This window comes from Neobacillus canaveralius (assembly GCF_047237705.1).
Classification (GTDB): domain Bacteria; phylum Bacillota; class Bacilli; order Bacillales; family Cytobacillaceae; genus Neobacillus; species Neobacillus niacini_K.
In genome coordinates this window covers 1,960,832-2,018,502 of record NZ_JBDFLL010000001.1, presented here as the reverse complement: position 1 = coordinate 2,018,502, position 57,671 = coordinate 1,960,832, and the positions used below count along the sequence as shown (strand labels likewise).

The 57,671-nt window shown below is 38.0% G+C and carries 58 protein-coding genes and 1 other RNA gene (2 of these 59 running past the window's edge); 18 read left to right on the top strand and 41 right to left on the bottom strand.

What is annotated here, in order from left to right:
- Both ABC255_RS10295 and ABC255_RS10290 read right to left on the bottom strand, forming a co-directional pair.
- Positions 1-1,613, bottom strand: the 5' portion of a protein-coding gene (locus tag ABC255_RS10295) for a DNA topoisomerase III (RefSeq protein WP_412993249.1). The gene continues 568 nt to the left of window position 1, outside the view; 1,613 of the gene's 2,181 nt are visible here — the first part of the coding sequence; the start codon lies at positions 1,611-1,613; the stop codon falls past the left edge of the window.
- Positions 1,614-1,911: 298 nt separating this feature from the next.
- Positions 1,912-2,193: a hypothetical protein gene (locus tag ABC255_RS10290; RefSeq protein WP_412993247.1), complete on the bottom strand. Its 282-nt coding sequence runs from the start codon at positions 2,191-2,193 to the stop codon at positions 1,912-1,914.
- A 275-nt stretch (positions 2,194-2,468) separates the two neighbouring features.
- Here ABC255_RS10290 and cspD point away from each other — a divergent pair, with 275 nt between their 5' ends.
- Entirely contained in the window at positions 2,469-2,669 is a 201-nt protein-coding gene (cspD, locus tag ABC255_RS10285) for a cold-shock protein CspD (RefSeq protein ID WP_026563856.1), read from the top strand.
- Positions 2,670-2,777: 108 nt separating this feature from the next.
- Here cspD and ABC255_RS10280 read toward each other — a convergent pair whose 3' ends face one another.
- Entirely contained in the window at positions 2,778-2,963 is a 186-nt protein-coding gene (locus ABC255_RS10280; RefSeq protein ID WP_412993244.1) for a zinc-finger domain-containing protein, read from the bottom strand.
- Between the two features lie 20 nt (positions 2,964-2,983).
- The gene (locus ABC255_RS10275) at positions 2,984-3,640 is read right to left on the bottom strand and encodes a reverse transcriptase-like protein (RefSeq protein WP_412993243.1); all 657 of its coding nucleotides are present in this window, start codon (positions 3,638-3,640) and stop codon (positions 2,984-2,986) included.
- Between the two features lie 193 nt (positions 3,641-3,833).
- Here ABC255_RS10275 and ABC255_RS10270 point away from each other — a divergent pair, with 193 nt between their 5' ends.
- Positions 3,834-4,241 (top strand): reverse transcriptase-like protein, encoded by a 408-nt coding sequence (locus ABC255_RS10270; protein WP_412993241.1) that lies wholly within the window; start codon positions 3,834-3,836, stop codon positions 4,239-4,241.
- Positions 4,242-4,294: 53 nt separating this feature from the next.
- Complete coding sequence (locus tag ABC255_RS10265; RefSeq protein ID WP_412998526.1) at positions 4,295-5,167, top strand: DMT family transporter; 873 nt, start codon at positions 4,295-4,297, stop codon at positions 5,165-5,167.
- Between the two features lie 34 nt (positions 5,168-5,201).
- Here the strand turns inward: ABC255_RS10265 and ABC255_RS10260 are convergent, their stop codons facing one another.
- Positions 5,202-5,483, bottom strand: a complete 282-nt coding sequence (locus tag ABC255_RS10260; protein WP_335535083.1) for a DUF6123 family protein — start codon at positions 5,481-5,483, stop codon at positions 5,202-5,204.
- Between the two features lie 15 nt (positions 5,484-5,498).
- The gene (locus tag ABC255_RS10255) at positions 5,499-6,005 is read right to left on the bottom strand and encodes a divergent PAP2 family protein (protein ID WP_335535084.1); all 507 of its coding nucleotides are present in this window, start codon (positions 6,003-6,005) and stop codon (positions 5,499-5,501) included.
- Between the two features lie 87 nt (positions 6,006-6,092).
- Here ABC255_RS10255 and sspL point away from each other — a divergent pair, with 87 nt between their 5' ends.
- Positions 6,093-6,230 (top strand): small, acid-soluble spore protein L, encoded by a 138-nt coding sequence (sspL, locus tag ABC255_RS10250; RefSeq protein WP_306073616.1) that lies wholly within the window; start codon positions 6,093-6,095, stop codon positions 6,228-6,230.
- 39 nt (positions 6,231-6,269) lie between these two features.
- Here the strand turns inward: sspL and ABC255_RS10245 are convergent, their stop codons facing one another.
- Genes ABC255_RS10245 through ABC255_RS10235 form a run of 3 tightly spaced genes read right to left on the bottom strand, consistent with a single transcriptional unit; the run spans position 6,270 to position 11,721 of the window.
- Complete coding sequence (locus ABC255_RS10245; RefSeq protein WP_412993239.1) at positions 6,270-7,163, bottom strand: 5'-3' exonuclease; 894 nt, start codon at positions 7,161-7,163, stop codon at positions 6,270-6,272.
- 44 nt (positions 7,164-7,207) lie between these two features.
- Positions 7,208-8,035, bottom strand: a complete 828-nt coding sequence (locus tag ABC255_RS10240) for a sulfurtransferase (RefSeq protein WP_412993237.1) — start codon at positions 8,033-8,035, stop codon at positions 7,208-7,210.
- A gap of 17 nt (positions 8,036-8,052) precedes the next feature.
- Complete coding sequence (locus ABC255_RS10235; RefSeq protein ID WP_412993235.1) at positions 8,053-11,721, bottom strand: dynamin family protein; 3,669 nt, start codon at positions 11,719-11,721, stop codon at positions 8,053-8,055.
- Positions 11,722-11,875: 154 nt separating this feature from the next.
- On the opposite strand from ABC255_RS10235, the gene ABC255_RS10230 reads away from it, so the two are divergent.
- Positions 11,876-12,784, top strand: coding sequence for a nuclease-related domain-containing protein (locus ABC255_RS10230; RefSeq protein WP_412993234.1), 909 nt, complete (start codon positions 11,876-11,878; stop codon positions 12,782-12,784).
- A gap of 341 nt (positions 12,785-13,125) precedes the next feature.
- Here ABC255_RS10230 and ABC255_RS10225 read toward each other — a convergent pair whose 3' ends face one another.
- From ABC255_RS10225 to ABC255_RS10215, 3 genes are all read right to left on the bottom strand, one after another.
- The gene (locus tag ABC255_RS10225; protein ID WP_412993232.1) at positions 13,126-13,278 is read right to left on the bottom strand and encodes a hypothetical protein; all 153 of its coding nucleotides are present in this window, start codon (positions 13,276-13,278) and stop codon (positions 13,126-13,128) included.
- 527 nt (positions 13,279-13,805) lie between these two features.
- On the bottom strand, positions 13,806-14,348 hold the full coding sequence (locus ABC255_RS10220) for an isoprenylcysteine carboxyl methyltransferase family protein (RefSeq protein ID WP_412993231.1): 543 nt from the start codon (positions 14,346-14,348) through the stop codon (positions 13,806-13,808).
- Positions 14,349-14,381: 33 nt separating this feature from the next.
- Positions 14,382-15,470: a type III polyketide synthase gene (locus tag ABC255_RS10215; protein WP_412993229.1), complete on the bottom strand. Its 1,089-nt coding sequence runs from the start codon at positions 15,468-15,470 to the stop codon at positions 14,382-14,384.
- A 719-nt stretch (positions 15,471-16,189) separates the two neighbouring features.
- Between ABC255_RS10215 and ABC255_RS10210 the strand changes: the two genes are divergently transcribed.
- Genes ABC255_RS10210 through ABC255_RS10200 form a run of 3 tightly spaced genes read left to right on the top strand, consistent with a single transcriptional unit; the run spans position 16,190 to position 18,501 of the window.
- The gene (locus ABC255_RS10210; RefSeq protein WP_283861247.1) at positions 16,190-16,339 is read left to right on the top strand and encodes a cytochrome c oxidase subunit 2A; all 150 of its coding nucleotides are present in this window, start codon (positions 16,190-16,192) and stop codon (positions 16,337-16,339) included.
- A 21-nt stretch (positions 16,340-16,360) separates the two neighbouring features.
- Positions 16,361-16,837: a cytochrome c oxidase subunit II gene (locus ABC255_RS10205; RefSeq protein WP_412993227.1), complete on the top strand. Its 477-nt coding sequence runs from the start codon at positions 16,361-16,363 to the stop codon at positions 16,835-16,837.
- A complete protein-coding gene (locus ABC255_RS10200; RefSeq protein WP_412993225.1) occupies positions 16,837-18,501 on the top strand; it encodes a b(o/a)3-type cytochrome-c oxidase subunit 1 in 1,665 nt (554 codons plus the stop codon). Before ABC255_RS10205 ends, ABC255_RS10200 begins: the two co-directional genes overlap by 1 nt.
- A 75-nt stretch (positions 18,502-18,576) precedes the next feature.
- Here ABC255_RS10200 and ABC255_RS10195 read toward each other — a convergent pair whose 3' ends face one another.
- The 3 genes from ABC255_RS10195 to ABC255_RS10185 all read right to left on the bottom strand — a co-directional run bounded on the left by ABC255_RS10195 (position 18,577) and on the right by ABC255_RS10185 (position 23,687).
- Positions 18,577-19,431 carry a DMT family transporter gene (locus ABC255_RS10195; RefSeq protein ID WP_412993224.1) on the bottom strand — a complete coding sequence of 285 codons (855 nt, stop codon included), beginning with the start codon at positions 19,429-19,431 and terminating at the stop codon, positions 18,577-18,579.
- Between the two features lie 60 nt (positions 19,432-19,491).
- Positions 19,492-21,003 (bottom strand): carboxypeptidase M32, encoded by a 1,512-nt coding sequence (locus ABC255_RS10190; protein ID WP_412993222.1) that lies wholly within the window; start codon positions 21,001-21,003, stop codon positions 19,492-19,494.
- A 320-nt stretch (positions 21,004-21,323) separates the two neighbouring features.
- Entirely contained in the window at positions 21,324-23,687 is a 2,364-nt protein-coding gene (locus ABC255_RS10185) for a nitric-oxide reductase large subunit (protein WP_412998525.1), read from the bottom strand.
- 217 nt (positions 23,688-23,904) lie between these two features.
- On the opposite strand from ABC255_RS10185, the gene ABC255_RS10180 reads away from it, so the two are divergent.
- The 5 genes from ABC255_RS10180 (at position 23,905) to ABC255_RS10160 (ending at position 26,779) form a co-directional block, all read left to right on the top strand.
- Positions 23,905-24,597 (top strand): Crp/Fnr family transcriptional regulator, encoded by a 693-nt coding sequence (locus ABC255_RS10180; protein WP_335530937.1) that lies wholly within the window; start codon positions 23,905-23,907, stop codon positions 24,595-24,597.
- A gap of 144 nt (positions 24,598-24,741) precedes the next feature.
- Positions 24,742-24,975: a DUF2249 domain-containing protein gene (locus tag ABC255_RS10175; protein WP_412993220.1), complete on the top strand. Its 234-nt coding sequence runs from the start codon at positions 24,742-24,744 to the stop codon at positions 24,973-24,975.
- Between the two features lie 25 nt (positions 24,976-25,000).
- Entirely contained in the window at positions 25,001-25,207 is a 207-nt protein-coding gene (locus ABC255_RS10170; RefSeq protein WP_412993218.1) for a DUF2249 domain-containing protein, read from the top strand.
- Positions 25,208-25,221: 14 nt separating this feature from the next.
- Entirely contained in the window at positions 25,222-26,466 is a 1,245-nt protein-coding gene (locus ABC255_RS10165) for a hypothetical protein (protein WP_412993217.1), read from the top strand.
- Positions 26,467-26,479: 13 nt separating this feature from the next.
- A complete protein-coding gene (locus ABC255_RS10160; RefSeq protein ID WP_335537206.1) occupies positions 26,480-26,779 on the top strand; it encodes a metal-sulfur cluster assembly factor in 300 nt (99 codons plus the stop codon).
- Positions 26,780-26,816: 37 nt separating this feature from the next.
- On the opposite strand, the gene ABC255_RS10155 is transcribed toward ABC255_RS10160, so the two are convergent.
- The 8 genes from ABC255_RS10155 to ABC255_RS10120 form a co-directional block, all read right to left on the bottom strand.
- A complete protein-coding gene (locus ABC255_RS10155) occupies positions 26,817-28,742 on the bottom strand; it encodes an ATP-dependent DNA helicase (RefSeq protein ID WP_412993214.1) in 1,926 nt (641 codons plus the stop codon).
- A 66-nt stretch (positions 28,743-28,808) separates the two neighbouring features.
- Positions 28,809-29,951: a THUMP domain-containing class I SAM-dependent RNA methyltransferase gene (locus tag ABC255_RS10150; protein ID WP_412993212.1), complete on the bottom strand. Its 1,143-nt coding sequence runs from the start codon at positions 29,949-29,951 to the stop codon at positions 28,809-28,811.
- A gap of 153 nt (positions 29,952-30,104) precedes the next feature.
- Positions 30,105-30,507: RNase P RNA component class B (rnpB, locus tag ABC255_RS10145), an RNA gene on the bottom strand.
- Positions 30,508-30,586: 79 nt separating this feature from the next.
- Positions 30,587-30,889 carry a cell division regulator GpsB gene (gene gpsB, locus ABC255_RS10140; protein WP_412993211.1) on the bottom strand — a complete coding sequence of 101 codons (303 nt, stop codon included), beginning with the start codon at positions 30,887-30,889 and terminating at the stop codon, positions 30,587-30,589.
- Between the two features lie 122 nt (positions 30,890-31,011).
- Positions 31,012-31,569 (bottom strand): SLOG family protein, encoded by a 558-nt coding sequence (locus tag ABC255_RS10135; RefSeq protein WP_412998524.1) that lies wholly within the window; start codon positions 31,567-31,569, stop codon positions 31,012-31,014.
- Between the two features lie 106 nt (positions 31,570-31,675).
- Positions 31,676-32,176: a CotD family spore coat protein gene (locus ABC255_RS10130; protein WP_412993209.1), complete on the bottom strand. Its 501-nt coding sequence runs from the start codon at positions 32,174-32,176 to the stop codon at positions 31,676-31,678.
- A gap of 436 nt (positions 32,177-32,612) precedes the next feature.
- Positions 32,613-33,866 carry a ribonuclease H-like domain-containing protein gene (locus ABC255_RS10125; protein ID WP_412993208.1) on the bottom strand — a complete coding sequence of 418 codons (1,254 nt, stop codon included), beginning with the start codon at positions 33,864-33,866 and terminating at the stop codon, positions 32,613-32,615.
- Positions 33,867-33,884: 18 nt separating this feature from the next.
- A complete protein-coding gene (locus tag ABC255_RS10120) occupies positions 33,885-36,161 on the bottom strand; it encodes a DEAD/DEAH box helicase (RefSeq protein WP_412993206.1) in 2,277 nt (758 codons plus the stop codon).
- Positions 36,162-36,281: 120 nt separating this feature from the next.
- Here ABC255_RS10120 and ABC255_RS10115 point away from each other — a divergent pair, with 120 nt between their 5' ends.
- Positions 36,282-36,980, top strand: a complete 699-nt coding sequence (locus ABC255_RS10115; protein ID WP_412993205.1) for a Crp/Fnr family transcriptional regulator — start codon at positions 36,282-36,284, stop codon at positions 36,978-36,980.
- Between the two features lie 40 nt (positions 36,981-37,020).
- Here ABC255_RS10115 and hcp read toward each other — a convergent pair whose 3' ends face one another.
- The gene (gene hcp, locus ABC255_RS10110) at positions 37,021-38,319 is read right to left on the bottom strand and encodes a hydroxylamine reductase (RefSeq protein WP_412993203.1); all 1,299 of its coding nucleotides are present in this window, start codon (positions 38,317-38,319) and stop codon (positions 37,021-37,023) included.
- 193 nt (positions 38,320-38,512) lie between these two features.
- Between hcp and ABC255_RS10105 the strand changes: the two genes are divergently transcribed.
- Positions 38,513-38,992: an Hsp20/alpha crystallin family protein gene (locus ABC255_RS10105; RefSeq protein WP_412993201.1), complete on the top strand. Its 480-nt coding sequence runs from the start codon at positions 38,513-38,515 to the stop codon at positions 38,990-38,992.
- Between the two features lie 83 nt (positions 38,993-39,075).
- On the opposite strand, the gene ABC255_RS10100 is transcribed toward ABC255_RS10105, so the two are convergent.
- On the bottom strand, positions 39,076-39,645 hold the full coding sequence (locus tag ABC255_RS10100) for a YppG family protein (RefSeq protein WP_412993200.1): 570 nt from the start codon (positions 39,643-39,645) through the stop codon (positions 39,076-39,078).
- A gap of 185 nt (positions 39,646-39,830) precedes the next feature.
- On the opposite strand from ABC255_RS10100, the gene yppF reads away from it, so the two are divergent.
- The gene (gene yppF / locus ABC255_RS10095) at positions 39,831-40,040 is read left to right on the top strand and encodes a YppF family protein (RefSeq protein WP_412993198.1); all 210 of its coding nucleotides are present in this window, start codon (positions 39,831-39,833) and stop codon (positions 40,038-40,040) included.
- Positions 40,041-40,092: 52 nt separating this feature from the next.
- Here yppF and ABC255_RS10090 read toward each other — a convergent pair whose 3' ends face one another.
- From ABC255_RS10090 to ABC255_RS10080, 3 genes are all read right to left on the bottom strand, one after another.
- Positions 40,093-40,449, bottom strand: coding sequence for a DUF1798 family protein (locus ABC255_RS10090; protein ID WP_412993196.1), 357 nt, complete (start codon positions 40,447-40,449; stop codon positions 40,093-40,095).
- A 65-nt stretch (positions 40,450-40,514) separates the two neighbouring features.
- The gene (locus ABC255_RS10085; RefSeq protein WP_412993195.1) at positions 40,515-40,811 is read right to left on the bottom strand and encodes a hypothetical protein; all 297 of its coding nucleotides are present in this window, start codon (positions 40,809-40,811) and stop codon (positions 40,515-40,517) included.
- Positions 40,812-41,148: 337 nt separating this feature from the next.
- Positions 41,149-42,123 (bottom strand): DUF2515 family protein, encoded by a 975-nt coding sequence (locus ABC255_RS10080; RefSeq protein WP_412993194.1) that lies wholly within the window; start codon positions 42,121-42,123, stop codon positions 41,149-41,151.
- A gap of 185 nt (positions 42,124-42,308) precedes the next feature.
- Here ABC255_RS10080 and recU point away from each other — a divergent pair, with 185 nt between their 5' ends.
- Entirely contained in the window at positions 42,309-42,920 is a 612-nt protein-coding gene (recU, locus tag ABC255_RS10075; RefSeq protein WP_412993192.1) for a Holliday junction resolvase RecU, read from the top strand.
- Between the two features lie 43 nt (positions 42,921-42,963).
- Positions 42,964-45,498 (top strand): PBP1A family penicillin-binding protein, encoded by a 2,535-nt coding sequence (locus tag ABC255_RS10070; RefSeq protein WP_412993191.1) that lies wholly within the window; start codon positions 42,964-42,966, stop codon positions 45,496-45,498.
- Positions 45,499-45,520: 22 nt separating this feature from the next.
- Here ABC255_RS10070 and ABC255_RS10065 read toward each other — a convergent pair whose 3' ends face one another.
- The 13 genes from ABC255_RS10065 to ABC255_RS10005 all read right to left on the bottom strand — a co-directional run.
- Complete coding sequence (locus ABC255_RS10065) at positions 45,521-45,922, bottom strand: YpoC family protein (protein WP_412993189.1); 402 nt, start codon at positions 45,920-45,922, stop codon at positions 45,521-45,523.
- Positions 45,923-46,576, bottom strand: a complete 654-nt coding sequence (nth, locus tag ABC255_RS10060; RefSeq protein WP_412993187.1) for an endonuclease III — start codon at positions 46,574-46,576, stop codon at positions 45,923-45,925.
- Between the two features lie 82 nt (positions 46,577-46,658).
- Positions 46,659-47,363, bottom strand: a complete 705-nt coding sequence (locus ABC255_RS10055) for a DnaD domain protein (RefSeq protein WP_412993185.1) — start codon at positions 47,361-47,363, stop codon at positions 46,659-46,661.
- Between the two features lie 127 nt (positions 47,364-47,490).
- On the bottom strand, positions 47,491-48,684 hold the full coding sequence (locus ABC255_RS10050) for a pyridoxal phosphate-dependent aminotransferase (RefSeq protein WP_412993183.1): 1,194 nt from the start codon (positions 48,682-48,684) through the stop codon (positions 47,491-47,493).
- A gap of 26 nt (positions 48,685-48,710) precedes the next feature.
- Complete coding sequence (locus ABC255_RS10045) at positions 48,711-49,184, bottom strand: cell wall elongation regulator TseB-like domain-containing protein (protein ID WP_335528746.1); 474 nt, start codon at positions 49,182-49,184, stop codon at positions 48,711-48,713.
- Between the two features lie 40 nt (positions 49,185-49,224).
- The gene (locus ABC255_RS10040; protein WP_179596350.1) at positions 49,225-49,395 is read right to left on the bottom strand and encodes a YpmA family protein; all 171 of its coding nucleotides are present in this window, start codon (positions 49,393-49,395) and stop codon (positions 49,225-49,227) included.
- A 34-nt stretch (positions 49,396-49,429) separates the two neighbouring features.
- A complete protein-coding gene (locus tag ABC255_RS10035; RefSeq protein WP_412993181.1) occupies positions 49,430-50,284 on the bottom strand; it encodes a ComEC/Rec2 family competence protein in 855 nt (284 codons plus the stop codon).
- A 47-nt stretch (positions 50,285-50,331) separates the two neighbouring features.
- Entirely contained in the window at positions 50,332-53,142 is a 2,811-nt protein-coding gene (dinG, locus tag ABC255_RS10030; protein ID WP_412993179.1) for an ATP-dependent DNA helicase DinG, read from the bottom strand.
- Between the two features lie 127 nt (positions 53,143-53,269).
- The gene (panD, locus tag ABC255_RS10025) at positions 53,270-53,653 is read right to left on the bottom strand and encodes an aspartate 1-decarboxylase (protein WP_307310491.1); all 384 of its coding nucleotides are present in this window, start codon (positions 53,651-53,653) and stop codon (positions 53,270-53,272) included.
- The gene (panC, locus tag ABC255_RS10020; protein WP_412993177.1) at positions 53,653-54,522 is read right to left on the bottom strand and encodes a pantoate--beta-alanine ligase; all 870 of its coding nucleotides are present in this window, start codon (positions 54,520-54,522) and stop codon (positions 53,653-53,655) included. The genes panD and panC overlap by 1 nt, the downstream gene beginning before the upstream one ends.
- The gene (panB, locus tag ABC255_RS10015) at positions 54,519-55,355 is read right to left on the bottom strand and encodes a 3-methyl-2-oxobutanoate hydroxymethyltransferase (protein ID WP_412993175.1); all 837 of its coding nucleotides are present in this window, start codon (positions 55,353-55,355) and stop codon (positions 54,519-54,521) included. The genes panC and panB overlap by 4 nt, the downstream gene beginning before the upstream one ends.
- A 252-nt stretch (positions 55,356-55,607) precedes the next feature.
- Positions 55,608-56,585 carry a biotin--[acetyl-CoA-carboxylase] ligase gene (locus tag ABC255_RS10010; RefSeq protein ID WP_412993174.1) on the bottom strand — a complete coding sequence of 326 codons (978 nt, stop codon included), beginning with the start codon at positions 56,583-56,585 and terminating at the stop codon, positions 55,608-55,610.
- Positions 56,570-57,671 carry the 3' portion of a CCA tRNA nucleotidyltransferase gene (locus tag ABC255_RS10005; RefSeq protein WP_412993172.1) on the bottom strand. 98 nt of this gene lie beyond the right edge of the window, so only the last 1,102 of its 1,200 coding nucleotides appear in the window; its start codon lies off the right edge, out of view; its stop codon occupies positions 56,570-56,572. Before ABC255_RS10005 ends, ABC255_RS10010 begins: the two co-directional genes overlap by 16 nt.

Sequence of the window (57,671 nt, the reverse complement as noted above, 5' to 3'; positions counted from 1 at the left end):
TTGGTTACATCAATATATTTTCGGTCCTTCAGCATGGTAATAATTCCAGCTCTTGTCGCCTCAGTACCAAGACCTTCTGTCTTAGATAAAATTTTCTCCATTTCCTTGTCTTCAATATGCTTGCCGGCAGTCTTCATTAACGTAATTAACTGACCTTCAGTATAACGTTTTGGCGGCTGGGTCTGGCTTTCTTTCACATCAACCTTGACCGTACGCCCTTGTTCCCCTTTTGCTAGTTGGGGAAGAGACGGTTCATCCTCTTTTTCCTTTTGGTTGATTACCTTCCGCCAGCCTTCGTCGATTTGGACCTTTCCCTTTGATTGAAATACCGCCCGTCCATCTACTAAAGTTGTCACCGTCGTATATTCAGCAATTGCTTTCGGATAATGCGCGGCAATTAAACTTGTAACAATGAGGTCATAAAGCTTCTTTTCATCTGGGTCCAATCTTTCAACATTTGGAATTTGTTCAGTAGGAATAATGGCATAGTGATCTGTAACTTTTTTTTCATTTACATATCGCTTGTTATCCGCAATTGATTCCACTGGCAGCGGGAAGAATTTATCATAACCATTGATATGACTTAACTTAGTAAGGATTTCAGGGAATGTATTTGCTTCTTCTTTCGTTACATACCGCGAGTCAGAGCGGGGATAGGATACATTTCCTTTTTGATAAAGTTTTTGGAGCACATCTAACGTCTTCTTCGGTGAAAACTTATATCGTTTATTAGCTTCAGCTTGAAGAGCAGAAAGATTATAAAGTAATGGTGGGAAAAACTCTTTTCTTTCCGATTGTACATCTGATACTTCTGCAGGCTTATCCCTGCAAAACGCGGCAACCTTCTCAGCCATTTCTTTAGTTTTTACTCGGGTTTCTCCATCATTCTGCCATTTGCCGCTATATTTCTTGCCATCGATGTTAAAATGGGCAATTACCTCCCAGAAGGGTTCAGATTTAAAATCTTCGATTTCTAATTCTCTTTTTACGATGAGAGCCAATGTGGGGGTCTGTACCCTGCCAACTGAAAACACGTCAGAAAAGCCTTGTTTTTGCAAAAGCAAGCTGTAGAGTCTTGAGGCATTCATTCCAACTACCCAATCTGCACAAGCTCGGGTGTATGCTTCATAATATAGATTTCTAGTATAATCTTCATCTAATAATTTATTAAAACCTTCACGAATCGAATTAGGTGTTAAAGATGATATCCATAGACGCTTCATTGGCTTCCTGCAACCCGTAATCCGAAGAATATTACGGATGATTAATTCTCCCTCACGCCCGGCGTCCCCCGCATGAATAATTTCTGTTACCGCTGGATTATTTACAAGCTTTTGGATAACAGAAAATTGTTTTATTTTATCCTTCGTCACTTCATATTGGAACTGAGCAGGTATCATTGGCAGATTATCCAACGACCATTTCTTCCATCCTGGCTCATAGGCTTCTGGATTCACCAACTGGCATAAATGTCCGATAGCCCAAGTGACGTATGCACCATTTGTAAAAGTATCGTTTGGAAAAATCTCAATAAAACCATTTTGTTTTTTATTTTTAAAAATAGAAGCCAATGTTGAACCTTGATCTGGCTTTTCAGCAATAATTAATTTCATTACGATTGCTCCTTTTGATAAAGCATCCAGCATTCATTTTCCCACTTTATTCGTCTTTTTGTAAAGGATAAAAAAATTACAATAAACCCATTTGGATAGTTTATATTTAGTAGAGATAAGCTTTTAAATTCAAAATATGGATTGTATGAGTGGGTAATCAGATGTTACAAAGGGGATATTCAGAGGATAACTTACAAGCATATCTTAGCAAACATTTTCATTATTTATAAAAATATGTTTGTCAAAATTTTAACAGGTGACACAAAAAAGTGATCATTTCTGACCACCTTTTCAGTAATTATTGTATTAATTTTAAATTTGAATCCTGCATATACCAATTTTCTTCTGGAATGATATTCGATACCGTCAAAATAAATGATGGAATTCTTTCAACATCAAAAACAATTGCACCTATTTTCTTCGTGAACATGAGAAAGGCATCACCATGTGAATAAGATGATAAATCATTTCCGATTTGAAGCAAAGACATCAAGACAACTTGTTTTTCTTCTGCCTCAATGAAGACTTGCGGCGAGAATCTTAAAATCCATTCATCTCCCTCAATCGAAAATCGGTACATTACTCCTACCCCTTTATCAACCATTTTTATAAGAATATGAGGCTGATAAAAATTTATGTTCAGATAGAATTATTAATTTTGTAGATTGCATGAAAATACGTTTTACTGGGTAAAAAAGCGCTTACTTTCCTTGACTGACAAAAAATATTCATGTATATTTAAAGCGTCATGTATCATTAAGTGAATAGTATTTATATTATCTTTGTGGTCATGATAATATTTATCTTTGGCACTTTTTACAAGGTGTCCTTCAAAGGCTTAGGAGGAAATAGTAGATGCAAAACGGTAAAGTAAAATGGTTTAACAATGAAAAAGGTTTCGGTTTTATCGAAGTTGAAGGCGGAGACGATGTATTTGTACACTTCAGCGCGATCACTGGCGAAGGCTTCAAGTCTTTAGAAGAAGGCCAAGAAGTTTCTTTCGAAATCGTTGAAGGAAACCGTGGACCACAAGCTGCTAACGTAGTAAAACTATAATCATCAAACAACCAAAGGCTGGCGTATACCGTCAGCCTTTTTTCTCTTTTCCTCAGACACCTGGCCGAAATATCCTCAGTGAACCATTTCTAAGCCGAGAACTGATATTCATGTTAGCCTTTTCCCATATTCTTGCAGCTTTTCTCCTACTGTACATTGTGAAATACAAAAGCGATGCGCGAACCTCCTGCCGCCTTCTTGTTTAAACTGTTGATGGACAAAGCAGCCATTACAATAGACAGCCAATAGGGTTTCAACATGATTAAACAGTTCTTTTCTGCTTGAATTTTTCATGAGTTTACGGCACCCCGTCCTTAAATGATTTGTGTCTTCGCGAAAATTTCCTTCCCCTCTAACGCCTGTGTCGCCAATTTATCTGCTTCTTTATTGTCATTCCTTGGAATAGGCGTGTACTTCGGTGTAAGAGATAGTGCTTTGATTTTTTCTTCTATCCTATCGAGCCAGGCATTGAGCACATCCTCATAACATGGCCATTCTCCCTCCAATTGCTTTAACACAACCTGAGAGTCCCCTTTGAATTCACACGGCAGATGATGAACACCTAATTCCTCTAAAATCGTTAATGCATAATATAAAGCTGCGTATTCTGCTTCATTATTTGTTTCCATTTCATTGAACATTTCGTTCGCACGAATACGATATTTCTTCTTCCCTTGTTTAAAGAAGATAACCACTCCAAGACCAGCAGTATTGGTTTCCTTTTGGAATCCACCATCAAAATATACAGTAATTTCATGAGGATCATCTTCTATTTCAGTAACTAGCTTTTTCAGTTCTTTTAAAATCCACGATGTACCAACCTCATCATAAAAATAAATATCACTTGCTTTTCCCAGCTTTTCTAGCTCTTCACCAGCTTGTATTGCCAATTCAGTTGATATCCAATCAGAGGTAAATTGTATTTTTTCATTTTTTCCAGTTTTATAATTCCATTCAAGTCTATATTTCATGATTTTCAACCTTCCTTAAAAAATTTCTGAGTTGAAAAGTAATAAATATCGATTGGCACTTTCTTACAATATGTTATAACATCTAGTCTTAGCATACCCACATCAACAAAGTAGAAATAGGAAAAATATATTTCCTGCGTTTTGTGTTAGATTATGATAAACTTTCAATTATTATGAAACTGGAGGGTCTGCTTTGATTGAAGTTTATATCGACGGTGCCAGTGCTGGTAACCCGGGACCAAGCGGTGCTGGAATATTTATTAAAGGGAATGGAACAGCAGAAAAATATTCCATCCCACTAGGGGTAATGACCAATCATGAGGCAGAATATCATGCATTTATTAAAGCGTTAGAAATCTGCTTAGAAAAAGGCTATTCACATTCAGTTGTATCCTTTCGAACTGATTCAGAATTAGTCAATAAAGGTGTTGAGAAGGAATTTGCCAAAAACAAATTGTATGCCCCGTTACTGGATAAAGCTTTACAGTTGACCACACAATTTGATTTATTTTTTATGAAGTGGATTCCAAGCATCGAAAATAAGGTAGCGGATGAATTAGCCCGCCTAGCAATCCGAAAAAATATATTGGAGGAAGAATAAAGCAGCATGAAAAAGCCTATTTTTGCTGATATCAGCTTACTTTTGTTACATTTATTTGGGGTACAACGTTTGTTCTTGTTCAAAATGCAATTAGTCTGCTCGAACCATTTTCCTTTAATGGAATTCGCTTTCTGGCTGCAGCAGTTATGCTTTTATTATGGCTATTTCTCTTTGAACGAAAGCAGATTGCATTATTGAATTTAAAAATGCTTGCTTCCGGTGTATTTATTGGATTCTGGCTATTTCTTGGCTACGCCACTCAAACGTTCGGTTTATTATATACAACCACTTCTAAAGCTGGGTTTATAACTGGGTTAAGTGTCATCTTCGTCCCACTTTTTTCAATGTTTTTGCTAAAACAATTTCCAAGCAGAAATGCAGTAGTCGGAGTTTCGATTGCCACCATTGGCTTATTTCTGCTAACAATGACCGACGTTTCGTCTTTAAATATTGGCGATGCTTTAGTGTTTATTTGTGCGATTAGCTTTGCTCTTCAAATTATATTCACAGGAAAGTTCTCGAGCAAATATCCAACTTTATTGTTAACGGTGATTCAAATTTCCACCGTAGCTGTATTATCAATCCTTTCCTCCTTTATTTTTGAAGATTGGAGAAAATCATTTAATGTGGGAATTTTGCTTTCGCAAGATGTCATTGTAGCTTTAATAATCACCAGTGTGTTAGCTACGGCGCTAGCATTTTTAATTCAAACAAGTTTTCAAAAATACACTACCGCTACAAGAGTGGCGTTAATATTCGCAATGGAGCCTGTATTTGCAGCAATTACCGGTTATTATTTGGCTGATGAACACTTATCTGCTAGTGCACTATTTGGCTGCTTGCTTATTTTTGCAGGAATGATTTTTGCAGAGCTTCCTGCAAACAAATTTCCTCTGCTTAGAAAAAACAAAAGCTTTCAAGGGTAAAACAAAAATCCTCCTTTTAGGGGAGGATTTTTGTTTATATTGCCACTAGTTCTCTTTCTTTAACGAACTTTAGAGCCGCATTTCTTGTTTGTATTTTGCTCGAAACAAGGGTTTCTAATAATGACACATAAAAGCTCCCATCAAATTTCTTTTGGGCTTTCAATGTGATCTCTATCGCAGAATTAATCAATTCATCGGAAGCATTCGTATAGTGTTTTCCGAAATAAATAAACCCAATTGCATCCTCTTGAAATTGAAATCCTTTTCCTTCTAGGTAGTGCAAGTACTCATCAGTTGTTCGCACTGGCTTCTCCATCCCTCTCCAAGCAATCTAAAACCATCTACTATCAGATTTTAACTTAAATTTCGACAATTTTCTACCCTTTTTTGAACATAAATGCCCAACTACTCCTACTATTGCCCCAAGAATGGCACCGCCAATTACTTCTTCTGGCTGATGTCCTAACATTTCCTTTAACTTTTTTGGAGCTTCCTGTTCAAATTCTACGCTTTCTTCTTTGTCCACTTTTTCCATTAAATCTTGCATGGAATTTACTTTTAAGGTGAGTTCACCTGTTTGTCGCCGTATACCTTGAGCATCATACATAACAATCAGCCCGTAAACGAGGGATAGTGCAAAATCAAATGTTGGCAGCCCGCGTTGAAGCGCAATATAGGTTGTTAGTGTAGAAACCCCTGCTGAATGAGAGCTTGGCATTCCACCAGTTTGGAAAAAGAGGTCTGGGCGCCATTCTTTCTTTTTATAATAATGAATGGGAATCTTTAAGCCCTGTGCTAAAGCAATACTTGATAGGGCTAAATAAACACCTTTGTTCATTTTTATCACCTCTTATCTTTATTGTTTAGAAAGTTGAGTTTTATTATTCTTGCGTGGAAATACTAAAAAAATGGGAGGTGAACAGCGGTGAGTAAAAACGGTTCAAGAAATCGCGGTGTCAAGGCACCTGGAGTCAATCCACAGGGCTATGGTCAGGACGCGGAAATGACAGAAGACCCTAAGAGTAAATTAGAAAACGCTGCCAAAAAAAGCAACACTAAATAATATGGAAAAGGCTGTCCCATTTTTGGGACAGCCTAAGCATTAGGAAACAATTGAGGCTTCAAGCGGCAACATGCGCTGCAATCCACGAAGTTCCAGTTCATTTAATTTATTTATAGCTTTTTCTTTCTCAATCTTCAGACCAGCTTCATTAAGGTCACACGTTACAGGAACGTCACATTTAATTTCCGCAAGCATGCGTGATAAATGAAGCATTTCTAAATCCTGTTCAATTTTTGTTTTATGAGACTTTGAAAGAAGATCAAGATTAGAAATAATCCCCTCAACATGCTCAAATTCCTTTAAAAGCTTAAGTGCGGTTTTCTCACCAATGCCCTTAACTCCTGGGTAATTATCACTAGGGTCTCCCATTAATGCTTTCAAATCAATCATTTGACGAGGTTTGATGCCTTTTTCTTCAAAGAAGGTATCAGGTGTATGAACAAGATAATTCCCATAGCCCTTTTTCAATAAAATAACGGAGATACTTTCATCTAGCAGCTGAAGGATATCTTGGTCACCCGTTAGTATCGAAACATGTGCATGCTCTCTTGCTTGAAACGCAATCGTTCCAATACAGTCATCTGCTTCGTAGCCTACTAACCCAATGTTAGGGATATCAAACGCGGCAACTACTTCTTTAACCAAATCAAATTGAGGAATTAATTCCACTGGTGCTTCACCACGATTTCCTTTATAGGCATCAAATAATTCAGAGCGAAATGTTTTACTGCCCATATCCCAACAAACTGCTACGTGGGAAGGTTTAAAGGACGAAACTGCAGTGAATAAATGCTTAATGAATCCGTGAATTCCATTTGTAGGAATACCTTTTGAATTTATCATAAATTGACCTGTTACAGCCGTAGCATAAAAAGCACGAAATAACAGCGCCATTCCATCAACTAGCATAAGTGAAGGTTTTTGATTTTCCATAAATAGACCTCCTATCATTTAGAAAACTATTATAGCATAAAAACTTACTCTATTTCGTTTTCCTGATAGGAAATCCAATCGCTAAAACTTCCCAAGTAAAGTTTTACCTTTTGAAAGCCTGCTGCTTTTAATGCCAGATAATTTGGTGCTGCTGTGACTCCTGAACCACAGTAAACAATGATTTCGTTTTCAGGTTTAATGTCTGTGAACCGGTGTTTTTGGTCTTCAGCTTGCTTATAATAACCGGAATTTAATCCTTCGAACCATGGTTTATTAATTGCCCCAGGAATCCTCCCAGCTTTTTTATCTATCGGTTCCTCTAATCCTAAATATCGTCTCTCTTCCCTAGAATCAATTAGGATTGACTTGGAATCTTGTCCACCCGACACTGTCCTTACCTCCTCCATACTTGCAAGCAGGTCATGATTAATTTTCGGCTTAAAAGTCGCTTTATTAAAAGTGGGCACATCTGATGTAACCGGGTAATTCCCTTCATTCCAGCCTTTTAAGCCTCCATCCAAAACATACACTTTTTCATGTCCAAGATATTGCAATAGCCACCAAAACCTTGCGGCAAAAGCACCTTCCCCTTGATCATAGGAGATTACTGTTGTATTTTCATCAATCCCAGCTAGTTCAAGTTTATCAATAAACTTTTCGATGTTAGGCAATGGGTGCCGGCCGCCATGTTCGGAAACCTCGCCGGATAAATCTTTTTCAAGGTCAAAATAGCTGGCACCAGGAATATGATTTTTTTCATATTCCTGTCTGCCTTTGTTAGAGTCTGCTAACGAAAAAGAGCAATCCACAATACGGACATGAGAATCATTTAAATTTTTAAGCAGCCATTCCTTGTCGATAATATAATTCATAGAAATCCCCCAGTGAATTAATATGTTGACTCTTCCAATTTTCGGTAAACTTCTTGTAATTTCTCGATGGATACTCCCCCATCTAAAGCTGTGAGAAGGCTCAAATAAAAATCGTCTGCCTGTTGCTCTATTTCGGTGATTAATTGTTCGAATTGGTCGGACACAATACCGAAGTAATATTCTGCTAGTTTTTGGCCTTCAGATTTGAGATAATCATCCGCTGGGACATTTAAAATATTAAATAGTTCATCACTCATAAGCTTCTTTTCATTTTTTTCAAAAAAGGATTTTGGATTTTTAAAATAAGACAATGCTTTTGTAAACAGCTGTTTATTTAAATCCCTGAATGCTAAAGGAAACTCGATTTCCCCTTCGTGCTTCATCTCAAAAGTTGAAAATGATAGGTCTTTATTTATTTCGCTCATGCTGCGCGTTAGGCCCGTATAATATTCGGTTAAAACCTTTCCAGCAAAAGAATCCAGTCTCACTGTTGTGGCTCGGAGTTCCTGTGCGAAATCGAAGCCTAAACTTTCTAACAGTTCATCTAAAGCTGATTGAACTGCCTTCTTTAAATTTCTTCCGTCATCTCTTAAGGTTGCAGGATTAAAAGCTTCTTTAAAAAAGTCACCAAATCGTAGAAAGACTCTTTGTTTAATATAGTAAAGAAGTTCTTCTCCCTCTTGGGTCATTCGTTTTTGTACACCCTCTGGTGTTTGTTTATCCAGTAAAGCTTTAATCATCGCTTTTTGTTTTTCAATTTCAGTGCGTTTTTTGTCCTTAACGGATTGGTCTTCTTTCGAATTATCAATTAGTTTTCCTACTAAGTCATGTACACGATTTAATTCGTTACCCGCTGATGTGAGAGCCATTTCCGTTAAATCATTTGAAATAAAATGATAGAAATCGCCTTCAAAATTCTCCATGCCCGACTTTGCATCTATGTTTGGTTCTAATTTTTCCTTCAGCGCTAACAAACTAGATAATGGATAGAGGTGTGGTTTGCGAATCCCATATTTTATTAATTGGTCTGTTACATATTCCGCAACGGTTTCCTTCTCCTCCTCATTTTCAGCTAAGTCTATCGCGTTAATAATAAAGAACATTTTATCAAGCTGGAAGGATTCCTTAACTCGACCAAGCTGTATTAAAAACTCTCTGTCCGCTTTTGAAAAGGCATGGTTATAATACGTAACAAACAAAATCGCGTCCGAGTTCTTAATATAGTCGAAAGCTACTCCTGTATGGCGGGCATTAATCGAGTCCGCCCCTGGTGTATCAACAAGGGTAATTCCTTTGCGAGTCAATTCACAATCATAGTACAGCTCAATCCATTCAACAAAGCAAGACTTTTCTTCCAACGCCACGAAATCAGCAAATTCGTTTAAGTCCGTTTCCAAAACTGATCCGAGCTGTTTTCCATGGAGGAGGAAGCCGCTTTTAAATGCTTGTAGAAATGCATAGTGTGTCTTTTCCGCTACACCTTCCTGCCCTTTTTCGAGCATGACCTTATCAATTTCTTTTGAGGCGCCTTCTAAGGCAGTAGTTTGCAAATCAAATAACTTCAATGAACGGTTTACATCCTCAAGCATGGCGTTTTCTTCCTTAAACTTCACAAGCACTGTGCCATGCTGATATTGATCGGTTACAGGCTTAATTTTATTAATGGCCGCTGTTGTCGGATTAGGTGATACCGGAAGTACCCTTTCCCCCATCAGCGCATTGGCAAAAGAAGATTTTCCAGCACTGAATGCGCCAAACAATGCGACCGTGAACCCTTTGTGAGCTAAACGGTCTGCTTTGTCTTCCAATTCCTTAGCTAGTTTTTGAAAACCAGGCAGACTGTCAATAAGCTTCGCAGATTGATCTAATCGAACTACCATGCTTTGTAAATTACTTCTTGCTTTTTCCGTTTCATTTTTCTTGGTTACAGTGTTTTCTTCGTGAGTTACAGATGGCACTGGCTTATTCTTTTGAACAGACTCTGTCTCCGGAAGAGACGTACCATATACTACTTCAGCATCCTCTTCCTCTTGCTTAAATAGCAAATAATCGTCACTTTTAGTTTCAACTGATTCATTTACCAACCTGGCAACTGCAGCTTTTTTTGTGACTGTTTCTTTTTCAAAGTTGTTTTTTTCAGATAGCGCGCCCACATATTTTTCTATACTTTTAAACTCTTCTTGATACACCTGTGTCAAAGATTTTGTTTTTGCTGCTAGTACAGGCATGAGCGCATGTTTAAAATCTAAAATGCCCTCTCGTGCAATTTTTTTTATTCCGTTCGCCAAGTCCTCTGTGTAATGAAGCACATATTCACCAGAAACTCTGGCTCCTTGTTTAACAGTTTGAACAATTAAATCGATTGGAACTTCAATAGAAAACGATTGTGCTTTATTTAGCAGCTCTTGTTCATCTAGGCTATTGCTCTTGAGAATTGCAATTAGATATTCACGGAGGTGCCATTCAAGCTGTGATTTGGTTTTATCCTGAAGGTCCTTATACAGCTGATCCAACCGCGCATTCTTTTCCTCCAGTGTTTTTTGTTTAGAGAAAAGAAAACCTACCTTAAATTCTGGCTGTGAGGCTTCAAGAAAGCTTTGAGCTAATTCTCTTGTTTGAAATGGCATTAAATAAGCATTGTTTAAAATCTTTGCTATTTCTTGGTCTATTTCTTTTTCTGTTTCCTCAACCCCTTTTTCAAGCGTCTTTAGGTTTGCACTGATGGATTGATAGGTTTGTGTTAATTGCTGTTTTTCTTCCTCTGGCAGCTCATTTAACATTTCAAAAATAGGCTGAAGTTCTTCTTCCCTTTTATTACGTTCTTGTTCAAGATGATCCTGAGCTATCTTTTTCAGTGAATAGAAAACCGATTGCTGTAGAAGTTGGTCCTTATTCTGCAATTTCTGTCCAATAAATGTTTTTAACTCATCAAATTCATTCAGTTTATGATTTTGAAACTTTAATGAAGTATAAAAGATGCGCGCAGGCTTGACTCCCCATGCAGCAAATGAATCCGTGACACTTTCTTGAAATTGGCGGAATGAGAGCTCTTCGTCTTTATGCTTATCAACTTGGTTAATAACGAGATAAACTTCTTTTCCTGCCTCCGTTAACTCCTTTGTGAATAAAAAGTTCAGCTCCGCTTGAACATGGTTATAATCCATCACGTATAAAACTAAATCTGCCAGGTGAATAGCTGATTCTGTTGCTACCTTGTGTGCATCATCAGCAGAATCGATTCCAGGTGTATCCATAATAACGGTATTAGGTGGCAACTGTGAGTCTGCATGGCTTATTTCGATTTCCTCGATTTGGTCGCCATCCTTGCAGTATTTCTTTACTAATTCATAATCATATGGTGCTAAATACACCCGCGGCTTTTCATTTTTGAAAAAAACCTTCGCATATTCCTCACCTGACTTTACCCTGACGAGGTTAGCACTGGTGGGAATCGGGCTCGATGGCAGCAAATTCTCACCGACCACTTTGTTAATCATCGTTGATTTTCCAGCTGAAAAGTGACCGCAAAATGCAATCATAAACTCCCTATTTTGCAGTTTCTTTGCTAACTGCTTTGTTTTTTCTGCGTTTTCAGTATCACCTTGTTCAATAAGATATTCATATAAAGCAAGGATCTTATTTTTGAGTGATTGAATGGTTTCTTGTGTAATCGCCGTTTGCACCATAGTCTTTTCCCCTTGTTCACAACTTTGTAATATTTTATATTTTATACGATAATTCAAACTTTTCCTATCTTGAAAACAAAATTGTTAACATAATATTCACTTCTTTTATTTTATTCCTTGGTTACAATTAAAGAAAAGAGGAAGGAAGTGGATTATGGCATTTAGGGAACGTAAAGAGTCAGATGAGTTGAAGATTTTTAGGTTGTTGAGTTATCGTTCGATTTTACCAAGTAAAGAGAAATTACTTTATGCAAATCTTGAAAAAGGATTCCAAGGTGAGGTGATGTTTGATCAATTTACGGAAGGGCTTGATCCAAATAAGTTTCTTATATTGAATGATTTACTCTTGGAGACGAACTCTACCACTTTTCAACTAGATTCCTTTCTAATTAGCCAAGGGACCCATTTTCCTTGTGAAGTGAAAAATTTTGAGGGGGATTTTTATTATAAATCTGATCAGTTCCATGCGATGAATGATACTGTGATCCAGAATCCCCTTGACCAAATAAAGAAAAGCAACACATTGCTACTCCAGTTTCTCCAAAAGAAAAAATACTCTATTTCTTTAAAATCAAATGTTTTCTTTGTCAATCCTTCATTCACCCTCTACCAAGCGCCACTGGACAAGCCGATTATATATCCCACTCAGCACGCTAAATATTTCGAAGAATTAAATAAGAGAAGTTCTATTCTAACCGATGACCATTATAAGCTAGCCGAAGATTTAGTGAAGGAACATAAAACGACTTCCCCCTATTCACGATTACCGCCATACGATTTTTATCAACTGAAGAAAGGCCCCAGCTTTATGTTGTGCCATTCCTATGCAGTTTCGTTTGATGGGAAGATTTTCATCTGTCATTCATGCGGGTGTTTGGAATACGTGGATGACGCCATCTTACGGGCCGTGGGGGAACTTCAGCTGCTCTTTCCAGATATAAAGATAACAACAAATTTGATATTTGAGTGGTTTAAGGTAATTGAATCTAGGAAACAGATTAGGCGGATATTGAAGAAACATTACCAGAAAATGGGGTTAAAACACGTTACTTATTATAAATAAAATTTGACTATAGTGGAGTGACCGAAAATGCATTTTAATTTGCTTCTCGGTTACTCCAGACCCGCTGGAGTTACCCAAATGTTATTTCTCCATGCTCTTCGGAGACTCCAGCCACCATGGAGTTACCCAAATTCTTTTTCCCCATGCTCTTCGGTCACTCCAGCCACCATGGAGTTACCCAAATTCTATTTCTCCATGCTCTTCGGTAACTCCAGCCACCATGGAGTTACCCAAATGTTATTTTTCCATGCTCTTCGGTAACTCCAGCCACCATGGAGTTACCCAAATTCTATTTCTCCATGCTCTTCGGTCACTCCAGCCACAATGGAGTGACCCAAATTCTATTTCTCCATGCTCTTCGGTCTCTCCAGCCACCATGGAGTTACCCAAATTCTTTTTCCCCATGCTCTTCGGTCACTCCAGCCACAATGGAGTGACCCAACTTCTATTTCTCCATGCTCTTCGGTCTCTCCAGCCAGCATGGAGTTACCCAAATTCTATTTCCCCATGCTCTTCGGTCACTCCAGCCACCATGGAGTTACCCAAATTCTTTTTCTCCTTGCTCTACGGTCACTCCAGCCACCATGGAGTTACCCAAATTCTATTTCTCCATGCTCTTCGGTCACTCCAGCCAACATGGAGTTACCCAAATTCTTTTTCCCCTTGCTCTTCGGTCACTCCAGACTACCTGCATTGACCAAAAAGTCTTTTCATCATGTTCTACGGTCACTCCAGACTTCATGCATTGATCCAAATGCCTTTTCCGTATGTTCTTCGGTCACTGGAGCCCTAAAAAAAATAAGCCAAGGATTTCTCCTTGGCTTTATAACAACCTATATTCTTAATGTGTCACATTTTTTAAGACGTGCTTCATGACAAATGCGTATATGATTACCGTTCCACTTACCAAAGCAAAAGCCATATTTACACCTTCCTATCCGCTCAACTGTGATGAGAATGATTTTCATTCTTCTTTAAAAATAGAATATCACAGCTGATAATCATTTTCAATACACTTAAGTTAATTGTCATATTTATTTAACAATTTTGGCAGAAACCGATTACAACTACCTAAATAGCTTTCATATTCAGTTAGTTCCCGCAGTGCTTTTTCCTCTGCTGGTATTCTGATTGACAGCATGAGTATATTTAATATCGTAAACAAACAAGCTGTCACGTATGCACCGAACATCAATGGTACGACCAAAAGTTCAATCGAGACAACCAAATAATTTGGATGTTTGATAAAACGGTATGGACCTCTTCTCACGACCTCAACATTTGGTAAAACAAGGATTTTTGTATTCCAAAATCGTCCAAGCGACGAAATCGCCCAAACTCTAATCAACTGCGCACAAACAAAAACTGCCGCACACAGCTGCCAAAATGGTAATAGCTCACGGAAAAAGCTAATTTTCTCAAAAATGAATACAACAAAAAATAACGAATGCATCAGCACAATAAATTGATAATGCTTTAAACCAAATTCTCTCGCACCCTGTTCCTTCATCCATTTCTCATTTCTTCGAGCAATCACTAACTCAAGTAAACGTTGAATAATCATAACAGAAATAAATATTAAAAAAGGAATCATCATTTACCCCCATTTCAGTAAAAGCAATTCTGAACTAAATCCCGGACCTAGAGCGGTGCAAAGTCCGTAGGACCCCGCATCACCACCCATTTCCATAAATCGTCTAAGGACGTACATGATCGTTGCCGACGACATGTTTCCAAATTGCTTTAACACCTCGAGAGAAATGTCGGTCATCGAAACAGGTATTTTTAATGATTTGATATAAGCTTCAATCACCTTTTTCCCGCCAGGATGTGCAATAAAATGGTCAATCTCAGGGAGCCGGAGTCCATTCTCATTTAAAAATTTACTAACATTAGGTTTTAGCCACTCCTCAATAATACTCGGGATATCTCTAGAAAAGACAACGAACAATCCTTGATCCCGTATATCCCAGCCCATAACATCTAGGGAATCTGGCATTAACGTAGATTGAGTATTAATAATGGCTGGTGCAGTCTTTTTAGCGCATAGATCATCAAGGTTTACCTCATTACCACAAATCAATGCACATGCAACCCCATCGGCAAATAGTGAGGTCCCAATTAAATTACTCTTTGAAAAGTCGTTCCTTTGAAAGGTTAAACTGCAGAGTTCAACCGAAAGCACTAATACCTTTGAATTTGGGTTGGCTTTGCAATATTCAAATGCCCGTGATAATCCAGCAGCACCTCCAGCGCATCCAAGCCCCCATATGGGGATTCTTTTGGTGTGCTCCCCAAATGGCAATAGGTTCATGATTCTTGCCTCAATGCTGGGAGTTGCCATACCCGTAGTTGAAATATAAAATATCGCATCAATTTCTTCACAATGTATTTCTCTCGTTAAAAATGTCCCATTATTAAGGCAGTTCTTAATCGCCTGCATTCCTAGTGTCACAGCGGACTCAATATAAGCATTGTTTTTTTCTGCAAATGAATGGTCCACTCTATACCACTCAATATTTTTTACGATATGTCTTTTTTCTATTTGTCCGTTTTGGAAGGCTTTAAGCAGCCTTTCGATATCCTTAAATCTTTCTGAAAAAAGTTCTCTGGCAAAGTCAATTGCTTGTTCTTGTTTTATTTCAAACTCCGGAAGTGCTTCTGCTACTGAAAGAATCGTTGGCATTGGTTTATTCTCCTTCAATGTAGGTAATGGTATTTTTACCAAAATAAGGAGATTTATGTACAAAAAAAAGCTTCCCTGCTTGAGGGAAGCCAACGTTTTGAAGGTTGTTGTTGTTGTGCTCTTTGATTATAACTGAAATGCTGTGGCTAAATCATTACGAAAACTTTTCCATTTTTCATAAAAGCTTTGAATAGTTATTCTCACTTCAACAAATAAAAAGCACCTGACTACGGCGCTTTATCATTTTTATTGTTTTCTGATTGGGCTTGAACCTCAATTTTGATCTTTTTTTCTGCTAAGGACCCACAGACTTTACAATATTCAATTTGGTCATAGAGGAGACGGCATGGTTCACAATAATATTTTTCCATTCGTAACACGCTCGCTTCTCAAAATTTAGATACATCTATTATTATTCTATGAAAAAGTTTCAAATTTGTGACAATTATTGATAAAACAGGCTTTTTATATCATAACAGACATAATCAATTACTTTTATCACAGGTAATAAGTGATAGTTCACAATTTAGCCACATGTTCAGCACTACTATTGTGATATAAATCACTGTTATATCAATTTATTACTATTAACATAGTACTTATCTTAGGAATGAACATTTTGTGAACTGTTAATTTTGTTATTTTTTCTTCACAATTGTTTTGTATTATGAAAGAGAACTTATTATTTAATTTAATTATTCTGAAGGGAGTCTTGGGGGATGGCGAAAGCGGAACTGAAAACAAACAAAAAAACAGAAATTGAAGACAGCTCTTCTCTTAAAGGGACATTAGCGTCCGTTTTCTTTTTGGGAATCTTTATAGTTGTCACATGGGTAAGTGTCTACTTCTTATTTTTAGACCGTTTTTAGAGAGGGAAAGGGGAAAAAACCATGCATATGCATAAGTTTGAAAAAATTTGGCTTATATTCGGTATAGGCGCACTAGTGGTTTTCTTATCAGTTGTAGGTGTAAGCGCTTTTTATTTAGGGAACAAGCCGCCTAGCTGCTTAACTACGATTGATCCAAAAAAAGTTGATACGGAGGCTCCATTCGATAAACCTGGATTAAACAAGGTTGAAGGAAAAGAATGGGACTATGAATTAGTGTATGTTGCTTCGGCTTTCTTCTACAATCCTGGCGAAGTGGAAGTTCCACTTGGAGCAAAAGTAAAAGTTATTGCGACAACCAAAGACGTTGTCCATGGGTTCCAAGTAGCTGGCACGAATATAAATATGATGCTAGAACCAGGTTATGTAAACGAATTTGTTACAACCTTCGATAAAGAAGGCGAATACTTAGTGGTTTGTAATGAGTATTGCGGTACGGGTCACCACTTAATGAGTTCAAAGATAAAGGTGGTTAAATAATGAGCAGCCAAACAGCAAAATTAAAAGTTGATCCACGTGATGGAAAGCTTGCGATGGCACACTTTTATGTTGCCTTTATCGCATTAGCTTTAGGCGGTCTAATGGGATTACTGCAAACCCTTGTCCGCTCTGGTAGTTTTGAGCTTCCATGGGGTATTGATTATTATCAAATTTTAACCGTACATGGTGTTTTAATGGGTCTTGTTTTAACAACATTCTTTATTATGGGATTTCAATATGCTGCTGTCAGCCGTACAGCAGGTACTCACTCACCAGCAGCACGTCGGATCGGCTGGATTGGCTTTTGGGTAATGACAGTTGGAACACTCATGGCTGCGACCATGGTTTTATTGAAAGAGGCTTCTGTTCTTTATACGTTCTATGCACCATTAAAAGCCCATTGGATTTTCTACGTAGGGATGACATTCGTGGTGGTTGGAAGCTGGCTTGACGGAGCAGCCCAAATTATGACTTATGCAAAATGGCGCAAGGAAAACCCAGGTAAACCAAGCCCACTGTTAAGTTTTATGGCTGTGATTAATACAGTGCTTTGGATTGTAGCTACATTAGGTGTCGCGTCAACTGTTTTATTCCAGTTACTTCCATGGTCACTCGGCTTAGTTGACACTGTCGATGTGTTAATTAGCCGTACCTTGTTCTGGTATTTCGGACACCCGCTCGTGTATTTCTGGTTACTTCCAGCCTATATGTGCTGGTATGCGATCGTTCCAAAAATTATTGGCGGAAAAATATTCTCAGATTCTTTAGCACGTCTGTCCTTTATTTTATTTTTACTTTTCTCAATTCCAGTCGGTTTCCACCATCAACTAATGGAACCCGGTATTGATCCAGCGTGGAAATTTTTACAGGTTGTTCTTACTTTTATGGTTATTATTCCATCATTGATGACGGCATTTTCTTTATTCGCAACCTTTGAGAGATTTGGCCGTTCTAAAGGTGCCACAGGACTTTTTGGCTGGTTTAAGGTTTTACCTTGGAATGACGCTCGTTTTACCGTTCCATTTATCGGAATGGCAAGTTTTATCCCTGCTGGAGCCGGAGGTATAATCAATGCTTCCAACCAAATGAACCAAGTCGTTCATAACACAATTTGGGTAACTGGCCATTTCCACTTAACTGCTGCAACCTCAGTTGTGTTAACGTTCTTTGGTATCTCTTATTGGTTGGTACCACACTTAACTGGTCGAAAATTAACGAAAGCAATGAACAAATTAGGAATTATTCAAGGTTGGGTTTGGTTCATCGGAATGGCGTTTATGTCAGGTGCTATGCACTTCCAAGGACTTCTAGGCGGTCCTAGACGTTCAGCCTTCTCTACTTACGGAGATTCAGCTCAAGCAGCTGAATGGATTCCTTACCAAATTGCACAAGCAGTTGGCGGATCAATTCTATTCCTTGGAATCATTTTAATGATTATTATCTTTGTTAACCTTGCATTCTTTGCACCTAAAGGAGAAGAAGAATTCCCTGTTGGTGAAGCAGAGAATCTAGAAGAAAAAGCACCAATGATATTTGAAAACTGGAAATTATGGCTTGGCATTACCGCAGCCCTAATCCTATTCGCTTACACTATACCATTTATCGATATGATTCAAAATGCACCTCCTGGATCACCAGGATTTAAAACTTGGAATTCCTGGTAATATCCATGAAACAAGGCTTCATTTATGCTGAAGCCTTGTTTTTATTTATTTTATAGTTTGCTTTCGGCATATTTATCAGAATAACGATAACAGAATAATGACAGTACCAACAAATTGCAGCATTCCAAAGTTTTCTTTATATAAGAAAACACTTAGCAGCGTAGCCGCAACTGGCTCTACAGTCGCGATAATCGAAGCCTTACTGCTCTCCATTTTCTCTAGTCCCTTAGTATATAAGAAGTAAGCGATAACTGTTGGAAATAACCCCAAACCTACTCCGTAAAGGATGACTTCTCCACTAACCAGCATATTTCTATTTTCAAAAAGGTCGGTAAATAGAAGTAACGGGATTGCAGCCACTAAAAAGGTATAAAAAGTAACCGTGAATGGTCGATATTTTGCTAACGCAAATTTGCCGAATATAGTATATAAAGCGTATCCGAAGCCTGCACCAAGTCCTGTTAGAATTCCAACCAGATTCATTGATGGTGTATACTTGAAACTTACTCCAACAATTAAAACACAGCCTATCAAAGTCCCAATGACTGAGAAAATTTTTCTGCTATCCATACTTTCCTTTAAAAATAGATAAGAAAGGACAACGACAAATGTTGGAGCAGTGTACAGTAAAATAACAGAAAAAGATAGACTCAATTTATTAATGGAAGTAAAATAACACCAATTAAATAGGACAATGCTGAAAATCCCAGTTCCAATAAAGTATTTAATATCAGCAAAATGTATTTTTATTTGTCCCGGATATTTTGTTATGCCGATCATTCCAAGTAATAAAACAGCTGTTATTACCCTCAAAGTAACAATCTCCATTGAAGTAAACCCTAAAAGTGCTAGCTTTCTAACAAAAATGGCTATGATTCCCCACAAAGCTGCACTTACGGCAATCATCATAATTGGACCGATTTTCCCCATCGCACACACACCTTTATGAAATAAAGAAGAAGGGAAATGTTCTTTCCCTTCCCTCAGCTTCTATTCACTTAATTGATATACTTTTCCATACTTTTCATACAAATAATCGATTAGATATTGAGCATTTAAACCTTCCCCTGTTACATCATGAAGGATTTCTAATGGCTTTTTCTGCTTACCATATTGGTGAATATTCTTCGTCAGCCAGTCCTTGATCGGCAGCAAATTTCCTTCTTCTAACAGTTGGTCAAAGTTAGGCAGGTCTTCAAGCATTTTGTTTTTAAACTGCGCAGCATACATGTACCCCAGCGCATACGACGGGAAATACCCAAAGCTCCCTCCTGCCCAGTGGACATCCTGAAGCACACCTTTAGCGTCATTCTTGGGCGTAATGCCTAGATATTCTTGATATAATTTATTCCAGACCTTCGGAAGGTCCTTCACCTCTATTTCACCGTTAAATAGGCCTTTTTCAATTTCATAGCGAATAATGATATGGAGAGGGTATGTTAATTCATCTGCTTCAATTCTAATCAGCGAAGGCTTCGATTCATTTACAGCTCGGTAAAAATCTTCAATTGTAACATCATCAAACTGACCAGTTGCATAAGTCTTTAATAGTTCATAGTTATTTTTCCAAAAAGAAAAACTGCGACCGACAATATTTTCGTAGAACAGCGATTGCGATTCATGGATACCCATTGATGTTCCCGTGCATAAAGGCGTACCAATCAAGTCTTTTGAGATATTTTGTTCGTATAATGCGTGACCGCCTTCGTGAATGGTTCCGAAAACAGCTGTACGGAAATCCTGCTCATCATAATTAGTTGTAACCCTGACATCCCCCGGATTTAAGCCGGTAGCGAAGGGATGCACCGTTTCGTCGAGTCTGCCAGCATCGAAGTTATAACCCATTTTTGCAAGGATTTCCAAACTTAATGCCTTCTGTTTCTCCTTTTTAAAGGATTTAAACAGGGACTCTGTTTTAGGTTTATTAGAAGAATCAGCTATCTGCTTGACCAACGGAACAATTTTCTCTCTTAAGTCTCCAAAAACCTGGTCAAGGACTTCTACTGTCATACCGGGTTCATATAAATCCAACAACACGTCATATGGATTTGCTTTATGACCCCAATAAGTAATAAAACGTTTTGTCGTTGCAACCAGTTTTTCTAAGTAAGGTCTGAACAAGCCAAAATCGGACTGTTCCTTTGCCTGTTCCCAGACAGTTTCTGCTTTGGATTGGAGGATAACATATTCCTTGTATTCGTCAGCAGGAATTTTTTTGTTGCGTTCGTATTCTTTTTTACATTCTTCAAGAATTTTTGCTGTCTTTTCAGATAGTTGACTTTTCGAGAGCGTTGCTATGTATGCTGCCATATCTTCAGAGGTAGACATTTTAAAAACTTCAGACGAAAGCATGCCAATTACTTCAGACCGCTGATCCATTCCCTGCTTTGGAGCCCCAGTCCTTAGGTCCCAATAAATCAACCCAAGTGCTTCATTATAGGCACTCATTTTCCTAACATATTCTAAAAACTTCTTTTCTACTTGCTCTGGAGTCATTCTCATAATAAGTCCCCCTTTTTACTAACCATTTGTATTTTATCATATTTTTCTGAAAATCTAATGATGAAAAGATACGAGAAAATTAATTCTGTTGTAAAATGTAAACAACATTAGGATGATTTTGCTAATAGTGACGGGAGGGGAAACAAAGGATGAAAGAATTGATAGGCTACTGCACCTCGTGTAAGAAAGAGATTTATTGTTTAGAAGGTTTCTTTAACGGCGTAAAATCTGACGACGGTAAGTTGTATTGCTTTGAATGCTACGAATCTAAACAAGAAAAAAATCCGCAAGCTTAGCCCTTGCGGATTTTTCCATTATGATTAGTCTTCGTCTAATGCTAAATCTTTCACAGGGAGCTGCTCTTCTTCCTTATGTGTTGGCTTACGAAGATTGAAGAGTGCCTTCAAACTGAATGCAAGTAACACAACAACACCAATTAAGAAAATTGTATCTGGAACTGCACGCCATGTTAAAATGCTTTGCACAATATCCTTTTGAAGGAATTCAGCGGAACGAGATGCGGCATAACCATGATTATACGCTTCTTTTAATTGAATAAGTCCAACTGGAAGCAGTGAAACAAAAACCATCCCTGCAAGACCTGCGTTAAGTGCAATACAGCTGATTTTAACCCATTTATCATTCCATGCTTCTGGTTTAACGATATTTCGCAATGAGTATAATAGGACCGCACAAGCGAACATTCCGTAAACCCCCATCATTGAGCCATGTCCATGTGCCGGAGTTAAGAATTGTCCGTGCTCTAAGAAACTTACAGCTGGCAGATTGATTAAGAAGCCCATTACCCCTGCTCCAACTAAATTCCAGATACCAACAGAGATCAAGAACCAGAATGTACCTTTATAAGGGAAGTTATTACCTCCATCTTTCATTACCTTATAATGCTCGTAAGCTTCTAGGATTAGGAGCGTTAAGGGAATAACCTCAAGCGCAGAGAAAACAGCTCCAAGAGCAATCCAAATTTCTGCGGAACCGTTGTAATAGTAATGGTGTCCAATACCGATGACGCCGCTTCCTAATAGCAAGATTAATTGGAAATAAAGTGCTTTTACCGTAGAACTCTTAGTTACAAGCTTCATTTGAACCATTAAGAATCCGATCACAACCACTGCAAACACTTCAAAAATACCTTCTACCCATAAGTGAATAATCCACCAGCGCCAGTAGTCAGCAAACGTAAAGCTTGTATCAGGGTTGATTAATAAAGCAAAGATGTAGAATGCAGGTACAGCAATTGCGGAGTAGAACAATAAATGGATGAGTCCACCTTTATCACTCTCACGCTTTAAGCCGCTCTTAAGTCCACGATATACGATGAATAGCCAAATGAGCATTCCTACTATCAAGATAATCTGCCATAAACGTCCTAACTCAATATATTCCCAGCCAGAATGCCCAAGGAGGAACCAATTGTTTCCTAGATAACCGTTTGCACCCAGCCACTGGCCAATCATACTGCCAACAACGAGGACAACTAATGCCCAGAACAAAATATCTACCAATAGTCCTTGTTTTTTTGGCTCATAGCCACCAACAAGCGGTGCTATATAAATACCCATTCCTAACCAAGCCGTTGCAATCCAAAAGATTGCCAGCTGCAAATGATAGCCTTTTGTGATATTAAACGGAAGAATATCATGAATCCATTTGATTCCAAAGAAACTATCCGGTTCTATATAATAGTGAGCTAATAGTGCACCAAGCATAGCTTGGACAAAGAATAATGCCACAACGATAACAAAATACTTTCCAGTTTTTACTTGTGACAGCGTTAGGGGAATTTTCTTCAGGTCTATTTGTGGGAAATCCCCCTCCTTATATGCCTTGTCCATGTCTAAATGATAACGATAGAACACCCACAATATAATACCAATAAAGAGAATTAATAACGTCACACTGACACCGCTCCAAAGGATGGCAGAGAACGACATATGATTACCTGCGTCTTCATAATATGGCCAGTTATTTGTATAAGTGATTTTATCCCCTTTACGGACAGTACTTGAAAGCCATGCCGTCCAGAAGAAGAAGTCAGCAATTTGTTCGATCTGATCACCTTCAGCAACATAGGCACGGTCATTTGCCGGCATATCTGATTCCTTGATCAAATTCTTTTTTAATCCCCAGCCATCACCTAAGGTGAAGATTTCCTTATAGTATTCTCTCACTTTTTCAAGCCCAAAGGCTTGAGCATTTGTTAGTTCCATTGTATCTGTGTTACTATCATAACGATTTTCACGCATTTCTTTTATAACATTATTTTTAATGATAGACTTCTCATCCTCAGATAAAGAAGCAAAATTACTACCAAATTTTTCATCGGCTTTGAAGTCTTGCATTCCTTCTGTATAAATCTTCAAAGATTCAGCTGTATAATCTGGCCCCATATACGAACCATGACCTAAAACTGTTCCATAATCCATTAACCCATACTTTTGGAAGACTGCTTGTCCTCCCATTATACTCTCTTTTGTAAAAAGCACTTTCCCTGTTTCATTGGTTATTTCTAATGGCCTTGGTGCTTGCTCCTTAAAAATCCAATAACCGCCAACCAACAAAACAGTGAAACTTAGCAATATAGTAATAATCAAAATGGATTTTAACAATGCATTTCGATTTTCCTTAACCACTTTGTTCGTTTTTGTCCCCCGCTGTATTTCCATTTCTGTCATCCTTTCTCGTTTCATTACCTTACGTATTCTATCGTTCATAAGAAAGTCACAAAGTGAATCTCTTCATGTTTAGCTTGTGATATTCACCACATACAACCTGAGAATTATTTTCAATAAATTTGCTATCTATGATGGAGGTCACATAATTGTTATTCAAACATTGCTAAAATAAAGGTAATCAAGAATTACTCATACGAGGGTGATGTTAATGAAGCAAGAGGACATAAAAAAAAGATTATCAGATGTCCCTCTATTTAAAGAATTATCGGATAGTGAGCTTGTGCCCTTTATTAAAATTGCATTGACTCGCTTTTATAGACAGAAAATGTATGTATTTATGCAGGATGATCCACTTGATCGGGTATTTTTTATCCATTCAGGAAAAATCAAAATCTATAAAACAGACTTTTCAGGTAAGGAACAAATTGTGTCGATACTTGAACCTGGTGAAATGTTTCCACATGCAGGGTTTTTCAGGGAAGGAAACTTTCCCGCACATGCAGAGGTATTAGAAGAGGCAAATCTTATTGTTATACCAATAGACAAATTTGAAGAAACCCTAATTGCTAATCCTGAACTCTGTATCAAGCTTTTTAAGGTGTTGGGAGAGAAAATTGTTGACCTCCAAGGAAGGTTAGAGGCGCAGGTCCTCCATAATACCTTTGAACAAATTGTATTACTTCTTATTAGACTTTGTCAGTCCAACGGTGATCAAGTTGGCAGCAGGTATCAGCTAACAACACAATTTACAAATCGTGAGCTGGCGAACATGATTGGCACCTCTAGGGAAACAGTCAGCAGAACCATTAACCATCTAAAAAAGAAAAACTACATTAATCAGTGCGAAGATGGATTCTATTTAATTGACCGCGACGCACTGGAACAGGAATTATTTTATTAAGGCTGTTTTCGTAAAGATTGTTGTTAAAATCCTAAAGCCGATTTTAACGTGGAACAAACTATTTTGTGCTTGAAACTAATTATGCAATCTCTTTTCTTACAGAAAAGAGCCTCTATTAAGAAATCATTAAGGGAGATGTAAAATATGGAACAGAAGATTATTGAGCTTGATGTTAGAGAAGATTTAAAGAAAAGAAAAGAGCCATTCCAAAAAATTATGGAAGCCATAAAAGAAGTAAAAGATAATGATGTTTTTATCCTTCATGCCCCTTTCAAGCCTGTACCATTGTTTGCAGTATTAAAGGCAAAAGGCTTTAGCCATGAAGTAGAGGAAATTGAGGCAAAGCACTGGAAGGTTACTTTTACAAAGAATGCCTAAATGCAAGTAAGAAAGGTGATTAAAAATGATATTAGATAATAGAGGTTTAGAACCGCCGCAGCCGATGATGAGGACTCTTGCCGCCTTAGAAAAGTTAGGTCAGGGTGAAGTACTAACGATTATTAATGATAGAAGACCGATGTTCCTTTATGAACAGCTTGAGGAACTTGGCTACAAACAGAGAACAGAACAACAAAACGACGGAAGTTTCAAAATTGAAATCTTCCGATAAGAGGGTGAAAAATTATGCTTCCTCAAACAATGGGAAGTGAAACGAATATTAAGCTTCCATTCTCATTTATTATTTTCAGTTTAGTAGCACTTGTACTATCTCAAATCCTCGTCCTAGTAAATGGACAAATGGTTGTGAATGGCAGTTTTCGCATACCAGCAATCTGGTCAGCCGCCCACTTACTGGTCTTGGGCTGGGCTCTAATGGTGGCAATGGGTGCGATGTATCAGTTAATACCAGTTGCTTTCCTAACGCCAATTTGGAATGAGAAATTTGGTTTTATCCAGTTTTTTGTTACAGCCATTGGCATCGCATCATTTTCCTGGATGTTATATGTCTCACCACAAAAGGCATTGATTCCAGGAATTCTAATGCTGTTGGGCATCCTAATGTTTTTATTTCAAATGTTTATGACCCTTAGAAAGCAGGCAAAACCAAATATTCTAACAGCGTTTGTTGGAAGTGCACTTATTTGTTTATTCATAACGATATTCTTAGGGATTACATTGATCTATTCACTACAAACAGGGTTTGCAGCAGAATACTATCAATCCATTTTTAAAAGTCATCTTTTAATGGGCGTAGCAGGCTGGTTTACACTACTAATTTTCGGTTTTTCTTATAAAATGGTTCCGATGTTTTCATTATCACACGGGTTTCCAATGGTGCAGGCACGATATGTATATGGACTTTATATTTCCGGTCTAATGATTACAATCATTTCATTTTTTAACGGGAATCATTATCTAGTAAAAGCAGGAATTTTCTTACTTCTAGCAGGTTTTTCAGTTTTCAGCTGGCATATCTCTATCATTATTAAAAAGAGGCTGAAGAAAAGACTTGATCATTCATTTACATTTGCATTAGTTGCCATTGGATTAGGGAACATCATCCATCTGGCAGCCTTCCTTGCTTTATGGAGTGAGCAAAATGCTGCCCTAATGGGTCCCTTCGTTTACTTATATTTATTACTGTGGATCGTCCTAAGCATTATGGGATATTTATATAAAATCGTTCCGTTTCTGTGGTGGACATATAAATACAGTAACGAAATCGGAAAAAAATCGGTTCCATCTTTAAAAGATATGATGAATGAAAAAATTGTGGTTCCCTTATTTTCCTTGTTTGTAATTGCCGTTTTTGCAGTATTTATGTCAATCATTTTTGAAACCATTCTAATCTTTAATATTGGGCAATTTATTTTATCCATTGTATTTATCCTAATTTCAATTAGTATTCTAAAAGTCTTAAAAAAATAATGAGGTGTTTATGATGAATCTAAAAGATAAAGTTGTTGAAGCTTTAAAAAGTGTATATGATCCTGAATTGAATATTAATGTTGTCGACTTAGGATTAATTTATAATGTTGAGGTGACGGATGATCAAGATGTAGAGGTTACAATGACGTTAACCACACCTGGTTGCCCTCTTCATGACAGTATTACAAGAGGAGTACGCTATAGTATTGAAGGCATCGAAGAAACAAAAAACGTTGAAGTGAATCTTGTTTGGGAACCTGCATGGTCGCCTGAGAAAATGACTGCAGAGGGACTTCGTCTATTAGGCAGATAAGAAAAAGGTCAGCCTGTGCTGACCTTTTTGCTTATACTTATACTTCTACTGCTTCTGTCGGTAGAACATCTTTAATTTTCTGCAATAATGCTGAATCAATGTTTTCATTTAGCATGATGTGAACACTGCCTCGGTCGTTTTCACTTCTAATTAATCGTCCAATTCCCTGTCTTAATCGCAGCAGCATATATGGTAAATCTACATCAGTAAATGGGTCACTAACACCATTTCGCTTAGCAGTAAACACAGGGTCATTTGGCGGGAATGGCAGTGAAAAAATCATAACATTCTCTAATGATCTACCAGGAATATCTAAACCTTCCCAAAGATGAATAGTGCAAAGTATGGCGTGCTCCTCATTTTGAAACTTTGATACAAGCGTGCTTATTTCTTCATCCCCTTCAAAATAAACCGGGTACTGGATATTCCCTGAAAGCTTTTCTTTTAGGTTCTTTAATTCATTTTGGTTGTTTAGAAGAATAAGGGCTCGCCCTTCTGACTGAACAATCTTGTTGATGACATAATCGAGTTTGTCCTCCAACGAGTTTTGGTTGAATCTCGGCAGGAATACCTCCATTTTTTCATCGTAATCAAAAGGTGAATCTACAGAAAAGGATAAATATTCTTTAATTCCCAAGCTATTTGCGATATAATCGAATTTTTTATCGTTAGATAATGTCGCAGAAGAAAAGATGAACGGTTTCTTTTGGGAGAATACTTCATCTTTCATGACTTCTTCTACCATTTTCGGCATAATCACAAGTGTTCGTTCATACCCTTTTTCTTCGAACCAAGTAATCCCGTTCATTTCTTTAAGAAAAAGTGATAATGAGTATGTGATTTGCTCCAAATATTCCTCGACGATTTTCAAGTCATATTCATTGATAACATATAATTCACTTTCAAAGACAAGCTCCTCCTCGATTGCTTGGAGCCTTTTTAGCAGAGTTGTACCATATTGTATTAAAGAAGGATGCATGGCAATCATTTGTTTTTCGGAACCTTCTGATGGGACAGCATGCTGCGAAATAGCACTAAAGAATTTATCATTGTCTAAAAGCGCTTCTTCAATGGTATATAACGTTTTTTCACGGACTTCATTTTCCATTAACCTTGTTAGTAAGGTCTCTAGTGTAGAATCCGTGAAACGATAGCTTAACGCCTTCTGTGCTGCATATTCAAGTAAATGTCCTTCGTCAAAAACAACAGAAGAGTGATCAGGCAATAATGGCAGCTGCCCTTCCCGTTTACGTGATTCTTTTGTCCAAATATGCTCCATATAAAAATCATGTGAGCAAATAATCAAGTCCTTCGCATGACGGTAAAAATCACGATTTAAAGTGAGCCCGCAACGGTGTCTTTTTTCACAGGAAAAACAGTCCTGAACCATGTCCCAGTTTATTTTCCCCCATGTGTCATCGGACAATGAAGGATAATCCCGGCGGTCGCCGTATCTTTCAAATTTCTGCATAGAGCCATCACTATGAACGAAATCTGGTAATTCCTCATAAATTCCAGCGATATCATCGTTAAAGTCTTCATGCCTAACATAATCCAGCTTTTTTAAGCAAAGATATTGGTCCCTTGATTTTGCCAATCTAACATCGATATTGAGCCCAAGTACTTTTTCAAGCTTGGCAATGTCACCTTCTTTTTTAACCAGCTGTTCGATTAATGTTTCATCCGCGCAGGCAATGATGGCAGGTCTATTGGTGTACCTGGCGTACATAATCGCATAAAGTAAGTAAACGATTGTCTTACCGGTACCTACTCCCGCTTCTGCAAACATAACCTTTTTTTCTTTAAATGCTTTTTCCAGCTGGAATGCCATAAAAATTTGTTCATCTCTTAATTCAAAACCTGCCTCTGGCAAAATATCATAAAATAAGTCACCAATCCATTCACTCAGCTTGTCATAAAAGGATTCAGTTTTAGATACTACAAATGGAATACGGTCTTGCATATAACCACTCCTATAAACGAATTAAATGGAGCCTTCTTTACTAGGCTCCAATTGTTCTAAAAAGTACTATTCAATTGTACGGGGAGGTCGTTTTCCCCAATACTGATAAAGGTCTGTACGAATAAAGCCATTAAACAGTTTCCGCTTTTTTGTAGCTGGTTTTCCATAAAATTGCTCAAACTGTTCATTGGAAGTCATGATATAGATGGACCAGGTATCAAGCTTACTAAAAGCCTGTCCCATTTCCTTATACATGTGCTCAACAGCCTGTTTTTCACCAAGTCTTTCCCCATAGGGAGGATTGCCAACAATTACCCCATATTCTTTGAACGTTGTAATATCTCTTACTTGCATTTGTTTATATTGGATAAGATCACCAAGTCCTGCCTCAAAGGAGTTTTCTTGAGCGATTTTGATCATACGATGATCAATATCAGTCCCCATAATATCCAATGGTTGGTCATAATTTGCTAAATCCTCCGCTTCGGTACGCGCCTCATCCCAAACCTTGCCGGGAATCCAATTCCAGCTTTCTGATACAAATTCACGATTAAAACCGGGAGCAATATTTTGCCCTATCATCGCGGCTTCAATTGGAATTGTACCAGAACCACAGAAAGGGTCAATAAATGGTTTATCAGGCTTCCAATTTGTTACCGACACTAAGGCTGCTGCAAGAGTTTCCTTTAGTGGAGCTTCCCCTTGATCAACACGGTATCCACGTTTATGGAGTCCTTGACCGCTTGTATCTATCGTTATCGTTGCAACATCTTTTAACAAGGCAACTTCTATTCGATAATACGCACCTGTCTCTTCAAACCATGAGCTGCGCTTATAATGACTCTTCATTCGATCCACAACTGCTTTTTTTACAATTGCCTGGCAATCGGAGACACTGAATAATTTTGATTTTACTGATTTTCCGGTAACTGGGAACTCTGCATCCTCAGGGAGGTATTTTTCCCATGGCAATGCTTTTGTCTTCTCAAATAATTCATCAAAAGTATAAGCCTTAAATTCACCGACTTTTATTTTTACTCTGTCAGCTGTTCGAAGCCACATATTACTGCGGGCAATCGCGCTTTCATCACCAGTATAAATAACTTTGCCGTTTTCCACTTCACACTCATAACCGAGAGCACGTACTTCTTTTGCCACTAATGCTTCTAGCCCCATTGCGGCGGTTGCAATTAATTGATATTTTCCCATTTATTCCACCCTTAACTTTTTACCTTATTATGTATGAATGTATGCTTGCCTATCATACCATTATAGACCAAAATCAGTAAGCCCATGCAGAAAGTAAAAAGACTCTCCTCATAAGGAGAGTCGATACCATTAACATTATTGACATTAATAACGTTCTGTAAGCCATGTTCTGTTCCATAGTACTGCAAACGGCGTTACACGCCTCGTACTTAGGTGGTAATCATCTATCTACAGATTCAAGTGAATCTGTCCTTCTCCTCGTTCAATTCCTCAGAGAAAGTGCCCCTACCATTATTTGGGTTTCTCGCTCGTGGGGTTTACCGCGTTCCACCCTTTTCATTTCTGAAAAGGCTCCGTCACTGTGGCACTTTTATAGGTATTCATACCATATCCTACTGGACTTAGGTATTTTCCCGGCCGTCAACCAAGCCAAAGGCTCAGGCTGCCCTAGCTTATGAATTGGCTAGGCACGAACACTACGAGCATCTCAGCTCGTGCGAGCATGGACTTTCCTCTACAATAGAGCAATTGCTCCTTGCAGCGATCACCCGAACGTTATTAATGATACTTTCTTATTATATGCATTTGTGTTTTATTAATCAATGGTTTTAATTAGGAAATCAAGGCACTATCTGTTAATCGTATAGTTTATTGCCAAAAACATGCTTTTCAAGATTCGATAAACGCTTCAAGATATCAAAGTTCGTCGTCCCTGCAGGCTGTGTTACTGGCTGTCTTCTAGATGTTTCTTCCAGCTGTTTACGCAAGCGGATATTTTCCTGCTGCAGATCCTCAAGTTCCTGTTGGAACATTTCATAGTCCTTAATAATCAAGTCTAGATACTTATCAACATCTTCTTGTTTATAGCCTCGGACTCCGGTCTTAAATTCTTTTTCTAAAATATCCTTAGCGGTTAATTTCACTTTATCGGACACCATTCAATTCCACCTCTAGTCATTCGCCAATCATTAATCATTACCTATTATTTTTTCAAAAATTAGCCGTTTTGTCAATTTTTCTTTCTTATCCTATTTAATCGATAGTAATTAGGTGCATATCATTAAAAATCCAAACGTTTTAGTTCTTCTTCTTCTACAATTACTTGTAAATCATAAAATGTGACTAGCTGGATAGGATATGAATGCTTGTTTTGATATTGTACTGCCATTTCGTATATGTATTTTGGGCTTCCTTCTTTCTCTTGGTCATATAAAAGGAGCAGTGCGTCGCTTTTTTCAATAATGAATTGATTTTTCAAACGAAACTGCCAAGGTTTTTCATATCCCTTTTTCGTTACTGAGTCGATGAAATCTGCTTGAGCAAGAATAGATTTATACCATTGACTGTTGTTTTCACTCCATGAAGCTTCCTGTTCTAGAAATGGGGTGATTACAGCCAATTTCACATTAGAAAAATCTGCTTGTAGATCAAAAACAACTTCAGCAGCCCAAAGCTCCACACCCAGTTGTCCGCTGATTAAGACCCACTCTAATCCAGCCTCCATCATTGGAATTAACTCTTTCTTTAACGCTGCTTTAATAAACATAACAGCAGGATGGTCATTTTTGAAAATTCCTAATTCATAGGGTTTGTAGCCTGATATGGCTAAAACTTTAATCAAGGTTATTCTCCTTATTTGGCACCAGATGAGCGCCATCTTTTTTATAAACATATCAAAATAAAAATAAAAAACAAGGGCAGATTTGCCCTTGTTAGTAATGTTATCACCTGAAACGACGCGGACGAGGGAATTGACCCGGTGCCATGCCTGGTCCCATTCCTTGACCCATACCTGGTCCCATCATGCCTGGTCCCATTCCTTGACCCATACCCGGTCCCATCATGCCTGGTCCCATTCCTTGACCCATACCCGGTCCCATCATGCCTGGTCCCATTCCTTGACCCATACCCGGTCCCATCATGCCTGGTCCCATATTAGGTGGCATGTTGTTCCCTGGAGGTAAAGCATTGCTCTGAGCTCCAGCAACAGCCGTTGGTGCAGATGCCGGCATAGGACCTGGACAACAGTTAATGTGCTGGTTACAACACTCCTCAGCGCAAGAAGCTGTAGTTGGACAATAGTGTTTATGCTGGAACATGTGATGATTAATAGTTGTTATATGTTTTGGATGAATATGCGGAACCACGGTTGTTGAAAAGGTGTGGTTCACGAATTGTTGAGTCGGATGAATGACTGGCGGCGCAAAATTAGTTCCAAGATACAATATAAGCTCTCCCTTCAAAATTATATTCTGTTTACATTAACAGCCTATGATAGAAGGGAATTTCTTGTACTAATGAAAATACCTATTTTTCATATATCTATTTAAGATTAACTTCACTTAGACAACTGTCTAGCTCAAGCGCACAGGGATAAATGTCTAAATCTGAACGAATGTCGCTTTTACTTTTATAGCATCGAATATAAGTTATCTTTTAAGCTTGAAAAAAGAACTGCAGTCAAACAAACAACAACAAAAAATAAATACAAGATTGCTTTATACATAGTATCTACCCCATTATTGTTTTATAGTCATTTTTTACTCACAGTTTAATATTTTACATGTTTCAACTATAAGAAACAATATGGGAAATCGAATATTTCAGTTATTAAATGTGAAATTTTTGTTACAAATAATCGAGAGTTGACGAGTGTTGGTTTTACCTGGGATATTTAGCGAATTTCCCCTCTAATCGAGTTAGTCTTATTTCAAGCTGCTGCTTTACTTTTTGTATTGGAATATTGACATCCTCCACTATTTCCAAAGCCTTTAGGCAATAATCCAAGGCAAGCTGATAATCTTTTATTTTATGCTCATATATTTTAGCAGCTTCAATGCATGCTTCGATACTCAACGTGGAATTATCGGCGTCCGCGACTTCAATAAATAATGGTAAACTATTTTTCCAGTTTTGTTCTTTTTTAGATTGATAAGCTAATGCAAGCTTAGCTTGTAAAGATGTAAAATCGCTGCCTTCTACAAGCTTCGTCAAAACCTTTCTTGCTTCATCCTTTTCACCGAGTGAAGCATACCAACGTCCGACTTCAAATGATTCTTTCCTTGTTTGGTTGTTGTCTATTCCACACAGTTGAAAGGTTAGGTGGGTATATAAGGTAACAAGCGATAATATATCGATTTCATTGTGCTTTATGATTCCAAGCATTCCATCAGGCTGTTTACTTTCAATGAAATCAAAATAAATCATCGGAGCCAAATAACCTGGGATATCATCATGCCGTTCTATCCCCAGGACATCTTTTTCAACAACTGCTAGCTTTAAACGGTCCAATTTATGTTTCCAAAGTCTTCTTGCTGCATGAAATAAATCAAAGTGACCAAAAGCAGGAAGCTTAGGTACATGATCCCTTACAAGGGTATGCCTGGTTTTTACTTGCGGCCAATCAAAGGACTTTCCATTATAAGTGACTAATGTTTTATAGTTTATATTCTCCAGAAAACTTTGGTATAACGGAACCTCTGCACCTGGATGAGGGAGAATATGCTGTCTCAAAACGAGATTTTCACCGATTACACTCGCATAACCAAGTAAAAAAATCGTATTTCCTACTCCACCCCCAAGACCTGTTGTTTCTGTATCAAAAAAGAATAATTCTTCCGCAGAATGACCTTCGGCTGATAAAGGATGACTAATAGGCTGCTTATTCCAAATATCAACAGCTGCAAGAAAATCATGAAAATGGTAATGACCATGCTTTTGTGACAAAGGATATTTTACTTCACGAATTAGACAGTAATCCCGATCTAAAAAATACGGGGACACATTTTCACTTTCCCATTTAGGAAGGAATGGTATCTCGATCCTTGCAGATTCAGAAGGAGGAATTGTATTTTTTTCTGATGCTCCTACTGAAATATGCGGTTTTAGACGATTTAATTTATTTTTCAATGACATTTCAGCACTTTCCTCGTTTTAATTGGAAGGATTTATAAAAGCTTCGATTATTTTTAATGTATCTCTTTTTGCGGTCTCACCGACTGAGTCTGTTCCAATACATGATGGACATCCCGTTTGACATTTACAGTTATCAATCATCTTTTTCGTTTCCGAAAATACCACTGACATTCCAGAATGAATCTTCTCACTTAAACCAATGCCGCCAGGATAACGGTCATAGAAGAAAATAGTCGGCTTTTCGTTATGATCAGCTTTAACCTGTGGAATCACATGGATATCTTGTGGATCTGCCATGACAAATAATGGTGCAATATGATTTAATGCATGCGCCGTTCCAACAAGCCCCTGCTCTAATCGCTCTTGTCCCATTTCTGAAAAAGACTTATTTAACGAAATCCAGGCCGCACTCGTATGGAGCTCTTCTTCGGGAAGATGAATAGGACCAGAACCGATATTTTCATGAGTCTCAAATTTAATTTTCTTAAAGATGGTCGCCATTGCCCGGACGCTCACATCCCCATAGCCAACTTCTGCATACTCTAACTGATTCAGCTTGTCCTCATCCAATACCTTTAGTTGAACTGCTAAATTAGCATCTGTGAAGTAATCAACATCTACTTCCCGGACAAATGCCTTCTTTTCTTCCCAATCAAGCTTCTCCACTTGAAATTGGGTTCCTTGATGCAGATAGACGGCTTCATCATGGAGAAGAGTCATAGCAGAGAACCGGTCCATTTCCCCTATTACCCTCGCATTAGCGACATTTGATTGATCCACAATGATAACATTTTCCTGAGAAGCGGAGCGCAAACTAATATTATGGGCAGGGAACGAATCATTCATCCAATACCATTTATCACCGTTCTGGTATAAAATCCGTTCCTCTGTCAGATATTCCAGCAAATCCTCTGTTCCAACGTTCCCAAACTGTTCACCAGCTTTAAACGGCAGCTCAAAAGCTGCACATTTCATATGGTCAATTAAAATTATTAGGTTATCTGGATTAATCCTTGCTGTCTCTGGGCTTTTATTAAAAAAGTACTCAGGGTTCTGGATAATATATTGATCGAGCGGACTGGAACTTGCAACCATAATGACAAGGGCTTCCCCATGCCTTCTTCCTGCTCTCCCTGCCTGCTGCCAAGCGCTGGAAATCGTTCCAGGATAACCAGTCATAATGCATACCTGCAGTTGACCAATATCCACTCCTAACTCAAGTGCATTGGTACTTACTACTCCATAAATATCCCCGGAGCGAAGTCCTTTTTCAATTTTTCTTCGTTCGGTTGGCAAATAACCTCCGCGATATCCCATAATCGATTTAGGTCCTAATTGATTTTTAACCAATTCTTGCAGATAGGTTAAAATAATCTCTACTCGAACTCTGCTTCGGGCAAAAACAATGGTTTGAATCTTGTTTTTTAACAATTCACCCGCAATTTTCCTAACCTCAAGTGTTGCACTTCTTCTTATGTTTAAGGGCTTATTTACTATTGGTGGATTATAAAAAAGAAAGTGTTTGTTTCCACTTGGGGCACCATTATTATCAATTAGGATCATTTTTTCTTCTGTGAGGTTTTCAGCAAGCTCAAGCGGATTTGCTATCGTGGCAGACGTACAAATAAAGACCGGATTGCTGCCATAGTAACGACAAATCCGTTTTAACCGGCGAATGACGTTGGCCACGTGGCTCCCAAAGACGCCTCGATACGTATGAAGCTCATCTATCACGACAAATTTGAGATTCTCAAAGAGTGAAACCCATTTTGTATGATGAGGCAGGATGGCTGAATGGAGCATATCTGGATTGGTAATGACTACATGTCCAGCTTTCCGGACCTTTTGACGAATGTTTGCTGGCGTATCGCCGTCATAGGTGTAACTATTAATATCAATTCCTGCAGCCTGAATGATTTCATTTATTTCACTCTTCTGGTCCTGTGCCAGTGCTTTTGTAGGAAACATATAAAGTGCCCTTGCGTTCGGGTTGGATAAAATACTTTGTAAAACGGGCAGGTTATAGCAAAGTGTTTTCCCAGAAGCAGTAGGCGTCACTGCCACAACACTATTACCGGCCATAATATTTTCGTATGCAGTTTTTTGGTGTGTATACAGCTTTTCAATTCCTTTACTATTCAGTGAATCTCTTAATGCCGTATGAAGATTATCTGGAAGGGACACGGTTTGAGCTTCTTTGGCTTCGAGTGTTTTCCAGGTAACAATATTTTCTTTAAAACTGTCATTTATTTTTAAATCTGCAAGGATTTCTTGCAGGTTTTTTTTCAATTTCATAGGATCACCTCGTTACTACCATTATAGCGAATAAACGTTCGCAGAAAAAGCTTGTTAATTAATATTTATTTGTCTGTTACAATAGTATAAGGTATTTTATTTCGTCTGTGGAGGTATAGCATGAGAATTGAAGATATAAAGAAGGTGCTTTCTGAGTTCATGCTTTTTAAGGAATTAGATGACTATGAATTAACGAAAATTGCCAACATTTCCATTGCAAGGGAATGGAAAAAGCAAAGTCATGTTTTTCTTCAAGGTGACCCTTTAGAGAATGTTTATTTCATTTATGATGGGAAAATCAAAGTATACAAAAGTGATATTCACGGAAAAGAACAAATTGTCGCCATGATGAAAAAGGGTGAAATGTTTCCACACGTTGGATTCTTTAGAAAAGGCAGTTACCCAGCTTACGCCGAGGTTCTTGAACCATCAACACTGATTGCTGTCCCTATTTCAAAATTTGAAGGTGTTCTCATTGAATATCCTCAACTAAGTATTAAGGTATTTAAGGTACTGGGTGAAAAAATCGTGGATTTGCAAAACCGGCTGGAAGAACAAATTCTTAACAATACATATGAGCAAATAATCAAACTCCTTATCAGACTTGGGCAAAAGCATGGAAAGGAATTAGAGGATGGTACGATTCTACTTCAGTCTGAGTTTACCAACCGTGATTTGGCCAGTATGATTGGAACTACTCGAGAAACCATCAGTAGAACGCTGACAAAAATGAAGAAGGACGAGCTAATCGAAGTCGATGATCGCGGTAATATGATCATAGATATAGATGTCCTGCTAACAGAAATTAATTTAATATAAAAACAAACCGCAGCCATTTTGATGCTGCGGTTTTTTCTATCTATACTTCTGAAAGCTGCAGCATGTCTGCCATGTCTTCTTGTGCAGTTCCAATTAGCTTTAAATTAAAGGTGTTTTGAAGAACTTGTAAGACTCCTTCAGAGATAAATTCAGGCGCTTTAGGCCCAATGCGAATATCTTGGATCCCTAGGCTGAATAGTCCTAATAGGATGGCTACTGCTTTTTGTTCAAACCAGGAAAGAACAATACTCACAGGCAGTTCATTAATTTCGCAGCCGAAAGCATCAGCAAGTGCCATCGCAATCTTAACCGTAGAACCTGAATTATTACATTGTCCTAAGTCAATATAACGCGGGATGTCTGTTCCAGGAACTACACCATAGTCAACATCGTTGAAGCGGAATTTACCACATGACGTTGTTAATATTACTGTTTCAGGAGGTAAAGAAGTTGCTAGTTCACGATAATACTCCCCTCCCTTTCCAGGTGCGTCACAGCCGGCAATGACAAAGAATCGCTTTATCTTTCCAGCCTTCACAGCCTCAATCACTTCTGGTGCTAAGCCAAGCACAGTTTCATGATGGAAACCAGTTAGCAAGGTTTCGTCTGAATGGATATCCGCTTCTGGAAGCTCAAGTGCTCTCTCGATTAATGGAGAAAAATCATCATGAATGATTTTTTGTACATTTTCAAGACCTGCTACTTCATAACTGAACATCCTATCTGCATATGTACCTTTTATTGGCATCACACAGTTGGTGGTGGCCAAAATCGCACCAGGGAATTTTTCAAAAAGACGTCGTTGGTCATACCATGCTTTGCCGATATTACCTTTTAAATGAGGATACTTCCTTAACGCTGGGTACCCATGTGCTGGCAGCATTTCTGAATGTGTATAAATATTAATGCCTTTTCCTTCTGTCTGCTTAAGTAATTCCTCAAGTGCAAATAAGTTATGACCGGAAACCACAATAGATTTTCCTTCAATTTTGTTCTGGCTAACACGAATTGGCTCAGGTATGCCAAGACGCTTTGTATGTGCCTCATCTAGCATTTCCATTACACGTACAGTAGCCTGCCCTACTTTCATTGCCATTTCGATATGTTCTTGCACATTAAAATTAGAATTGGTTAATGTCATATAAAGTGCTTCTTGTGTCGTTGTATCAACAAATGAATCGGTATATCCTAGTTGATTAGCATGTGTTCTATAGGCTGCAATACCTTTTAAACCGTAGATAATCGTATCCTGCAAGCTTGAAATCGTTTCATCTTTCCCACAAACACCAACGACTGTACAGCCTCCAACAGGAGTTTGTTCACATTGATTACAGAACATTCTGTTCCCCCGCTTTCTCGTAAATTACTTTCTCATGATACAAATATTAGAAAATTTTTCATGTGACATTTATCACTAAAAATGGATTTGTAATAAAAGGTTCATAAATTTATCGCAAACTTAAAACGCTGCACAAACAATAGCCTAATGCATATGATATGGTGAGAAAATACGGAAAGTGAGGGAAAGTTTGATGTCTTCCATGCCTCCAAGTGACCAAAACAACCATAAGAAGGTTAAACCTGAGCAATTTCGTGATTTTTTTAGAACGATGAATGACTTTATTCATGAAAAACCCGTAAAGGGATTTCTACAATCTATCGATGAATTTTTTAATAGTCCGTTTCCAAGTGGCGCTTTACCTATAGAGGTTCGGGAAACAGAGGATGAATACATTATCACAGCTGAGCTTCCGGGGATTAAAAAGGATCAAATACGTCTTAATGTCTTACCGAATCATATAAGTATTTCAGTTGAAAATAAAGAAATGGAAACAAGAGAAGATCTAAACAATCATTTTTTCCAAAAAAGGGTTTCACAACAAAGACTTTCACGGACCATTCCCTTACCTATGACCATTAATGAAAAATTGGTTAAGGCTACTTATCGGGATGGATTACTAACGATTCGAATTCCACAAGTTAGAGGAAAAACGATTAATATAGAGGACTAAAGAGGCAAATATAAAAAATCAATCCATAAATTTTTCGACAAATACCCAAAACGAAAGACGGCTTTCTGCCGTCTTTCGTTTGTTTATGCTTTAAATATTCCTCCAAGTCCTTTTACAAGTGAGGATACCTGTGTTACTGCACTTACTACCTGCCCCGCTGTATTCACCATCTTATTAACGTCGACTGTCCCGTCCTGAGATTTAAAAGAATTCATAATTGATTGAATTCCCCCAGGCTGCTTTATCATTGCATTGGGTTTTGGATACGGGTTCATCACACTGTATCCGTTCATTTGCGGCATATACTGATTTGGCGGCATTTCCTCCTTGGGCTGCAAAGGATTTTGAAATAAAAATTGCGCATTTTTAGGAGGATAATGCCCCGTTGGATGGGGCATTTGCGCAAGACTGCCACCAGGCTGATAGGTCGTATCATAGGGTTGATATGGCGATTGATAGTTCTGCTGAAAGTAAGGGTCCTGTTGTTGTTGTTGTTGATATGGGTACCATTCCATGCTTTGTACTTGGTAATGATATGGCTGATTACGAGGAACAGGTTGAAAATTGGCTGGATAATATCCCATGTTCCTGTAATTCATTTGCCCCGAGTATCCATGATTTATATAATAATTTGAGCTATTTCTACCGTACATGGGCAAACATCTCCTCCGCATTTTCACTACTACACATTATGTAGCAAGGAAGTGAGGGGTGCATATTTCTAAATAGATTTCAATGTCAAAATGTCGAGAAATTTGTCTAAAGTTTAAATATTTTAAAAACTAGGAATCCTTTTTTTTCGTGTTACTATAAAAAAAAGATGAAGGAGGAATTACATATGGACATTCGCTCACTTAAAGGCAAATTTAATCAAAGTCGGGATTACAGCACTGATGATGTAAACACATTAATGGATTTTGCTAAAAAGGCTTATATTCACAACGAGATTAACATTAAAGAATATCGCCTTCTTGTACGTGAGCTTGAAGCTCTAGGCGCTGTGATTCCTGACGATTATAAGGAAGACTCCCTCATCGAAAAATCATAATAAATAAAATACAGTCAGACAAGCCCATTAGAGATGCAACCAAGCATCTCTTTTATTTTTCTAATTCTTTTACAATTTCTAACAGGAAAAATTCAACTGTCCGATTTGCATTTAAAAATCTTGATCGGCTTGTTTTCGGGAAAAATGCCTGTATGGATAATTGATCAATATGATCTAAAGTCGTATCGATTTGTTTAAGATGGAGATGTTTCTGCGGATTAATTACTAACCAGCTTTTCATTAATACAGCCCATTCTTGGGCCACTTTCTTAACCTCGTTAGCAAAGGGCTTAATCACTTCATGAAAATCATGGATGGTCCCTTTCTCACGAGCTTCTTCATAGTAATTCATAAATGAATGGTTATAGTTAAGCAGCCTTTTGGTTAACTCAAGTATTTCTTCAGACATCGACCATTATTCCTTTCTAACTAACAAAATAAAAAGCAGCTTTTTAAAGCTACTCAATTTTAATCTTATTCATATTCTATCGGTAACCAAAAGCCCATTTCAAGTTTTAGTGCTTTTGTAACTGAATTGTTTTGTTCAACATTTGCCTCACTTGTTGTTGAATTTATTTTATCTATTTCTTCTTCAAGCTTAGAGAGCCTTTGTACAGGTGCCGATAATTTATTTAGCTCTTCATTATTCATTTGAGTGCGAAGGTCTGAGAAAGATGCTTCCAGAACTATCTCCAATTCTTCTAATTGATCATGTATTTCTGTCAGCATAGAAAGCAGCTTTTCCTTTTCAGGCAATGACGAATTCATCAAATTAAGAACCTCCTCGCGATTATATACTAGGTATTATTCGCTTTCTTTTGAGGGCTTCCTCCCCCTCTGACAAAACTAGAAGAGATTCGGCAAAGAAAGTGCCAATTTAGCAATTATTACCTTCCTATTCGACACTAGCTCTTTTCGCATGAAAAAAGGAAAAATCGAACAAGCTAAAAATGGAGGTGTTGATAATGTCAAAAAAGAAGCAAAACAAAAAATCCGGAGCAACACAAGTAGAAAATAAAGTTGGCTACGGTGATAAAAAACTCGAAGGACCAAATCGTCCTGCAGAATAAAATAAGAAGTAAACAAAGCAAGGCATTTCGCCTTGCTTTTATATTTTCTTTACATCTGCCGCTCTATGTAACGCTAGCATTAAATCAAGCTGATTTGATTTTTCAAAGTACCAGTCTGTTAAGTGAATAGGGTGACGATGTCTTGCTGTAAAATGCAGCCATGAAGGGGAAATCACCTTATTTTTGCTCCAATCCTCATAGTCATAATGTTTGTGCTCTATGATCGGAAAGGTTGCTCTTAATATCGGTGTCTTTCGGTTTGTTGTAGTCTTAAAATATTGTTCGTAATCATAACGAGATCCAGTATGCGGCGTTATATCGGCAAATTCGAAAAATAACGGGAATAGACGCGGTTGGGTCAAAATTCTTGCCAGCCTCTTTCCAAGATTAATTCGTTTAGAAAGTGACTTAAAGCCATTAACACTTGCACCGTATAATTCTCCGCCACATGTAGGAAATAGGACGCAGCTGAAATGCAGCCAATCTTGTATATTAAAAATCCAAGACTGGAAAACCCTCTTTTTATATACTGGATGCTCGATAACAGGTTTATGAATAACATTTTGCTCATTGATTATCAATGCGGTGGTAAGTCGTTCACGATCTCCTTCTCTCCAGTACCTCTCCCACTCTTTTTGAATAAATTCAGAACATTTAAAGTATGGAAGCAGATGAAACATTGGACGCTTTATTTTCGTCGAATATTGATAGACCAATAATTGGGGGTAAACGTCGTGGAAAATCAACCAATTGGCTCGTTCAAATGTAAGAAATAAGTCTTTCCTAGTTTTAGGCTCTAACATTTCTCGAAAGACATGTCCCTCCAGATCACACATATTCCAACCGCCATTCCTTGATACCATGCTTGCAAGGAATGACCAAATAATATCGGTATTTTTTTTGAAATAACCGAAATAGGCATCCGTCCTTGAAATATTATCAAGATTCTTTTTATTCGTTTCAGCTTTAATTTGACTGATGGTCTCAATCTCATGTATTGTAAGATGATTCATATTCACCATCTACTTTCAAATAGGTAATAGTTTTTGAGAATTAGTGATTTATGAAAAAAGAATCATGCTTTTTCTCGAGAGTCACGGTACATTATTTTTATTAGCGTGTGTTTACCAGATAATTTTATACACCCCATAATCACGGAGATTTGATATGATAAGTAGTAGCTTGAGAGGTGCTTATCATGAATTTTAATTATCCTAACGGAAAAATGTATATTCCAAAAGGAACCGAAACAGAAACCAAAGTAAAGAAACAAAGTAATCATTCCTATAGTAATAGAGGAATGACCCTTGAAGATGATTTGAACGAAACGAATGAATATTACCGAGAGAGAAAAATTGCTGTCATTCATAAAAAACCTACACCTGTTCAGATTGTTCAAGTGGATTATCCTAAAAGAAGTGCGGCTGTTATTAAAGAAGCATATTTCAAACAAGCTTCGACCACAGACTATAACGGGGTATATAAAGGTAAGTATATTGATTTTGAAGCAAAGGAAACGGCAAATCCAACCTCGTTTCCACTGAAAAATTTTCATCAGCACCAAATCGATCATATGCAGGAAGTGGTCTCGCAAGGTGGTATCTGTTTTGTTATTCTCCGATTTTCAAAGCAGGAACAAGTTTTTTTAATGCAAGCCAAACACTTGTTGTCCTTTTGGGATAGAATGAAAAACGGGGGAAGAAAATCCATAACAAAGGAAGAAATCGAGCAAATAGGAATACTAATTCCTCTTGGATTTCAACCCAGAATTGACTATATTAAAATAATAGAAACACTTTTTCATTTTTAGATTTAGTGAAAATGGTTGAAGTATGAAAGGAAGGAAATTTATCATGGCAGAATCGAGAGAGGAGCGCCGTAAAAAACTCCAACATTCCAAAGGAAAACAAAAGGCGAAGAAAAAACCTAGCGGGATCGTTAAAAAGATTCTTCTAGTCCTTGTAGCACTTGGAATTATTGGTATCTTGGCTGGCGTTGGAACTTTTGCTTATTTAGTAAAGGATACTCCTAAACTTGATCCGAAATTATTAAAAGACCCCATCTCCTCTAAAGTTTTAGATAAAGATGGCGAGCTGATTGCAGAAGTTGGTTCAGTAAACCGTGAATATGTAAACTACAAGGATATACCCAAACTTATTGAAGATGCCGTTTTAGCGGTGGAGGATGTTCGATTTTATAAACACCATGGTTTGGACCCTATCCGCTTGGCTGGTGCTGTTGTTGCAAATTTCCGTGAAGGATTTGGTTCTGAAGGCGCAAGTACGATTACCCAGCAGGTTATTAAAAATTCATTTTTGACTCCTGAAAAAACCATCAAGCGAAAGGTTCAGGAGGCATGGATGGCCTATCAGCTTGAACAAAAGTATACAAAGCACCAGATCTTTGAAATGTATGTGAACAAGGTCTTTGTATCTGAAAACAGCCATGGACTTGCGACGGCTGCAAAGATTTATTATGGGAAACCGTTAAGTGAGCTTACCCTGCCAGAAGCTGCACAGCTTGCTGGGATGCCGCAAAGTCCAAATAATTACAATCCATTTGACCATCCTGATTTAGCAGAAAAAAGACGTAATATTGTATTAACGTTAATGGAACAACATGGATATATCACTAAAGAGCAAATGGAAGAAGCAAAAAGTGTTCCTGTAACAGCCTCAATAGTAAAAGAAGAGGAAAGAGAACGAGATGAGAAGCCGTTTGATTCATTTGTTGATGCGGTTATAGATGAAGTGGAGGATCAAGGTGACTTTGATATCTTCTCTGATGGGTTAACCATTCATACTACCCTTGATCAAAACGCACAAATGCAAGTGAATACCATTCTTAATACAGATGAAGTAATCAACTATCCCGATGCTGAATTTCAAGCAGGTATAGCTCTCATTGACACAAAAACAGGTGAAATCCGCGCAATTGGCGGCGGACGTAACCAAGAAGTTAGCCGCGGATTTAACTACGCGATTGACACACAGCGTCAGCCTGGTTCGACTATTAAACCAGTTCTTGATTACGCCCCTGCTATAGAATACCTTAATTGGGGTACCTATCAGACAATTGATGATAAACCGATTAAGTATTCCACTGGTCAAGAATTTGGCAACTGGGATAACAAATATATGGGAGCCATATCAATGCGTACTGCCCTGCAGTATTCAAGAAATACTCCTGCGGTTCAAGCTCTTCAGCAGGTTGGTTTAGAAAAGGCTAAAGAATTTGCAATTAACCTAGGCATTCCGTTAAAGGAAATTTATGAGTCCTATGCTATAGGCGGCTTTGGCGGTAAAACGGTAGGAGTTTCCCCTCTGCAAATGGCCGGAGCCTATAGTGCTTTCGGAAATAACGGAATGTATACAAAACCTTTTGCAGTGAAAAAAATTGTCCTCAGGGATGGTACAGTCCTTGACACGGCCCCAGAATCAAAGCTTGTTATGAAGGATTCTACTGCTTTCATGACTACAGATATGTTAAAAAGCGTACTTGTTTCTCCTGGTACTGGTACGACAGCAAGAGTTCCAGGACTGCAGGTTGCAGGGAAAACAGGTACCACCAACTATACTGAGGATGAAATGAAAAAATGGAATATTACTGACAGCAGGGCCGTTCCTGATGCATGGTTTACAGGTTACACAACCAACTATACTGCATCCGTATGGACAGGATATTCCAATCGAAGTACTCCGATTCAACAAGGTGCCGACCAAAAAATCGCACAATTAATCTTTAAGAATCTCATGGAATATGTATCAAAAGACATCAAGACATCTGACTTCCCTGTCCCGGACAGCGTGCAAAAGGTTAGAGTTGAAAAAGGTTCTAAACCACCTGCATTAGCAAGTGAATTTACTCCGGATAGTGAGGTCATTACAGAGTATGCCGTGAAAGGTCATGCACCGAAAACGGTCTCAGAGAAATACAACAAGATTGCTGCACCTAGCAATCCAAAAGCAGTCTATGATGCAGAAAAAAATAATGTAACCCTAACATGGGATTACAACAACCCAGAAAATGCAAATGTTCAATTTGAAATTACAGTTACTGATGGCATTGAACCAAACACATCAACTGTTACAGAAAGAGTGGTTACACTTCAGAATCCAACACCAGGGACCACGTATAGCATTACAATTACAGCTATTATAGACAGTAAGAGAAGCGATCCAGCCACAACCTCTGTACAAATACCTTTGCCTCAACAGGATGAAACGGATGAGGGTAACGGTAATGGCACTGGCAATGGCACTGGCAACGGTAATGGTAATGGCGAAGGAGACGGTACCGGTGATAGTGATGTACCTGTAACCACAGAGCCAGGAAATGGGAATGGTAACGGCAACGGTAATGGTAATGGTACCGGTAATGGAGAATAAAACTTTGCTAACAAAAAAGCGTCTAGCCCTTTTGGCTAAGACGCTTTTTTACGATATTTTTTTTAGCAAATAGTTTTTCTTGCTCCGTAAACAACTCGGAGAGCTGGCGGTAAGAATGAAATAAGCTGGGCCTCGAAAGTATATATGTTAATCTTTCTTCGAAATTAACAGGTTTTATCTCTAATTGATTTAAAGGAATAGGTTCCTTTGAATTAACTTGTCTATCATTTGAGCAATATAAAAATTGAATGAAATAGACAATCCCTTTCCTCATTAATTGAAGTGCGGACTGTTGATCTCGATTACGATAATGAATTTCAAGTTCAGATTTTACTCCGTCCCATTTTGATAATAAGAGAGAAATATTCTCTTCCGAAGCTTCTAAATCCAGTTCCTTTAGATAAGGGATGATTAGTTTATCCATTCACACTTCCCTCGCTTTCATTCTCTTTTTGCCTTCCCTGCACAGCTCTAATAAAGGACAGCTAGGGCATTGTGGATTTTGCGCTTTGCAATGATATCTTCCGAAGAAAATCAATCTATGGTGAGTAACAGACCATTCGTCCTTGGGCACTTTTTTCATTAATGTCTTTTCAACTTCTAATACGGAATCCTTCCAGCGGCATATTCCAAGGCGCTTACTTACTCTCTCTACATGTGTATCTACCGCGATAGCAGGAATATTAAATGCCACCGATACAACAACATTTGCCGTTTTTCTGCCAACACCAGAAAGTTTTGTTAATTCATCACGATCACGCGGTACTTCACCATCGTATTCAGCCAAAAGTAATCGGCACAAACTTTGGATATTTTTTGCTTTGTTTCTGTAGAGTCCAATAGAGCGTATATCATTTTGTAGTTCCTCTATTGGTACACTTAAATAATCCTCGGGTGTTTTGTATTTTTTAAATAATTCCTTGGTCACCTTATTGACGAGGACATCCGTACATTGAGCGGACAATGCCACAGCAATGACCAGCTCAAATGGATTTGAATGTACTAGCTCACAATGTGCATCAGGAAACATTTCGTCCATTTTATCTAGACAAAAACGTATCTGTGTATTGTTTAACAAAGAAATTCACCTAACTTTTGAAATAATTTTACTAATTTACAAATGGAAACAAACGAGAGAAATTTTCTCTCGTCGCATTTGTTTATTGCTCTAGCCAATTGTAAAAAGGCACAGAATTTGATGTAGAGGCCTGATTATCTTGTACAGGTCTGTTTGGTGTTTGCTTTTGGCGAAACTTTCGTCCATGATTTTTAGCCTGTTCAATCGTTTTTATACCATTCTTTTTCCATTCAAAAAGAATCCTGTCAATATACCGGAAATTTAATTTCCCTGACATGACCGATTCTCTGAGTGCAGCCTTTATGATAATGGGATCATGGTGGTCATCATCCATCCACATGGCTAACGATTCACATTCGAATGGGGATAGAGGACGGCCAAATTCCTTCTCAAAACATGTGTAAAGATCACTTTCATCTGCCTTCTTAGTAACTTCCTGCGACTGTTTATTTTTCATTAAGAATTGTTCTACAAGTCGTTCCCATAAAGGTTGAACAGAGTACTTTTCAAACCTGATTCCTTCTGATGAGTATTCATCTATAATTTCAATAAACCCTTTTTGAATTAATCTTCGCAGAATATCGTTGCATTCCGAAACGGTAATCGTCATACGTGAGGAAAGCTCTTCTGGGGTAGGGAAGTCATTTCCCTTTTCTAAAAAGGATATAATATTTAATAAAAGAACAAGTTCATATTCATTAAGATTCATATTTCGGTACTCGGAAAATAATACAGCAGGAACTGTTATATTACCTTCCTGAAGCCATGATAATATATTTGTTTTCATCTATGCGACACCTCTTGATTAGTATAACACGAACAACCTCTCTCCCGTAAGAGGATTGGAATAACCAGATTTTATAAGAAAAGTAAAAAGCCTGCAGATGCAGACTTTTTCGGGTCATCCAATATTTTTAATCTTGACGTTTTGATTCAACAAAATCCTTGATTCTTGCTACAGCTTTCTCTAGTAAATCTAGAGATGTTGCATAGGACAGACGGATATTGTCTGGAGTACCGAACCCAGAGCCTGGAATCACGGCTACCTTAGCCTCTACTAATAACGCTTCAACAAATGCATCGACATCTGGATAACCTGTTATTTCAGCCGCTTCCTTTACATTTGGATATAAGTAAAAAGCTCCTTGTGGCTTTACACAGGTGAAACCAGGTATCGTAACTAACTGATTATAAATCACTTCTAATCGATGTTCAAACGCCTGCCGCATTTCTTCTACTGGCTCTTGAGGACCATTATAAGCTGCGATAGAGGCATACTGTGCAGTTGTTGTCGGATTAGAGGTACTATGACTAGCAAGATTTGTCATCGCCTCGATTATCTCCCTATTCCCCGCTGCATAGCCGATACGCCAGCCTGTCATAGAGTGTGATTTCGAAACTCCATTAATAACAATGGTCTGCTCTTTTAGTTCCGGTGATAGCTGCGCAATCGATACATGTTTATGTTCACCATATATAAGCTTTTCATAAATCTCATCTGAAACAATTAATATATTTTTTTCAAGGCATAATTTACCTAATTCCTGCAGTTCCTGTGCTGTATAAATAACACCAGTGGGATTACTTGGAGAGTTGATAATAATTGCTCTCGTTCTTTCAGAAATGACAGAACCTAATTGTTCAGGCGTAATCTTAAAATCCTGTGACTCTAATCCATCTACATATACAGGAACGCCGCCCGCTAATTTAACTTGTTCAGGGTAGCTTACCCAATAAGGAGTCGGGATAATAACCTCATCACCTTCGTTTAAGAGCACTTGAAAAAGAGTATACAACACATGTTTTGCACCGTTTCCTACAATGATTTCATTTAATTTATAAGAAAGACCTTGATCTCGTTCGAATTTTTCAATAATCGCCTTCTTTAAAGCAGGTAAGCCTGCGGAAGGAGTGTACTTTGTATGCCCTTCATTCATAGATCTTGTAGCGGCATCTAAAATATGCTGTGGAGTGTTATAATCGGGTTCACCAGCACCTAAACCAATCACATCCACCCCTTGATCCTTTAATTCTTTTGCCTTTGCTGTAATTGCTAATGTGGTTGACGGTGTTAGAGATAGTACCCTGTTTGCTAATTTAACTGCCATTTCCTTCTCCTCCTAATCCAATGAAGCTATAAATTTTCGATTTTTTTTAGCCATTCACCTGTTTTAAAATCAACATAATAATAATTTATTAAATTATTTTCAGAACGGTAGTATATTTCCCATAATGGGATATTATTTTCCATTCCTAATTTAACAGAGATAATCTTTTTTGGACTTTTCTCTTCCAAAAGTCTTTGCACTGCATCCTCTTTTGAGATTCCATTTTTCCGTTTGTCCCAAATTACTTTCTTGCTCTTCTCAGGAATCCATACGATGATGTTTTCACCTTTTTTATTTTCCCCCTCAAGCACACTTACGGTTTCTGTTCCGTGATAAATATGGAAGTCATCCACTTCATTGAACTCGACCTTTTCCTTTGCCAAAGAGACTGCTTTTTCTTCTGCCACATTGAGCGGCTCCTGGGCGCTTGCATATACCTTAACAAAAACCCCCACACAAATAGCAATAAATAATACTAGAAATAAAATTATTTTTTTCATTGTACTCCACTTCTTCCAACTTCTGCTCCACTTTACATCATTATGTACGATAAATCGTAAAGATAGCTTTACTTTGATCTTTTTTATCGAGTGCCAGGCCGAACATTAGGTCCTGTTGTTTTAATGTTCGGTTAAGGGCATCAACAATTTTGTATAAGTCCGGACTATGCTGAAGCTTTACAGTCGAGAGGACTTCTATTTTTGATTCCATAGTATTCCCCCTTTATCTCTCTAAAGCAATAATATCAGCTATAGTCTTCCTTTTCTACAGGAAAGGTGAATACTTCATAGTTATTTTCAGTAAATTTTATTGTTATCGTCCCATGCTTCTTGGTAAAAAAGACTTCTGACCATATATCCTGCAAATCATAAATAATATCAGGGTCAGGTTGGTGCTGCTCTGACTCAAACAGAATCGATATTTGCGGATTAACATATTGAATCAATTTCTCCGATAACGAATCTTCCTTAGCCCAGTTAGGAACTTTAAAAATTGTAACGTCATCTAAAGGTTTTTTTAATAAATTTTCTTCTACATCATCATTCGAGGAAGTCATTAAAAATATGCGATGTTTAAAAAACTTCAGCGTAAAATCGATTCCTTCATTTTCACCATTTCCGGCAAATAGAACCTCTGCCGATAAATCGGGTAATAAGTCTTGGGTTGTACCCTCGTTCCATGGAATAACTTCTACGTCGGTAAAGGGCGCCTTCCTATTTTTCATTTCGTTTGTAATCTCAGGTGTTGAAATCAATTTCTTTACGTTATATTTTGATATGATTTGAGTAAGTTGGTCAACAAAAAGATTTTGACGGTTGGTAATGATTAGTGTTGAAACTTCTTTTACACCGTATGTTTTAAGTATTTCACTTAAGTCCTCACTTGTTTCTTTTCCACCGATATTAACCAAGATATTTTCTCCACTAGAGCCTTGGATAAGGGTGGCCTCGCCATCACCTAAACCCAAAAAAGTAACAGCAATCTCATGGTCATTCAAATTTAAGTCGATACTTTCAACATTACCATATTCAAAAGAAGAGGCACTTCCAATCGAAGTGAACTGAAAAAAGATTGCTGCCACAAGTAATAACCATTTCATACACATACCTCCCATATTATTAGGATGTGTAATTTTTCCAAATTTCATTATAACCATTTGTATATTATTTCAACCAACTCATCGATATCTCCCTTTTTCATAGGTACATCTGGTATAGATCTTAGAAAAGCCTTACCGTACTTCGTAGTGGTAATCCTTTTATCAAAAACCATCATAATTCCACGATCTTTTTCGGTGCGAATCAAACGTCCAAAGCCCTGTTTAAATCTGAGAATCGCTTCAGGTAAAGAATACTCCGTAAAGGCATTTCCACCCCTTTGTTTGATTACTTGACACTTTGCTTCTGTCAGGGGTTCGTCAGGCGGACTAAATGGCAATCTGACAATAACTAAGCATGATAAATCCTCTCCAGGGATATCTACCCCTTCCCAGAAGCTGCTTGTTCCCAGTAAGATGGCTTTATCATACCTTTGGAAATTCCTTGTTAGTCTTGACCGGCTGCCACTGGTTATCCCTTGGGCAATCATCGCAAAGTCATCGAGGAATCCACTTTCTTTAATAAGCTCATATGTTTTCTTTAACATGTCGTGAGCAGTGAAGAGAATCAACATTCTTCCTTTTGTTGCTTCAGCAATTGTAATAATATGCTCGGTAATCGCAATCACGTAATCTTCCAGACTTGTTGCATTTACTTCTGGTAAATCCTCAGGAATTAAAAGTTGAACCTGATTTTTATAATCGAAAGGAGACGGGATGACCATTGTCAAAGTATTGTCTTTCACAAGGCCGATTTCATTTATAACGTAATCAAATGAATGATTAACAGTTAGAGTGGCCGAAGTTAACACAACTCCCTTTTTAATGTTAAAAAACCTCTCTTTTAAAGAAGCCGATACAAACGCAGGCTGGGCATAGAAGGTCGTTACATTCTGTTGTGAACGGAAGTCTATTTCTATCCACTTAACATCATTGGACTTTTTAATAAAGCAATCTTGAACGGTCATTCGCAGATCTTCTAGTTCATTTCTAAAGGATATAATTTCCTCTAGTTTTCCTTTTTGCTTACTTGTTAGTGCTCCATTACTTTTCTTTACCAACTCTAAACGATGTGTTATCGCTATTTGCAGGTCTTTCAAAAGAAAGGCGAATCGCTCGGCACTATGGACAAGCGCATCTCTTTCTTTGCCACCATTCTTATGTGTGAAACGCACCTTCGCTCGGTTTAAGCCTCTTCGTTCTGCAGAATTTGTTTTTGCATAAAGGGCGGTCAATTTAAAAAACTCGTCCATCTCATAGGAAAGATCAGCGGCAAGTTGATTTATTTTTCCGGTCTCTAGTACCTCTTCCTTAGCAGTTTTTAAAGAATCAAGGATCAATTCGAGCTCATAAAATAGCATGCGTTGCTCATATTGACCAAATTGGCCTAGAAGCAAACGAGTAGTTAAGTAGTCTAATGAGCGGCCAAAGTATTGACTAGCCACCTTCTCAAAATGATGTCCTTCGTCAATGACAGCATAATCAAAGTCGGGCAATATGGAGTTTTGCGCTGAGAGATTACTTAATAGCAGCGAATGATTAGTAATGATGATGTCCGCATTCTGTGCTTCGCTTTTTGCACGTAAATAAAAGTCTTTCTCCTGCCAAATTTTATTCATCGAAAAAATGGTTTGTTCATTTTTAATTTTATTCCAAAAAATATTGCCGCCGCTTGAGAGATTTAACTCATCTCGATCACCGGTATTGGTTTCCGTCAGCCAGACAAGTATTTGCATTTTGGTTAACGTGGTATCGTAATTGTCATTTTCCTCTAACAAAGACAGAGCGAATTTCTCTAAGCTAATATAATGATTTCTCCCTTTCAGCAAAACGCACTTTATTTCAAAAGGAAGAATCCCTGCTAATAGAGGAATTTCATTATGAATGATCTGCTCTTGAAGCTGAATCGTATGTGTGCTCACTACAATCGGCTGCTTATTCTGTTTTGCGAAATAAGCAACTGGAAGCAGGTATCCTAGAGATTTTCCAACACCGGTTCCTGCCTCAATCAGAGTATGTTTCCCTGAATGGAAAGCATGGTAAACCCCGTCCATCATTTGGAATTGACCAATTCTCTTTTCAAAGTTGGTAAAAGCCTTTTTAACCATAACCCCTTTTTCAACTTCGCTGGATGGATACTGGTCATCTTCCTGATACTGCCTGCTTGTTAACATTGAAATGCTGAGAGGTTTTTTCAAGGCAAAAGTATTGTTGAATATTTCAAGCGATTCCTGCCATCTCACACTTGTTTGGTCTAATTCTAAAATAATTTCATCAATCAATTGTTGTAAATCGCTTTTTAGCCCTCCTGAAAGCTGCGAAAGCTGACGTAAAGTCAATTCAGGTAATTGAGATAAACGATTTACAAGAATAAGAAAAAGCTCTGCCGTTACTTGAGCATCACTATCAGCTTGGTGAGGGCGATCATGTTGCAGATCCTCTCTAACTGCAAGGTCTGATAACTTATAGCCATCGGCAGTAGGAAATATGATTCTCGCCATTTCAACTGTATCTAAGACTGACCCATAGAAGCCTTCAAATCCTGCTTGAATTAATTCTTCCTGCAAAAAGGACAAATCAAATAAAACATTATGAGCAACGAAATAAGCACCTTCTAATAATGCGTTAACCTTTGGGGCTATTTCTGTAAATAATGGAGCATCTTTTACCATCTTATCCTCTAAGCCTGTTAATTCTTCAATAAAGGCTGGGATTGACCTTTGGGGATTGACTAAAGATGAGAAGCTTTCCGTGATTTTCCCGTCTTCAATGACCACAGCAGCAAATTGGATTATTTTATCCCCTTTTTTAGGGTTGTTTCCTGTAGTTTCTAAATCCACCACAACAAATTTATTTATCATTCTATATAACACCTCAAACCTTCATTAAAACGGTATCACAAAAAAGCTAAAAGAAAAAGAAAACCTTACGTTATAGTATATAAAATTATCATAAAAAAAGAAAAAATCCCCATAAAAGGGGATTTCATTACATAATTGTTAATGCTGGTTCTGCATAAATTAGTTCTTTGATTCTGTTATGTTCATCCATAATCGCAACTTTAGGCTGATGGCTTTGAACTTTTTCATCAGCTACTAAGCAATAGGAAATGATAATAACAATATCACCTTTTTGCACAAGCCTAGCAGCGGCACCATTTAAACAAATGACACCGCTCCCTCTTTCGCCTGGGATGATATATGTTTCTAGTCGTGCACCATTATTATTATTAACAATTTGAACCTTTTCATTTGCAACCATACCAACAGCATCGAGTAAATCTTCATCTATCGTAATACTGCCAACATAATTAAGATTAGCTTCTGTAACCGTAGCACGGTGGATTTTTCCATTCATCATATGCCGAAACATTATTTAATTCCTCCAATATCCTTGCTGACATCTAAGATGATATTATCTATTAATCGAACCTTCGAAAATTTAACCGCAATCGCAATGATACAGGTATCGTCTATATTGTCCAATGCTTTTAACTGAGGATACGAAAGGATCTCTACATAATCAATTTGCCCATCGGTTTCTGAAGTAATCATGTTTGAGATTAAATTCTTTATTGTCCCAGGGTTCCGTTCCCCATTCTCTATGGTCTCCTTAGCTTCTGCTAAGCTTTTATATAGAGCTGCAGCTTGACGTCTCTCATCGGGTAATAAATTAACGTTGCGAGAGCTTTTCGCAAGACCATCTTCTTCACGGACAATATCTACAGGAATTAAGTGTATCGGAAAGTTGAAATCTGTAATTAGTCCGTCTACAACAGCCACTTGTTGGGCATCCTTCTTGCCAAAATAAGCCCTTGTGGGCAGCACAATATTAAAGAGCTTTGTTAAAACAGTAGCAACACCATCAAAATGGCCAGGTCTAGATTTTCCGCATAAAACATCTGTACGTTCCTGAACTATTACTCGAACTGATGAAGAATGCGGATACATTTCCTCTACTGAGGGATAAAGAATGAAGTCTACCCCTTCACATTCTGCCAAGGATTGATCTCTCTCAAAATCTCTAGGGTAAGTTGAAAAATCCTCTGTCGGACCAAATTGAAGTGGATTAACAAAAATACTTAACACCACAATGTCATTTTCTTCTCTCGCTCTTTTTAATAGAGTTAAGTGACCCTCATGTAAAAATCCCATAGTTGGCACAAATCCGATTGATTTGGATTGAGATTTCAGCTTTATTATTTCAGTTTGCATTTCTTGTATAGTGGTAATGACTCTCATTTTAATCCTCCGTAAAGTCCACTGAGCTCTCGTTCTTTCATCGTAAAGGAGTGTTTATCTTCAGGGAACTGTTCCGACTTTACTTCTTTTACATAGGATTGAATGGATTCCATAATGAACGGATTAAGGGAGTAATATTGCTTCACAAACTTAGGCACCCTTTCCACACCATACCCTAAAATGTCATGATAGACGAGTACCTGTCCGTCTACATCAACCCCTGCTCCAATACCGATAATAGGAATGGAAACATTCTTCGCTACTTCCTCCGCAAGCTGCTTAGGTACACATTCGAGCACAATAGCGAATGCCCCTGCTTCCTCACATTTTTTTGCGTCCTGTAGCAATTTCATTGCACCTTTAGCATCTTTTCCTTGAACTTTATAACCGCCTAATACGCCCACAGATTGAGGAGTTAATCCAAGATGTCCACAAACTGGAATTCCTGCCTTTGTAAGAGCTGAAATCTGTTCAATTACTTCATCTGCTCCCTCTAGCTTAACGGCGTGAGCACCTGTCTCTTGAATTAATCTTCCAGCGTTTAGTAAAGTATCCCTAACCGATAAATGATAGCTTAAGAATGGCATATCAACGGCAATAAACGTGTCTTTAGCCCCGCGTTTTACCGCTTTTGTGTGATGAATCATGTCTTCCAGCGTCACTGGCACCGTGGAATCGTATCCTAGTACCACCATACCCAGAGAGTCTCCAACTAAAATTAAATCCACTCCGGCTTGCTCGGCATGCTTTGCAGATGGGTAATCATACGCAGTGAGCATGACGATTTTTTCCTTGTTTTCTTTCATTTTTAAGAAATCTGTACTTTGCTTCATCAATATTCCCTCCTTTTTAATAGGAAGAGGGGCTAAAAAAGAGCAAATAAAAAGATCCATCTGAAGGCAGAGGATCTTGGTACTCTTTTACATGTTCTATCCCTCTGTCCCGGTCCGTTATACGGATCTAGGCAGAAACCTTTTTAATTGTAAAAAGCAGTTTCAGGTGCAGCTCGAAAGCGATACCGCCCATGATTTGAATTATAAGAAAAAATTCAGAAAACTGCAAGATAATCTTTCGGCTACTGTGTTTTAAAGTTCTATATCCGCTGAGTAAACGTGGTGTGTTTTTCCCTGTTCGTCTACCATGATTAAAACTCCATCATCTGTAATGCCTTGTGCTGTACCGATAATAGAATTGGATAGTGTACGGGCTGTAATTTTTCTGCCGATACTTATGGCATACCCTTCCCATAGAAGCTTTATAGGAAGGAAACCTTCTTCTAAATATAGGAGATACAATTTTTCCAGATTCATAAAGATTCCCTTGATTAAGTCAGATCGTGATACTTTTTCACCTTTTTCAAGGAAAAGTGAGGTGGCTATCTCCTGCAGCTCACTAGGGAAATCTTCTTTTGTTTGATTAACATTCATACCGATTCCGATAATGATTGAATTGATACGATCCGCTTCTGCTTCAAGTTCGGTTAGTATACCCGTTACCTTTTTCCCTCTTATGAGGATGTCATTTGGCCATTTTATTTCTGGCAGCAAATCGGTAAGGTCTTCAATTGCCTGGACAATTGCGACCGCTGCTAACAGGGTTAATTGCGGAGCCTTTGGCAGTGGGATATTTGGCCTGAGAATAATACTCATCCAAATGCCCGTATACTTGGGTGAGTGCCATTTGCGATCCATTCTTCCACGCCCTGATGCCTGTTCTTCTGCGATAATAATTGTTCCTTCGGGTGCATTTTCATAAGCTAATCGGTGTGCTATTTTTTGAGTGGATTCAACGCTTTCTTCATAATGAACGTTTTTACCGATGAAATTTGTTTTTAGTCCAAGTCTTAATTCATCAGCAGTTATCTTTTCGGGTGTTTTCACAATCCGGTATCCTTTTCGACGTACAGCTTCTAGTTCAAAACCTTCTTTACGGAGCTCCTCAATATGCTTCCAGACAGCTGTCCTGGAGCAGCCAATTAATTCGGCAATATGCTGCCCGGATAAGTAATCTTCACCAGCATTTGTGAAAGCATCTAGCAATTCTTTCCTTAGTTGTGATTGCACGCCATTAGCCACTCCTTTATGACAATTTTATTATTTGCTATTTCACCAGCTAGAATTGCATGCTCAATATTAAGTAGTGTCTCTTTAACCCATGGTCCGCCGGTCTTGTTAAACCAATTCATTAGGTCATTTCCCGTTATGTCCATCTCTGACCGCTCTTTAATGGGGAGTCCATTATACAGTTGTAAATATTGCTGAATGGTATTTTGATTCTCAATACCTTTTATGACAAGGTACAGAATTTCTGAAGAAACAAAAACTTCTTTGCCAGCGGTATATAAATCATACAAGGACCAGCTTTTTTCGAATCTCTGATATAGATAATGAACAATTAGCTGAATTTCCCTGATTTCCTTTAATGGGATTCGCCAGCCTCTTAGAAATTGCTCTATGGCAGTCTTTTCGATTTTAAGACAGTAAACAAGCAATGCCCACATTTCACGTTTATTTAATTTATCCAGTTTATACTCCAGCATTAAGTTGATTTTGTCCTCTTGCTTCGATAAACCTGGTAAATAAGAATGAAGATTAGTTTGTAGAAGTAGTTGTATGGCTGGTTTTCTGTTATCACCACAAAGTAATTTATCAAACTCAGCATACTTTCGTTCGACAGCAATATTATCAAGCAAGTGTACTAAGTCTATTAGCGCTTTACGTGTTTCCTCTTCAATATCGAAAGACAACTGACTTACAAAACGTAAAGCACGCATCATTCTTAGTGCGTCCTCTTGAAAGCGGTCAGCTGCTTTTCCGACTGTCTGAATGACTTGATTCTTAATGGAAATTTGTCCTTGAAAGGGATCAATTAGGTTTCCTTCTTTATCCATAGCCATTGCATTCATGGTGAAATCTCTACGCTGCAAATCCTCTGTAAGGTTTCTAATAAATGAGACTTCCTTAGGTCGGCGGTAATCCTCGTATTCTGCTTCACTTCGAAACGTGGTAATTTCATAAGATTGATTTTGATATAGGACAAGAACGGTACCATGCTCGATACCAATATCAACGGTTTTTGAAAACACTCGCTTTACTTCCTCAGGGGTCGCGGAAGTTGCAATATCCACGTCGTTTATTTCCTTGTTTAAG

What these genes read in the sequence shown, in the direction of transcription:
- ABC255_RS10290 (WP_412993247.1), bottom strand. Translation starts at nt 2,193, where the DNA reads ATGTACCGATTTTCGATTGAGGGAGATGAATGGATTTTAAGATTCTCG.
- cspD (WP_026563856.1), top strand. Translation starts at nt 2,469, where the DNA reads ATGCAAAACGGTAAAGTAAAATGGTTTAACAATGAAAAAGGTTTCGGT.
- ABC255_RS10280 (WP_412993244.1), bottom strand. Translation starts at nt 2,963, where the DNA reads ATGAAAAATTCAAGCAGAAAAGAACTGTTTAATCATGTTGAAACCCTA.
- ABC255_RS10275 (WP_412993243.1), bottom strand. Translation starts at nt 3,640, where the DNA reads ATGAAATATAGACTTGAATGGAATTATAAAACTGGAAAAAATGAAAAA.
- ABC255_RS10260 (WP_335535083.1), bottom strand. Translation starts at nt 5,483, where the DNA reads ATGGAGAAGCCAGTGCGAACAACTGATGAGTACTTGCACTACCTAGAA.
- ABC255_RS10255 (WP_335535084.1), bottom strand. Translation starts at nt 6,005, where the DNA reads ATGAACAAAGGTGTTTATTTAGCCCTATCAAGTATTGCTTTAGCACAG.
- ABC255_RS10245 (WP_412993239.1), bottom strand. Translation starts at nt 7,163, where the DNA reads ATGGAAAATCAAAAACCTTCACTTATGCTAGTTGATGGAATGGCGCTG.
- ABC255_RS10240 (WP_412993237.1), bottom strand. Translation starts at nt 8,035, where the DNA reads ATGAATTATATTATCGACAAGGAATGGCTGCTTAAAAATTTAAATGAT.
- ABC255_RS10235 (WP_412993235.1), bottom strand. Translation starts at nt 11,721, where the DNA reads ATGGTGCAAACGGCGATTACACAAGAAACCATTCAATCACTCAAAAAT.
- ABC255_RS10230 (WP_412993234.1), top strand. Translation starts at nt 11,876, where the DNA reads ATGGCATTTAGGGAACGTAAAGAGTCAGATGAGTTGAAGATTTTTAGG.
- ABC255_RS10220 (WP_412993231.1), bottom strand. Translation starts at nt 14,348, where the DNA reads ATGATTATTCAACGTTTACTTGAGTTAGTGATTGCTCGAAGAAATGAG.
- ABC255_RS10215 (WP_412993229.1), bottom strand. Translation starts at nt 15,470, where the DNA reads ATGCCAACGATTCTTTCAGTAGCAGAAGCACTTCCGGAGTTTGAAATA.
- ABC255_RS10210 (WP_283861247.1), top strand. Translation starts at nt 16,190, where the DNA reads ATGGCGAAAGCGGAACTGAAAACAAACAAAAAAACAGAAATTGAAGAC.
- ABC255_RS10205 (WP_412993227.1), top strand. Translation starts at nt 16,361, where the DNA reads ATGCATATGCATAAGTTTGAAAAAATTTGGCTTATATTCGGTATAGGC.
- ABC255_RS10200 (WP_412993225.1), top strand. Translation starts at nt 16,837, where the DNA reads ATGAGCAGCCAAACAGCAAAATTAAAAGTTGATCCACGTGATGGAAAG.
- ABC255_RS10195 (WP_412993224.1), bottom strand. Translation starts at nt 19,431, where the DNA reads ATGGGGAAAATCGGTCCAATTATGATGATTGCCGTAAGTGCAGCTTTG.
- ABC255_RS10190 (WP_412993222.1), bottom strand. Translation starts at nt 21,003, where the DNA reads ATGAGAATGACTCCAGAGCAAGTAGAAAAGAAGTTTTTAGAATATGTT.
- ABC255_RS10185 (WP_412998525.1), bottom strand. Translation starts at nt 23,687, where the DNA reads ATGGAAATACAGCGGGGGACAAAAACGAACAAAGTGGTTAAGGAAAAT.
- ABC255_RS10180 (WP_335530937.1), top strand. Translation starts at nt 23,905, where the DNA reads ATGAAGCAAGAGGACATAAAAAAAAGATTATCAGATGTCCCTCTATTT.
- ABC255_RS10175 (WP_412993220.1), top strand. Translation starts at nt 24,742, where the DNA reads ATGGAACAGAAGATTATTGAGCTTGATGTTAGAGAAGATTTAAAGAAA.
- ABC255_RS10170 (WP_412993218.1), top strand. Translation starts at nt 25,001, where the DNA reads ATGATATTAGATAATAGAGGTTTAGAACCGCCGCAGCCGATGATGAGG.
- ABC255_RS10165 (WP_412993217.1), top strand. Translation starts at nt 25,222, where the DNA reads ATGCTTCCTCAAACAATGGGAAGTGAAACGAATATTAAGCTTCCATTC.
- ABC255_RS10160 (WP_335537206.1), top strand. Translation starts at nt 26,480, where the DNA reads ATGAATCTAAAAGATAAAGTTGTTGAAGCTTTAAAAAGTGTATATGAT.
- ABC255_RS10155 (WP_412993214.1), bottom strand. Translation starts at nt 28,742, where the DNA reads ATGCAAGACCGTATTCCATTTGTAGTATCTAAAACTGAATCCTTTTAT.
- ABC255_RS10150 (WP_412993212.1), bottom strand. Translation starts at nt 29,951, where the DNA reads ATGGGAAAATATCAATTAATTGCAACCGCCGCAATGGGGCTAGAAGCA.
- gpsB (WP_412993211.1), bottom strand. Translation starts at nt 30,889, where the DNA reads ATGGTGTCCGATAAAGTGAAATTAACCGCTAAGGATATTTTAGAAAAA.
- ABC255_RS10125 (WP_412993208.1), bottom strand. Translation starts at nt 33,866, where the DNA reads ATGTCATTGAAAAATAAATTAAATCGTCTAAAACCGCATATTTCAGTA.
- ABC255_RS10120 (WP_412993206.1), bottom strand. Translation starts at nt 36,161, where the DNA reads ATGAAATTGAAAAAAAACCTGCAAGAAATCCTTGCAGATTTAAAAATA.
- ABC255_RS10115 (WP_412993205.1), top strand. Translation starts at nt 36,282, where the DNA reads ATGAGAATTGAAGATATAAAGAAGGTGCTTTCTGAGTTCATGCTTTTT.
- hcp (WP_412993203.1), bottom strand. Translation starts at nt 38,319, where the DNA reads ATGTTCTGTAATCAATGTGAACAAACTCCTGTTGGAGGCTGTACAGTC.
- ABC255_RS10105 (WP_412993201.1), top strand. Translation starts at nt 38,513, where the DNA reads ATGTCTTCCATGCCTCCAAGTGACCAAAACAACCATAAGAAGGTTAAA.
- ABC255_RS10100 (WP_412993200.1), bottom strand. Translation starts at nt 39,645, where the DNA reads ATGTACGGTAGAAATAGCTCAAATTATTATATAAATCATGGATACTCG.
- yppF (WP_412993198.1), top strand. Translation starts at nt 39,831, where the DNA reads ATGGACATTCGCTCACTTAAAGGCAAATTTAATCAAAGTCGGGATTAC.
- ABC255_RS10090 (WP_412993196.1), bottom strand. Translation starts at nt 40,449, where the DNA reads ATGTCTGAAGAAATACTTGAGTTAACCAAAAGGCTGCTTAACTATAAC.
- ABC255_RS10080 (WP_412993194.1), bottom strand. Translation starts at nt 42,123, where the DNA reads ATGAATCATCTTACAATACATGAGATTGAGACCATCAGTCAAATTAAA.
- recU (WP_412993192.1), top strand. Translation starts at nt 42,309, where the DNA reads ATGAATTTTAATTATCCTAACGGAAAAATGTATATTCCAAAAGGAACC.
- ABC255_RS10070 (WP_412993191.1), top strand. Translation starts at nt 42,964, where the DNA reads ATGGCAGAATCGAGAGAGGAGCGCCGTAAAAAACTCCAACATTCCAAA.
- ABC255_RS10065 (WP_412993189.1), bottom strand. Translation starts at nt 45,922, where the DNA reads ATGGATAAACTAATCATCCCTTATCTAAAGGAACTGGATTTAGAAGCT.
- ABC255_RS10055 (WP_412993185.1), bottom strand. Translation starts at nt 47,363, where the DNA reads ATGAAAACAAATATATTATCATGGCTTCAGGAAGGTAATATAACAGTT.
- ABC255_RS10050 (WP_412993183.1), bottom strand. Translation starts at nt 48,684, where the DNA reads ATGGCAGTTAAATTAGCAAACAGGGTACTATCTCTAACACCGTCAACC.
- ABC255_RS10045 (WP_335528746.1), bottom strand. Translation starts at nt 49,184, where the DNA reads ATGAAAAAAATAATTTTATTTCTAGTATTATTTATTGCTATTTGTGTG.
- ABC255_RS10040 (WP_179596350.1), bottom strand. Translation starts at nt 49,395, where the DNA reads ATGGAATCAAAAATAGAAGTCCTCTCGACTGTAAAGCTTCAGCATAGT.
- ABC255_RS10035 (WP_412993181.1), bottom strand. Translation starts at nt 50,284, where the DNA reads ATGAAATGGTTATTACTTGTGGCAGCAATCTTTTTTCAGTTCACTTCG.
- dinG (WP_412993179.1), bottom strand. Translation starts at nt 53,142, where the DNA reads ATGATAAATAAATTTGTTGTGGTGGATTTAGAAACTACAGGAAACAAC.
- panD (WP_307310491.1), bottom strand. Translation starts at nt 53,653, where the DNA reads ATGTTTCGGCATATGATGAATGGAAAAATCCACCGTGCTACGGTTACA.
- panC (WP_412993177.1), bottom strand. Translation starts at nt 54,522, where the DNA reads ATGAGAGTCATTACCACTATACAAGAAATGCAAACTGAAATAATAAAG.
- panB (WP_412993175.1), bottom strand. Translation starts at nt 55,355, where the DNA reads ATGAAGCAAAGTACAGATTTCTTAAAAATGAAAGAAAACAAGGAAAAA.